Below are 49,622 nucleotides of genomic sequence, written 5' to 3' on the forward strand. Positions count from 1 at the left end.
ATCCCTATATACACTTAAACTACATTTGAGTTATTTGTTCAAATCTTCATTATATTTAAGGTTATTTTGCCATAATTTAAGCTTTTTTTTGTTATTATTTTAATAGAGGAAAAGAAAAAACAACTCACCAAAAAAGAAGTATTCACAAAAGACATTTTTACATTATATGCTTAACTACCGTTAAAAACAAGAAGAATTTGCAACAGACAAAAGAGGATATGTTATGTCTTTACGTTACAACGAAAATCACGCCCCTTTGCTTAAAGTAGTTTACTCCCAAGTCAAAGTTAATGGCAAAACTGAATTAGTACCACTAGAACTATATGCGGATGGTTCACTCAAACGTAGTAATGTTTGATTCAAACTTAAACATGAAAATTCAAGTTTTGATTGTATGTTTTTGTGTAAGTATTCAGCTATAGAAATCGTTGGCGTTGCTGCCCTCAACTTGAATTTTCATCAACTTCTGCACACTCACCAAAGCTCGATTTAACTCATAATTCCGTATTTGTGAATTATGTAAATAAGCCTGTTGTTCTTCTTCTATCATTTTCACATCTTGCACTACCAAACCATCAAGTAATTTCCGTGCTGCACCAAATAAACTATCTTTGATAAAACGGCGAAACCATACAGGTAATTTGTGTAATCGCCAAAAGGCATTAAGTGAGGTAAAATGAATTAGATAGGCTTTTGTTTCTGTTTCATTCACTGGACACAATAAACAATAAATTTTGAAATCTTTACCCAAAGTAGATACCCAATGAGGATACACATAACTGACATCTAAAGGTTCGGGATGCAAGCGACGCAAAGCTGGAAAAAATAATTGGGAGATTGACCAAATTTTATCTATTTTATAATAACTTTGGGCTGTATAATGGGCATGAACACTATTTTCATCTTCGTCAATATTTTGTAGTGAGGCTTCAGCCCAAGCTTGCAAATCTTGATGTAAATGTCCATGATACATATCCATCAAGTTTTCAATTAAATAGGAATAATGGGCTTGAGTATGAATCACGGAAACTGTGGCAATATAATTTAAATGTTCCCATTCTGGTACACCCAATGGTTCTACAGATGGTTCTTTATCTCCAGGGAATAACCAAATAAAACCATCTTGTTCTTTAACGGGATAATGGCGAATTTTACAAGTTGGTAATTTTTGATTTGCTGCTAAATAGGGAACTTCTGCACATTTACCTTCACTATCAAACCGCCAACCATGATAAGCACATTCTAATTCATTGTTTATGACTTGCCCGTGACTAAGTTTAACTTGACGGTGGGGACAGCGATCTTCCAAGGCGTGAACTTTTCCGGTATGATCTCGATAAAGTGCGATCGCTTGTTGCCAAATTGTTACAGCTAAAGGCTTATTTTTAACTTCTTCACTCCGTGCAACTACATACCAGTGATTTGGGTTAATTCCCAATTTTCTGACACTCGTTTGTAAAACTGGAGAATTAGAAGAAAGAGATTCAGGTATTATTTGCTGCATAATATGTTAATATTTAGGTATATTCAAAGATATAATATAGAAATGATATGTGATTTTGGCGATCGCTAAATAAACGTTTATTTCTTGTTTCCTGTTCCCTGTTCGCTGAACTTCTGACTCAAGCCAATTTTGCCTACAAACGATAAAGTAGTTATAGATTAAAGTAGTAAATCTATCAAGGAATAAGTCTGTATGACAAGCTACCCAGAAACCCTAACTCCTAATGAATTAGTTGATGAAATTATTGCCGAAACAACAGGTTTAAACCATATAGAAGTAATTGAGAACGTTATCGGTACGTTAGAACAGAATAACAGCGCGATGGTTAGGCATACACCAGGGGGTGCTTATCTGTGGAAGTTTCAATATGGCAGTGTAGAAGTATTTGTACAACTCACTGGTTCTACTGATGAAGATACTATCACAGTTTGGTCGGCTGTGCTAAATTTACCCGCCAAAGATGAACCCAGATTAATGCGCTATCTGTTAGAGTTGAACTGCACAAGTACCTTTGAAGCCCGTTTTGGCATTATTGAAAATCAGGTTGTTGTCATTTCTTCACGCACTTTAGCCGAATTGTCACCAGGGGAAGTTTCCCGTATAATTACCATTGTTGCCACCATCGCTGATGATAATGATGAAGCTTTAGTAGAGGAATTTGGTGCAGCATAGGCAATTTTAGATTTTGGATTTTGGATTTTAGCTGGAAGTCTGCTGCATGGGATGTACCACAGGTATCTGCGAAAAATAATGTAGAGACGTTCCATGGAACGTCTCTACAAGGTTATGGAAAAGGCACATTTAAATTCGGTCGATGTATAATGAGAAGGTTTGGCGACTAATTCCTTGTTTAGCAGCTGCTGGTAATGTCCAAATGGCAGTTGATAGATGGTTGCTGGAACAGCACGAGTCAGGAAAGCATCCTCCCACTTTGCGGTTTTATACTTGGTCGCCACCCGCCATTTCTCTGGGTTATCATCAAAAACAATACCCCGAATATTGGGCAAATTTAACTTGGCATGGTGATAAACTTGATTTGGTACGTCGTCCTAGTGGTGGAAGGGCGGTTTTACATCAAGGAGATTTAACTTATGCTGTAATTACTTCTGGAATTGTGGGAAGTCGTATTCAGGTATATGCAAAGATTTGTGAGTTTTTGATTCAAGGCTGGCGATCGCTCGGTGTAGAGTTAAATTATGGTCAAGCTGGCCGGGGTTATATCCACAACCCTAACTGTTTTGGAACTGCCACAGGTGCAGATTTAATTTTACCAGATGGTAGTAAATTAATTGGTAGCGCCCAACTGCGACGGGGAAAGGCAATTTTACAACATGGTTCTATAATTTTACAACCAGATGCAGATTTATTTCGGGAAGTCTTTGGGAAAGATGCTTTTACCCCAGTTCAACTTCCGCAAAATATCCATCGAGAAACAGTAATAGAGGCTTTAATTATTGCGGCTTGTGATAGTTTTAATATGCAGGTAGAAATACAACCACTTTCTGAAACTGAGTGGAAAGAAATCTTAGCAAAAGCACAATATTAAAAGAATGAAGAATTTAGAATTTAGAATTTAGAATTACGTTTTGCAACGGGCATTTTACCCCGACGCAAAACCCGCTGCTTGTGGAAGCAGGGGACTTTCACCCCTAAAGGTAAGTTAATAAATATGGGTTTTTATATTTCATCTCGTGCAAAAAGCGTTCGGGAGTGTTACCGTGTTTCCACCCCAAACGCTTTTTGAACTTTGCTCCTCACACACAAATAGACTATATCACTGGTTCAATTAAATAGCAAGTCTTTTACTGTAAATTTGATATTAGTAAATTTAATATATCATTGAAAGCCAAAATAAAAAGCGCCTGGGAGTGTTACCGTGTTTCCACCCCAAACGCTTCTTATATTCAACATTGCTCCTCACACAAAACAACCATATCACTCAAGTTAGAAAATGGCAAGTAATTAACGTAACAATTCTAGAATTGAGTTATTTTAGATCCCCGACTTCTCTAAGAAGTCGGGGATCTGGTTTAATGGTTTAATGTAAGAAGTGCCGCACACCAGTTACAACCATCAATAAACCCAGTTCATCAGCAGCTTTGATAGAGTCTTTATCTCGCAGACTTCCCCCTGGTTGGACAATAGCAGTAATTCCCGCTGCGGCTGCGGTTCTGACGGTATCATCAAAGGGGAAGAACCCGTCACTAGCGAGAAATGCACCTTGAGTTTTTTCTCCGGCTTGTTCCAGGGCAATTTTAGCCGAACCTACCCGGTTCATTTGTCCAGCACCGACACCTAAAGTCGTCCTATCTTTGCTGATGACAATAGCATTAGATTTAACGTGTTTACAAACTTTCCAAGCAAACAACAACTCAGCTAATTCGGCTGGTGTGGGTTGACGTTCGGTGACAACTTGCCATTTATTTACATCTGCAACCATATCATCAGCAGTTTGCACTAAGAAACCACCAGCAATCGCTCTGACAGTTTCTTTAGGTCCAGTCAACAAATCTGGTAAAATCAGAACTCTGACATTACCTTTCTTGGTTAAAATTGCTTGGGCTTCCTCATCACAACCCGGTGCAACCACGCATTCTAAAAATGTCTTCGTTAATTCCGTGGCTGTGGCTGCATCAATAGCCTGGTTTAAAGCCACAATACCACCGAAAGCCGAAGTAGAATCAGCATTGAAAGCTTTTTGATAAGCATCGAAAATGGTTTCCGCTTCCGCAGTTCCACAGGGGTTAGTATGTTTAATAATTGTCGCTGCCGGACTTTCCGTAAATTCAGCAATGATGCGGCGTGCAGCTTCCAAATCTACCAAATTATTATAGCTGAGTTCCTTACCTTGCAGTTTAGTTGCTGCTGCCCAACCTGTAGGTTTAGTTCCCGTTTGATACCAAGCTGCGGGTTGATGGGGGTTTTCTCCATAACGCAAAGATTGAATTTGTGTACCGGAAACCGTGTAAGTTTCTGGTAAACCTTCAGTTTCTACACCAGCTAAATAAGCTGCAATGGCGTTATCATAACTTGCGGTGTGCAGAAATCCTTTTAAAGCGCATTTTTGGCGAAACTCCAAAGAAGCTGACCCATTTTGACGTAATTCTTGCAAATACTCATCATATTGATCAGGATTGCATAATACAGTCAGATGGGCAAAGTTTTTTGATGAAGCCCGTAACATCGCAGGTCCACCAATATCAATTTGTTCTACTGCGTCTGCTAAGGTGACACCGGGTTTAGCAATGGTTTCCTCAAAAGGATAAAGGTTAACGACGACGAGATCAATAGGACGAATTTGGTTATTTTCCAAATCTGCGATATCTTGCTCAAAGTCGCGCCGTGCTAAGATACCGCCATGAATGCGAGGATGGAGAGTTTTTACCCGTCCGCCTAATATTTCTGGTGAACCTGTATAATCAGAAACCTTTGTTACAGGAATTCCCGCATCTTTCAGGGTTTTGGCTGTTCCCCCACTGCTGATGATATCAAAGCCAAATTCTTCAACCAAGCTGCGGGCTAGGTCAATTATACCAGTTTTGTTAGATACACTCAGCAATGCCAGACGCGCCATAGTTCCCCTGTTTATTTTGGATTACAGTTTTGCAAATAGATGATTATTGTACCTAATGGGGTGCTGTTGGGAAATGTAGAATTAGATATCTTTTGAGAATTACAGATAATTCAAGAACGGAAAAACGAACCGCAGAGGACGCAGAGGACGCAGAGGAAGAAGAGTTTGAGAGAAAATTTGCGTAAGTCCTACATATTCCTAATGACAGCAAATATTCTGATTCCTGACTCCTGTACGGGCGAAGCATTCGGGCGATAAATTATCAATTTTTGTCCAAGTCTATTTTCCGAATGCTTCGCCCCTACGACTATTATTGTTGACTTAGTTCAATAATATTGCCATCTGGGTCTTTTGTGAAGATAGCAGGACGACCGGAAGCACTTTCTTGAAATGGGTAATTTTGATTTTGTAATTCTGCTTTTGCTGCTTCTAAGTCCACAACAGAAAATGCAATGTGGGGGTTACGTCCCCATTTTTCGTTTTGGTTTTCGTTGGGGACGGATGAGGATACTATTAAGTGTATTTGATAATTACCGAGTTGATACCATGCACCGGGATATTTGAGGGTGCGGTCAATTTTTGATAGTCCTAATATTGTGCCATAAAAGTGTTCTGAGCGTTCTAAGTCGGTGACGAGGATGGCAGTGTGGAGACTTTGGGTAATTTGCATTTTTGGGTGAGATGGTAGTGGGTATATTTATCGCTGGATAGTGATTAGCAAATAAGTGTTATTATGATTTTGGTTTTGTTATCAACAACTATTAATAGATCAATTGTAGATGAAGTTATGACGGAAATTAAATTTGCGATTGAAGGTGAAGATGCCATCCAAGCTACAGAGGAGCTTTTGGCAATAGAAGGTATAACTGGTAACTATACCGTAGATTCGGAAGACGTGAAAAAAGAGCCAGTAATTACCACAGTTGCTACTATAGTTGGTCTTGTTGGTGGGACAATCGCTATTGCAGAACAAATTCGCAAATGGTATCAAGAGTATAAACAAAAACAATCTGGTAAAAAAATTGCCAAAGTCCTGATTGTCGGCCGCAACGGTAGACGGCTGCTGTTAGAAAATGCCACAATTGAGCAAATTCGTCAAATTTTAGAATCTTAAACAGAAATATCTCTCAAAACCTCATTTCTCTGTGTTCTCTGCGCCTCTGCGGTTCGTTTATCTTTAAATTCTGAGAATTATAACATCGTGCAGACTCTCCACCTTGACCTGAAAGCTATTGCAGGTAATTACGTAGAGTTACGCTACTTTACTGATAATTACAACAAATACGAAAAACGTACACTCTCCCTGAGCGAAATCACTGATTTAATCGAGTTAGCAGAAACGGATTATTACTTTTCCTCAGTTGCTAAAAATTATGCAGAAACAGGGTTACGGCTATATAACTGGTTAGATGGCAGTGACAGATGGTTACAAAAACTCATCAATCAATATCAGCGTCAAGGAATCATTTTAGCCATTGCAACGGCTGAAAAACTCGCCCATTTACCTTGGGAAGTTCTGCACGATGATAAAACCTTTCTGGTGCAACAGTCAATTATTCCTGTACGGTGGGTATCATCGGACTCTGTGAAAACATTGTCTGTAGAGAAAAACCCAGAAAACCGCGCTTTGCAAGTTTTATTTATGGCTACTTCCCCCCAAGGAGTAGAACCTGTATTAGATTTTGAAGCAGAAGAAGCGCGAATTTTAGAAGCTACGGGAAGACAACCTTTAGCTTTGACAGTAGAAGAAAGCGGTTGTTTATCAGAATTGAGTTATTTAGTCGCAGATTACGGAAAAGATTATTTTGATATTTTCCATATTACCGGTCATGCCACAATTACTAACGGACAACCCCAATTTATTACCGAAACCGAAACCGGTACAGCTTATTATGCCAGTGCAGAAGATTTCAAACAAGCACTACAATTCCGATTACCTAAATTGATTTTCCTTTCTGGTTGTCGCACTGGACAAGCTGGTAGTAATGGCGCTAATTATGGTTCTGTCCCTTCAATGGCGGAAGAATTGCTAAATGCTGGTGCGAAAGCCGTTTTAGGATGGGGACAAAAAGTTTTAGAAACTGATGCGACAGAAGCAGCAGCGACATTATATAAAGAATTAGCAGCAGGAAAGGAAATCACCGAAGCAGTTGCCAGTACCTATCAAACTTTAATCAAAAACAAGGCGCAAGATTGGCATTTATTGCGATTATATGCAGCGGAGAGTTTACCAGGGGAATTGGTAACACCATTGCGGACTCCGGGAAGGAAACCAGCGCCACCGCTGTCTGTGAGTACGGAATTTTTAGATCCTGCGGATAAGGTGAAAGTCCCTACCCGTGAGAGTTTTGTCGGTCGTCGTCGTCAGTTGCAAAGTTGTTTAAGGACGCTGACACAATCAACTGAAGAAATAGGGGTATTAATTTATGGCATGGGTGGTTTAGGTAAAAGTAGTTTAGCAGCTAGACTTTGCGATCGACTGCCGATTTTTCAGCGTGTTGTCTTGGTAGGGAGAATTGATGAACCGAGTTTAGTTAGTGAGTTAGTGAAAAAGTTGGATGATAACGAACAACGGAAACGGCTACAAAATCCTGATGAGGAGTTGAGATTTAGGTTAAAGCGGGTATTTCAGCAGTTGTGGGACGCTGGGGAAAAGCCGTTTTTGTTGGTGTTGGATGATTTTGAGGTGAATTTAGAATTGACCTCTCCCCCAGCCCCTCTCCTGCGAGGAGAGGGGAGTCTAGTTCCCCCATTCCCTCGCAGGGAAGGGGGGTTAGGGGGGTTAGGTCGTTTGCAACCAATAGCCGCAGAGGTTTTAACAGCTTTGGTTTGGGCAATTCGGGAAACCTACACCAACCATCGGTTAATTCTCACCTGTCGTTATGAATTTGAATTTAGCCAATTGCGGTATTTCTATAAACAGCCATTGGAGGGAATGAGGGGGGCAGATTTAAGAAAAAAGTGTAGTCGTCTTGTGGCTTTTGGGGCAAAATCTCAGGTAGATGAGGCGTTGAAATCTCAGGCGCAGAGGTTAGCTGATGGTAATCCCCGGTTGTTGGAATGGTTGAATAAGATTTTGCAAGAACCCCACCCCCTAGCCCCCTCCCCGCAAGCGAGGAGGGGGGACAAGATGGGGGATCAGAGTGTTGATGTGGTGGCAATTCTCAATCGTTTAGAAGTTGATGCGGTGGAGTTGCGAGAACAGGTTTTAGCGGGCGCTTTGCTGCAACAAATGGATGAAACGATGGGGGAAATGTTGTCACAGGGTTTGGTATTTGAGTTACCAGTCCCCAGGGAAGCATTAACCGCAGTTTGTGAAAATATCCCCAATTTGGCAGATTATATCAATCGGGCGGTGGCGTTGGGATTGTTGGAAGTTAGTCCTGATGAGTCGTTGCGAGTACCGCGAATTTTGCCGTTAACGTTATCCACTCATATAGAAACCCTGCATCAACAAGCGGCTGAGGTGTTGTATCGTCTGTGGTGGGAACAAGGGGAAACCAGAACAGAAGAAGAAGTATTAGAAATTCATCGGTTAGCGTTGTTGGGGAAAAAAGGGGAAATTGCCTCAAAAGTTGGAGCGATTTTGGCAAGTAATTTGAAGGCAAAAAGCCGATTTCGTGAAGCTTTACATCTTTGCAAAGAGACTTTAAATATTGTTGAAGACTATCATATTTTGCATCAACTAGCACGGTCTGAAGAACAACTGGGAGAAATTGAACAAGCAAAGCAACATTATCAAAAAGCACTAGAAATCTGTCCAGCAGCAAACGAAAAAGCAAAAGCTGCTATTATTCACAACCTAGCTGGTATTTGTGCCAATACGGGAGAAATAGAGGATGCCATTACCCTCTACCACCAGTCTTTGCAACTCCAAAAAAGCATTGGCAATCTCCAAGCTACAGGCGCAACATTCTGCGAATTAGGACGTATCTACACCGAAATAGGAAAAATTGATGATGCAATTGCCCTTTATCAGCAGTCTTTAAAAATATTTGAAAGCATTGGGGATGTCCAAGGTATAGCCGCAACATTGTACCATTTAGCGAGTATCTACGTAAACAAGGGAAAAATTGATGATGCAATTGCCCTTTATCAGCAGTCTTTAAAAATATTTGAAAGCATTGGGGATGTCCAAGGTATAGCCGCGACTTTGCACGATTTAGCTTTTATCTACGATGACAAGGGAAAAATAGAGAAAGCGATCGCCCTCTACCAGCAGTCTTTAGAAATCACTGAAAGCATTGGCACTGTCCGAGGTAAAGCTGCGACTTTGCACGGTTTAGCTGGTATCTACGCCAAAACGGGAAAAATAGAGGAAGCGATCGCCCTCTACCAGCAGTCTTTACAAATCAAAGAAAGCATTGGCAATGTCCAAGGTCAAGCCGCGACTTTGCACCAATTAGCTGATATCTACGCCAAAACGGGAAAAATAGAGGAGGCGATCGCCCTCTACCAACAGTCTTTACAAATCAATGAAAGCATTGGCAATGTCCAAGGTAAAGCGATGACATTATGGTGGTTAGGGCATATTGCAAAACAACAAGGAGATTTTGTCACTGCATTGAACTATTTACATCAGTCGTTGGAGATATTGCAGCGTATTCAATCTCCCGATGCTGAGACAGTGAGGGGAATTATCAAACGAGTGCAACAAATGGCAAATGGTTAAGGTTCTTTCTATCTATAAAATAAAAATAGTGGTATAATTTATAAACAATATATTTAAACAACTACAAGAATATGCAACAATTAATCATTCAAGTGGCGGATAAAGAAAAAGCCGAAATGCTATTAAAAATTATTTCGGCTTTAGATTTTGTCAATTCTGTAGAAGTCGTAGAAGATAACACAAATATAGCTGATAATCAACAAGATTTTTTTGCCTTAGCTGGAATCTGGGAAACTAGAAATATTACCACTGAATCCATTCGTCAACAAGCATGGAGAACAGAAAATAAATGATTTTATGTGATACAAATATTCTCATAGAATTTTATAAAAACAATTCTCAAGTCATCTCTGAACTAAGTTTTCTGGGTATCAATCAATTAGCCATTAGTTCTATTACTCAAGCTGAATTATATTATGGTGCTATCAATAATGTGGAGTTGAAAAAAATTAAAAACCATTTAAAATTACTCCATATTCTCCCCCTTGATGTCATGATATCTACTCAGTTTATTACATTAATGGAAAATTATTCACTTAGTCATAAATTAAGTATTCCTGATGCTTTAATTGCTGCAACCGCATTAGTACATCAGATTGATTTATATACTTTGAATGTGAAAGATTTTCGCTTTATTAAAAGTTTAAATTTACATCAACCTTCTATTAATTAGTTATTGAATAGTCGTATTTTACAACAAGATGATGAAGAACAAGATTAAGAGAGACGTTGACTAAAACGCCTCTTTTATTTTTTGATATTTTTAATCAACTTTAAACCTAGCCAACAATTCCTCACGAGATAAATTTAACAACATCGGAGTAAATTCTTCCCTAGAAATAGCAATTACTTGATCAATAATCCTAGCTAAATCTGAATCAATCTCTCCAAAACGTACCTGTAGGATACTTTCAACCATCGCACGACGTTCAGTTTGGATACCTCTATCAATTCCTCGCAACTCTACTTGTTGTTTAATTTCTTCTAATTGTTTTTGATACATTTCTGATAATTTCATAATTAACTCCTGATCATCTTGATCAATATCCTTTTCTTTTTCTTGACGTGCAGATAACAAAGCAATTAGGTCATGTACTAATTTTATAACATCCTCCAAAAATGGATGATTATTAGCTAGTGCTTCTAATTCTTCCACAGCTTGTCTTTGTACTTTTCCCCTACCCAATACTCTCAAAAACAGTGTTTCAGGTGTAATGGGTAGTTGATGAATGACAATAATAGCTGTTTTTAATCCTGTTCTGAGAGAATAAATCCCTTGACCCCAATTTTGATCATTGAGAGTGCCACTAAAACTTTCTAGGATGTCTTCTGATGCTGTTGGAGTCAATATCCATAAATAGGGTAATTCCTCTTCATTGATTCGCGTATTATTGCGTTTTCCTTGCCTTTCTAAGTCTGCATGGATATCAAATAATTTACCCATACAACTGCGAATTTCACTTTTACTAACAGGATTGCGGAATGGTTCAAATATAGCATACTTTGCATAAATAGCCATTCTTCCTAACAGTCCTAGAGATTCTATTCTATCTGAAGATGGTGATGTGGCAGTAAATAGTAGATCAACTTGTCTCACCTCTGAAGTAATATCTTTACTGGTGTCTACTTGACCATAGGGTGTTAATAGTTCTGTAAGATATTGTTTGGCAAATTGATCATGAATAAAACGAGTCATAAATTTTCATGAATTTAATGATTGTCCATTATTTCTAATCAATTTATCATTTTGTTGATGTTTAAATATAGATGAGGATAAAAAATTAATCTTATTTAAAGAGACGTTGATGAAAACGCCTCTTTCTTCCAGAACATCTAATCAACTTTAAACCTAGCTAATAATTCCTCACGGGAAAGATTAGATAAATTAAGTAACAACTGCGTTCTTTCCGTCAAAGAAAGTTCCATAATTGGAGTCACAATAGCAGATAACTCCTCATCTAAATTACCAAAACGCACTGCTAACAAACTCTCTACCATCAAACGCTGTCCGTCTTGTTGTCCTTCTTGTCGTCCTTCTTGTCTTCCTTGTTGTCTTCCTTCTTCTATTCCCTCTTGTTTCCATTCTTCACATTGTTGAAGATACGCTGGTGATAAACTCATAATTAACTCCCTTACTTCTTCATCGTTGACATTACTATTTAATTCTAAATTTTTCCGCCAAGATGCGAAAATTGCCAGTAGTCCTTCCCATTTATCATTCTCTTTTGACCGTTCTACTACTTCGCTGATAGCTGCTGTTTGAGTTCTGCCTTTTCCTAATACCCTTAACCATAGTGTATCCTCTGTCATGGGTAACTGGTTAATAGCAACAATAGCCGCTTTCTGGTATTTTGGGAGAAAATACACTCCTTTTTCCCATCCCTCCTTTGCTGTCGCTCCAAACCCTTCAAGGATTTTTTCAGAACAAGTTGGTGTTAAAATCCAGAGGAAGGGTAATTCTTCTTCAGAAATAGAACGTTTTTCTCTTTTTGCTTGTCGTAATAATTCTCCCTGAACACTATACAATTTTAACAAACAACTTCTAATTTCTACCTCATTAGGTGCATTGCGGTAAGGTTCAAAAAGACAGCTTGTAACCGCCATTTTTCCTAATAATCCTAATTCAGAATTTACAGATGTTGTTGTCGGAACAAACCAAACATCAATTTCCTGAACTTCGCTTTTTACATCTTTACTCGTTTTGACCTCTCCTAGAGGTGCTAATAATTCCTCTAGATATTCTTTAGCTAGTTGGTCATGGGGTTGTCGTGTCATACAATTTTCAAGAAATATTTGTTAATTTAATAATTAATTTTATTGCTGTTTTAATTGTATAAAAAATTGGGTTGTTCTGGATAAATTCACAAGTTATATTAACAGATAAACACAACAGCTTACCAATTACCAATTCCCACAAAATTGTAGAGAAGTTGTATTTAACATCTCTACAGAATTTTCAAGAAATTTAATTTCTTATTTGTGGTTTATCTTCTTTTTCTTAATGTTCAGCCCCAGTATGTACAGTTTTTACCCACTTCAGCCTTTTGGGACGAACCGACATCCTAGTAATAGTGCTACTCATCACTACCAACCAATGCAACATATAAATACTGCCGCGAATGGTTTGCAGAAGTAACACAAAATAGTTAGATGTTTTTTGATCTTGGCGTGTGCGCTGTAACCCAGCAAACATCCCTACAAAAGACATCGTTACCGATAACCCAGTTATGGGGGCTAATATGGGTGGACGATGGCGAATTATTGACATTAATAAATCGGGTACTGCTGCTGTCGGTAAAATATACATAATCAGCAGAAAAATCAGTAAATCCACGGTTTTACGCGTCCCCATGCGGTTTTTGAGGATCAGATCCCAGTAATCTAAATAACGCTGATAACCACCTTCAGCCCAACGGTTGCGTTGATGCCAAAGAGCGATCGCATTTGTTACTCCTTCTTCCTGCACTGGGGGATAGAACATACATTCAATATCCCATTTATCCAGATTTAAGCGAATTGTCAAATCTAAATCATCGGTGATAGTTTCCTCATTCCAACCACCGCAGCTATCCAAAGCTTGACGACGGACAAATTGACCATTTCCCCGCAATTCACCCAGTCCACCAATAGCAGTCCGTTGTTGTTGAAACCAAGTATCAACAGCCATTTCCGCCATTTGTCCCTTAGTCCAAAAATTCTCCTTAGCGTTGGCGATCGCTTTTCGCACCTGTATCGCCCCTACCTGTTCTTTTTGGAACACAGGCACTACCTGTAATAGTAAATCTGGGTCAACTTGGGCATCCGCATCAAATACAGCAATGATGTCACCCTTAGTCATCGGTAACACCTGATTCAAAGCCCCTGACTTACCACCAGTAGCATCAGCAGCACGGTGGAAAACCTTGAGTTGCTTGTATTGCTGTTGGAGTTGTGCTAATAACTCCGGTGTTTTGTCCGTACTATGATCATCAATAATCCAGACCTCATATTCACCATTAGCATATTCCAGACTACAAAGATTCTTAACTAATCTGCCAATTACAGCTTCCTCATTTTTTGCAGCCACTAACACAGATACACAAGGCAAATCTCCCTGTATTTCTTTATGGTGATGGCGGGGTCTAGCAAAAATAATCCTGAAAGCATGAATACCCAAGATAGTCGTCAGTCCGAGAATGAAAATAGAACCCCAGGACACTAAATGTAAAGCGATCGTCCCACTCCAGACTATAGTCAGGACTAGGGCGGCTTTGGGTCTACGCCGTTGAAATCGAGATGAAGGTAAAGACACAGCATTTACCTCTTCCACTAACTCCTCTGCTGCCGATAGGTCAGACAGCAAGGAATTCAGCGGGTCAGAGGTTCCGTTGTAAGAGTCGTTTTCCGGCCAGGAATTCGCTGGCATAGTTAATTTGATTGAAAAATCAGTATTTGTTTATTTGTTTAAAGTTTACAGTTTTTGCAGCAGAAAGCCCACAATTAGAGGTTTAGCAATGGGCTTTATCCCCACTGATTCAAGAAGACTGCTGAATTTTTACATGATCTAGATACAGGAAAATTAAAACTACCAATATTTTTCTCAGTATGTGTGAAGACACCTAGTTATGGGAATAATATTGATGTCAACTCAAGATCCTCTAAATTTAGCTAAGTTAAGGAATTTTTAAAGATGTCTATCGACCAACTTCAGCCGGTGAGTCAGCAACACGCTATTGTCTATCTACCTTATATCCAACAAAGCAAACGGAATTTTTTGCCCTATGCCATTAGTCTTTATCAAAAAGGTTTTGTGGAGGGGCATCGCAAAATAGAAGGCAGTGATAATATTCCTTTTACAGCTACCTGGAATGTTGCTACCCTACCCTCAGACCTCACCCGCTGTCGCATCCAGTTTGATGGCAATGCTGAATTAAGCTATGAAGTAATGATGGCCAGTTTTGATTTTATTAATTTCTTAATTGAACTCATGGAAAACCACAAGCGCCAAAAAATTACTGATTTTTCTACAGGTTTTTACCGCAAACTACTGCGTATAGAAGATTGAATCAGGAGGCAGGTGGGGAGATGGGGAGATGGGGAGAAAATTCTTTACCTGTTACCAGTCCCCAGTTCCCAATCCCTACTCCCCAGTCCCCAAATAAGCGATTTCTGCTGCTTCAGCTAAAATTAGAAAACACCTAGCTGGGTTCAACAGACTTTTGAAATTAGGAGTGCATGGCGTGCCAACATCTGTTAAATATTTGCTGATTGGATCAGTAGAAACTTACAGTGGTAAATCCGCAACTGTTCTAGGTTTGTCTCATCAGCTAAAGCAAAAAGGACTGGATATAGCCTACGGCAAACCACTAGGTACTTGTTTACATACCGCCGATGGAACCGTAGTTGAAGAAGATGTCCATTTCATTACTAATAGCCTGAAACTGCCAGAAAACCGTGTTGCACCGACTTTATTAGCTTTAGATGAGGTTAGTGTCCAAAAACGGTTACTTGGTGAAGACAAAACTAATTATCAGCAGTTACTAAGACAGCATTATTTACAAATACCACGAGGTGATTTGATGCTGTTAGAGAGTCCTGGTGATTTACGAGAAGGTAATTTGTTTGGCTTGTCTTTGCTGCAAGTTGCTGAAGTATTAGATGGAGATGTGCTATTAGTACATCGTTATAAATCGCTCCTTTCTGTGGATGCGCTGTTGTTTGCCAAGCAACAGATAGGCGAGCGATTAGTTGGTGTTGTGATCAATGAAGTTCCCGCCGAACAATTAGAAACTGCTAACAATCTCTTACGTCCATTTTTGGAACAGCAGGGGATTCCTGTACTGGCAATGTTGCCTAAAAGCGACTTGCTCCGTAGCGTCAGCGTGGGAGAACTGGTAAAACAGTTAAAGGCTGAAGTTCTCTGTCGCAGCGATCGCCTAGATTTATTGGTAGAAAGTCTGGCAATTGGGGCGATGAATGTCAATGCGGCTGTTAAATATTTCCGCAAACGCCGAAATAAAGCAGTAGTCACAGGAGGCGATCGCGTGGAAATTCAGCAAGCAGCTTTAGAAACTTCTACTCAATGCCTAATCCTCACCGGACAATTACCACCTCCCGCCTTTATCCTTAATCGTGCGGAAGAATTAGAAATCCCGATTTTGTCTGTTGACCTAGATACCTTAACCACAGTAGAAATTGTTGACCGTACTTTTGGTCAAGTTCGTGTCCACGAACCTCTAAAAGTAGAGTGTATTAGCCAATTAATGTCCGAACATTTTGACATTAACCGTTTGTTGTCTCAACTAGGATTAAACCCAGCTGCGGCTTTATCTTAGTCTGACTATTTACAGTTTTCTACCCAAATTACTAGTTAATCACTAGCGTAAATCCTACCTTTGAGTTATTGATGAGCAACTAAATCACTGTCATTTTTTTGGTAAATACTGATCATTTACCTAATTATTGACCGCTCAAATCTTTGTTACTTAACAAAACAATAAAGAAAACATAGAAATCTGTAACTCTAGTTGGCTTCTTAGCTACACGCTGTTTGATAGAATATCTGGGTTGTTTAATCTGATCACCTCCATCTTTGAGCCAGTCAACAGACCTTATTAACCTTGATACATTAGCGCAAGAACTGGCGACAATCCAGCAAACAGGTTCTAAACGAATTGCCTTGTTGGGTTCTCGTCATGTGCCAATTACTCATCAAAATTTGATTGAAATGATGACTTATGCCCTAGTTTTATCGGGCAATCGTGTCATCACTTCTGGTGCTACAGGTACTAATTCAGCTGCCATCCGGGGAGCAACACGGGCTGACCCGAATTTATTGACGGTAATCCTACCGCAAAGCTTGGAACGTCAGCCATCTGAATCACGCCAGCAACTAGAGCAGGTCATGCATCTAGTCGAAAATCCTAGTCATGATAATCTGTCTTTAGCCGAGGCTAGTTATTTGTGCAACAAGGAGATTGTCTCCCGTTGTCAACAACTGATCTGCTTTGCTTTTCATGACAGTCGCACCTTGCTACAAACTTGTGGAGACGCAGAAGAACAAAGAAAAGTGGTGACACTGTTCTACTTTGACTAAAGTGAAACTTAGTCTTCACAAAGCTAATGATAGAGATGGGTAATTACCAATGGGTACTGGGTAATGATTTGTCTAAATTACTCAGTATTCCTTCACAATCATGCACAAAAAAACTAATACCAATACTTATTAGCTTAATGTCCCTATTGCAACTGCCCATCCCAGCTATTTTTTTGTACTCTATCGCTGCTGCCGCAGTTCTAATTTATGTACCGTATTTATTAGTAGCTTACGGCCGTGTGTTGGTGGGGTATGATTTATCCGCGCCTCGTGCCATGTTCGATAAATTGCCACCTTATGCCCAAAGAGCTACCTGGGCGCATCAAAACTCTTTTGAAACGTTCATGACTTTTGCCCCCGCAGCACTAATGGCTTACATAACAGGTGTAAATTCTCCGACGGCAGCAGTGGCAGCGATCGCCTTTATCCTTGCTCGCTTGCTATACTCTATTTTTTATATTGCGAATATACCCATTTTGCGATCGCTCATGTTTGGCATTGGGTCTTTTAGTTCTGCCACTCTCTTCTACCTGAGTATCATCCAGGTTAGAGGATAGGTGACTGGTGACTGGTGACTGGTGACTGGTGAGAATCAAGTCAAAAGTCAAAAACTCTGTTCCCTGTTCCCTTTTTACCAATTACCGATTACCGATTACCGATTACCAAATTAAACATATCACATCTAAAATTTTCTATGGCTTCTACTTTTTCTTTTGATATTGTCAGCGACTTTGACCGCCAAGAATTGGTCAATGCTATTGATCAAGTGGTGCGAGACGTTAAAAGCCGTTACGATCTCAAAGATACCCAAACTACTGTCGAGTTAGGCGAAAACAGCATTACTGTTAACACGGACAGCGATATGACTTTAGAGGCTGTACACGGCATACTGCGCGAAAAAGCCGCTAAACGGAACCTCTCCCAAAAAATCTTTGAGTTTGGCAAAGTTGAATCTGCCAGTGGGAACCGAGTGCGTCAAGAAATTACCCTCAAAAAAGGCATCAGTCAAGAAATTGCCAAGCAAATCTCTAAATTAATTCGCGACGAATTCAAAAAAGTGCAAGCCTCAATTCAAGGTGATGCTGTGCGGGTGACAGCTAAAGCTAAAGATGACTTACAAACTGTGATCCTGCGACTCAAGCAAGAAGACTATCCTGTGGCTTTGCAATTTACAAATTATCGTTAGGGACTGGGGACTGGGGACTGGGCAGACTCAAGTCAAAAGTCAAAAGTCAAAAGTCAAAAGTCAAAATTAAATAACTCTTTTCTCCTCCTGCCTCCTGCCTCCCCTGCCTCCTGCTCCCTGCTCCCTTCCTCTAACTGCGTCCTGCACCGATACTGTTTTTAAACGCTGGACGTTGAGAAATTTGCTGAATATAGTTCGATACGGCTGGGTAGGCGCTTAAATCCAGCTTCAGCATGATGGGAATATAAGCGAGTATAGATCCCACCGCAACATCAGCCACGGTAAATTCATTACCCAGTAAGAAGGGTTGCTGCTCAAAAATTTCATTGAGTGGAGTCAATAAGTGCGGCATTTCCTTTTCCCGATTGGCTTCCACAAAAATTCCTGTAGCCAAGGTGGAATTAGCAAATAATACCCACTGGGAAAATATGGCGCGTTCCTTTAGAGAAAGTGGAGTTTTAGCATATTTTTCGGCAAGATAGAGCAGTATTGCCCCAGATTCCCACAGTTGAAAGTCACCATCAACAATTGCGGGAACTTTTCCCGTTGGGTTAATTGCTAGGTACTCAGGCTGTTTGTGTTCACCTGCTTTCATATCCAAGAGGATGAATTCGTAAGGAATTTGCAGTTCCTCTAAATACCACTTGATAATTGATGCACGGCTAAAAGCGCCACCGTAAAGTTTCAACATAATTACCTATTAAAGAACTTTGTGTGTATGAGAATGTTGTTTAACATTGTCTTCTTTGCTGACAACTCTGGCAGCATTTAAGACCCGCTTGCGTTCTGTAGAATAATTAAAATCTGTTTTGGTTGCACCTGCGGGGATTAGGGATTGGGCTGATTGACGACGTTTGTAGGTGCGTGCAGCTGAAAATGCCCTCAACTCAAATTCATCTCCAAACTGTGCTGACTCTGGAAATCCTGGAGGTAACAACAGGTTATCACCTGCCAATAAAGATCCCAGAGTTGTTGCATAGGCGAGCTTATATGACGTAGGAATGCCTTTTAATATCGCTTCTAATGCTGCTGAAGGAATAGGCTCAATAACTTCGATTTGATGAACTTCTCCATCTTCTTTGTAGAAGCAGGTTGCCAAGCCAATCACAATGTAATCATCGGCTGTAAGGTCTAAAGCATCTGGATAAGAAATTGCTGTTGTCATCGGAAATTTACTCAAAGTTTGAATTTAGGGATTGGGGATTGGAGATTGGGGATTGGGGCAGGGGATTGGGAAACATTAATCCACTTTTGCTTCTTAGCTTATTCCGTTATTAACCCTGTTACCTAGCTTGTTGGCATTCTACCAACTTGTCACTGTGACTAATTGACTATTTTTAGAGATTAATGGAAATTCTGTCTGGAATTGCCATTGGTAGTGATGTATATATTTGTAGGTTTACGGCTTAATTATTTAAGTAGTTTAAATTTATTCACTTAAGCCTCGATTCCTGAAATAGTGAAACAGTAAACAAAGACCCACTAGTACCGCAGGGCGGAAGTCAAAAGTCAAAAGTCAAAAGTCAAAAGTAATATAGAATCAGCTTTTGAACGATTGAGAATAGTCCATTAACTTACGCCGCAGTGTACTAGGCAATAAACGATCATTTGATTTTAAAGAGCAAATAGCTCAGGTGGCAATATATGGATCATTACTCCTTTTTTAGTTCTGGTAGCCAGCAAAATCAACTATATAAAGACGATAACAAAATTACCACGTATACAAGAATTGAGATTCAGGGTAGTAACCAATCTTCTTTAGAGGACAAGTACCTACGATCCTATGCTCTTAAGTTAGCACATCAAGGAGATTACACTGAGGCGATCGCTTTATTAAACCAACTTATTGATAATAATCCGCAAAATGCAGCCGATTATAACAACCGGGGGCTAATTTATTTTCAAAGTGGTGAATACCAAAAAGCTCTTGGTGATTACAATACAGCGATGCAGCTAAATCCTAAGTTAGCTAGTGTTTATAATAACCGAGCTAATTACTATGCTGCTTGTGGAGAATTGTCGGCCGCCCTAATGGATTATGATCAGGCATTGGATTTAAATCCGCGTTATGTTCGTGCTTGGATTAACCGAGGTATTACGTTACGCGATTTGGGACAATATCAGGAAGCTATTGATAATTTTGAAACTGCAATGCTGTTTGGTCAGTTACAAGCTAACATCTGGGCTGAACGTGGTAGAACTTATCATCTTTGGGGTGACTGGAATTGTGCGATCGCAGATTATTATCGCGCTCTTGCATATATAAACTCTCTGGATAAAAGTGAGAATATTTGTAATTATCGACTACGACTGCAATTAGAAAATTGGTTAGATGAGTTACTGTTTCCCCAAAAAACAGATTGGTAGATTTTTAACAATAAATTCAAAATCTCAAAGTTCAAAAAACTTGATTTTTCAAATTTGATTTTTTTGGTAGTGTCCCTGTATCGTTGATTTGCTAATAGATGATAACTATAAAGACTCTTCAATAGTTAGGTATTAACTATTAGCCATTAATATCAGCAGAAATTGATATCCAGTTTATATATAGCTAGAATCACAAATCATTTTAATTAGTCTCAGGGTGTGGAGTCTGATTGTTCCGCATTTTTAGAATCTGGATTAGTTAACACTACCTGCCGCTGATTGGGAGCAAAACGGTAAGATTGTTCTTGCCTAATACTATTCGATTGACTGGGATCAAAGTTACGGCTAAATTCCACTTTCAAAGTATTAACACGTCCTTCCATCAATTTGACTTCTGTGCGAATTTCTCGCAACTTATCTTGCTGTAGCCAGTGATAAGGTAAAAGCTGAGTTAGGGCTGATATTGCTGCTGTCATAATAACCAAGTTAGCGGTTATTTTAGCAGAAGTTTCCAGTGCCATGATTTGGTAAGAACGTTGGCGTAGATGTTTTTTAGGTCGAGGTACGGATCGACGTTGTTTTACTGGTTGTAGCGGTGGAGTAGATGGTTGAAAGGCGTTCATAATTATAAAATTAGCCTCGCTGATTGAAGGGAAGCACCGTTAAAAGCAAACTGGCGCTAATTGCGATTTGATTTAGCTGCCATATTACTTCATTTTTTGTAAATTTCTACAAGTATTACATCATTAAAAAAAATACCTGGCATACGCAGGTGAATTTTCTCAAGATACTTTTGGCTTAAAGTCCATAATATTCTAGAGATTTTACCTTGTATGACCAGGTTGAGTTAGTCTTCTGGAAGTTTCACATCCAGGACTTACTTGTAAAGTTCAGTAGCTAAACGCCAAGCGAGAATACCTGGAATTAGAGCCACAGCTAGAGCAATGTACACTTGAGTATCTGATATAGACATGGTGGAAACCCTCTTAACTTCAAACTAGATGATTAACACTTCGTTTACTACTTTTCCCTGTTTTGCCAAGATTGGGGAATATCTTGTTACAAGACGCAACAAAAACATAAGTTGGGGATTGGGGATTAGGAAAGAATTTTCTCCTCTGCTCCCCTATTCCCTATTCCCTATTCCCTATTCCCTATTCCCTATTCCCTATTATGACTTTATACCTGGGTATTGATTTTGGTACATCTGGCGCACGGGCGGTAGTGATTGATGATGAAGCGAGGATTGCCTTCCAAATGCGTCATCCTTGGGCAAATGTTGCTGATTGGGTAATTTGCTGGAAGAAGGCTTTATGGAGTCTTCTAGAAGGAATTCCAGGGGAATTGCGGCGAGAAATTGGGGCGATCGCTATCAATGGTACTTCCTCGACAATCTTGCTTACCGATGCTGCTGGCCAGCCTGTAGATGCACCCCTATTGTACAACGATTCACGGGGATCAATGATGCTCAAGGATTTGAGCAGTATTGCACCACCAAACCACACCGTGTTGAGTGCTACGTCTAGTCTAGCGAAATTGCTATGGATGCAGCAATTACCTACATTTAGTCAAGCCAGATATTTGCTACATCAAGCTGATTGGTTAGCGTTTCTTTTGCATGGGAAATTAGGCATTAGTGACTACCACAATGCTTTGAAATTAGGTTATGACGTGGAAAAATTGCAATATCCAGAATGGCTAGAAAAACTACAAATTCCCATACATCTACCCCAAGTTTTAGCACCAGGTACATCAATTAGCGAATTAACTCCAGAAATTGCAGTTAAAATTGGTTTTAGACCTGATTGCTTGGTGTGTGCAGGAACAACAGACAGTATTGCGGCTTTTTTGGCTAGTGGCGTAAAATTACCAGGGGAAGCTGTAACTTCTTTAGGTTCAACCTTGGTACTTAAACTTTTGAGTCGTACCCGTATAGAAGATGCCCAATATGGAATTTATAGCCATCGCTTAGGTGATTTGTGGTTAACTGGAGGAGCTTCTAATACAGGAGGTGCAGTATTAAAAAAATTTTTTACTGATGAGGAATTAGTTAGTTTGAGTCAGGAAATTGATATATCAAAGATGAGTAAATTAGATTATTATCCATTATTAAAAGCAGGTGATCGCTTTCCTATTAATGATCCCCACCTACTCCCCAGACTAGAACCCCGGCCAGATAACCCCAAAGACTTTTTACATGGCTTATTAGAAAGCATGGCGTGGATAGAGGCAAGAGGGTATGAATTATTACAACAACTTGGTGCAGATCAATTAACCCACGTCCATACTGCTGGTGGTGGTGCGTCCAATTCCACTTGGATGGCTATTAGAGGCAGATATTTAAAAGTACCTGTATTTTCCTCTATCAACACCGAAGCTGCTTATGGAACAGCACTTTTAGCCATGGGTGTATTGGGGAGATGAAGTACAACTTACGACTTATTTTTATACGTCTGGGATTAATAGCAATTTTGGTATTTCTTTACTATGAAACTGCACAATTTTCTCGTCTTCTAGCTTCTACTCCACAAAATGTTACACCAGTTTGGCCACCTGATGGTTTTGCCACTGCTGCTATTTTAATTTTTGGCTCTTGGATTTGGCCAGGGGTGTTAATTGGTTCTTTTTTAGCAAATATTTGGGCGTTTATTGATACAAATAACACGATTACTCTAATCCTCTCAATTTTACAGGTTTTAGCTATTGCTGGCGGCACAACTTTAGGTACTCTTTTAGGGAGTTTTTTACTTCGCAAATCAATCAGCAATATTTATCCGTTTAAACGACTTGGTGATGTAGTTAAATTTTTAGCTTTCACTGGTATGATCGGACCAGTTGTAAATGCCACAGTGGGAGTAACAGCTTTAACATTAGGTGGAAAAATATCCAGCAGTATATACATACAAACTTGGTTAACTTGGTGGATATCTAATGTAGCTGGAATTTTTATTTTTACGCCAGCATTGTTAACGTGGGGAGAATTTATTAAAGATAATTTACTAAGGCGTAAAAATCGGCTAAAATTTCGCTATCAAACCATAAATATTTGGCAATTAGCTGAATCTTTATTATTAATAGGAATAGTAATTTGGATAAGTGAAAATGCTTTTTGGGGTCAATATTCCCTAGAGTATATGCTAATGCCTTGTTTAGTTTGGGTAGCTTTCCGGTTTGGAAAAATAGGTGCTACTAACTTAATTGTTGTTGTGGCTTTGATTGCAGTTTTAGGTACAGTTAGACAATTAGGAACATTTGCTAGTGATAACTTAAATGAGTCTTTAATATTATTACAATGTTTTATCGGAGTAATTGTATTAACTACACTTGTCTTAATTGCTGTTTTAGCAGAAAAAAAACAAGCAATATTAATTTTACAAAAATCACAACAAGAATTAATAAATAAATCTTCAGAACTGCAACAAACAGCAGCAATTTTAGAGCAACAATTTGAGCGAGCTTTACTTCTGAAAAAAATTACTGAAAAAATTCGTCAAAACTTAGATACACAGGAAATATTTTCTATAACAGTTAACGAAGTTGGACAAGCATTAAAAGTTAATAAATGCTTAATTTATACCTATAGTTCTACACCAAATCCTGTACTTGTTCCGAGAGCAGAGTATTTACAAAATAATTATAAATCAATTGCTAAATTAAATATCAACCTTAATCATAATCCTTATGTAAAAAAAATATTTACTAATGATCAAGCCGTTGCTTATGTGATGAATGATAATGATACTATTCCCATCACATTTACTCAAGATCAAGGCATTCCCTTAAAATCAATGCTCAGTGTACGTACATCTTATAATAGTGAAGTCAATGGACTGATTAGCATACATCAATATGATGGTTTTCGTGAATGGAATCATCATGAGATTGAGTTTTTAGAAGCCGTTGCAAATCAAGTAGGTATTGCCTTAGCTCATGCTCATTTATTGGAACAAGAAAAACAGCAAAGGGAACAGCTAACTCGGCAAAATTTAGAATTATTAGAAGCCAAACAAGCTGCTATAAATGCTAATCTTGCTAAAAGTGAATTTTTCACAAATATGAGTCATGAACTGCGGACACCACTCAATGGTATTTTAGGTATTGCTCAAGTTTTTCAGCATTTACCAAAATTGACAAATCAGGAAAAAGAGGATATCGCAATTATTGAAAAATCTGGTTTACACCTACTGACTTTAATCAATGATATTCTGGACATTTCTAAAATTGAATCTGGGAAAATGGAACTAGAACTCAAACATTTTAATTTTCCAGATTTTCTGAAAAAAGTAGTAGAGATTTGTGAAAATTATTCAGCGGAGAAAAATATTGCTTTTAATTATCAATTTAGTTCTGATATCCCGGCAATTGTCAAAGCTGATGAAAAAAGATTACGGCAAATTTTGCTAAATTTATTAGGTAATGCCTTTAAATTTACAATTATAGGAGAGGTAAGATTTTCCGTCAATGTTATTACCCAAAAAATACAAGGTAATTCATTATTTTTGAATACAATTAAATTTAAAGTCACAGATACAGGTGTGGGTATTCCGGTTGATAAATTGGCAAGTATATTTTTAGCTTTTGAACAAATAGGAGAAACCAGATTAAAATCGCAAGGAACAGGATTAGGTTTAGCAATTAGTCAAAAAATAACCCAGATGATGGGTAGTAATATTGAAGTAGTCAGTGAATTAGGTAAAGGTAGTGTTTTCAGTTTTGAGCTAGATTTAGATACAGTTTTAAACTATACAGAAAATAAGACAATTGAATTAGATAGTAATCTATCTGAAACAATACCTTTAAGTATTCTTGTAGCTGAAGATAATATAATTAATCAAAAAATTGCTAATAAATTATTTCAAAAGATGGGATATAAAATAGATATTGCCATTAATGGTTGTGAAGTATTGACTTGTTTACAACAGAAATTTTATGATGTTATTTTTATGGATATACAAATGCCAGAATTAGATGGCATAGAAGCAACTAAAGAAATTTATCAACTATGGGGTGAAAGTCGTCCTTATATTATAGCCATGACTGCTAATGCCATGACAGGAGATAGAGAAAATTGTTTAGCTGCGGGTATGGATGATTATATTTCTAAACCTGTAAAAGTAGAAGCTATTTTTCAAGCAATTCAACTTATGCAGGAAAGACGATATTTATAATCATCCTACCCAAGATCCCGTTATTAGCAACTACAGTTATTTGGTGTTATGCAAAAAAAAGTGAAGGTTAAACCAAATTCTAAACAACAGAAAATTATAGAAGAAGCAGATGGTAGTTTAACAGTACACTTAAAATCACCACCAGTTGATGGTAAAGCTAATGAAGAGTTAATTAAAATATTGGCAAAAAAGTTTAATGTCAGCAAGTCTGATATCAGAATTAAATCCGGTTTATCATCTCGACAAAAACTGATGGAAATTGATGATGTTTAGTAATTTCTAATGGATAATCTAGTCATCTAAAAATTAAGTGACTTTTAGCTTATGTTTACCACTAACTTCTAAAGGTAAAAAAATCGTTAATACTTCGCCATATTGCTGACTCTGACGCACAATCAACTTACCACCAATTGCTTGAAACAGATGCTTAGTTGCAGCAATATTTAAACTAATAGTTCCTGTTTCCGGTTGAAACATTAATAATTGACCGAGAGATTTACGAATTGGTAGTGTTACTGTTCTGGTTGTATCATGGCAATCTAATTGAGGCGATAATTGTAACTTGAGTTGATCACCAGCGGGAATAACCTGAACTTGAATAGAACTACCAGGAGGTAAACTGCGGGTAAAATTCTCCATTAAACCTGTGAGTACCCGATCTAGCATAGCGGGATTACTAACCACCGTTGGTAGTTGCTGAGGTAAAGCCACATCTAAAGTTAAATTTCGGCGATTTGCTGCTTGTTGCCAACGGGGGATACTTTGCTGCAAAACTTGATCCAAAGACATGGGAGTTAGATGAGTATTAGCAGATTTTGCTGCTGTACAAGTTTCTAATTCTGCGGCTTTAAATAGCAACTCCATCCGATCAATTTGTTCAGTACATTCATGATCAATAACTTCCAAGCGGTTAATAACAATAGTAGGTAAATCCCGTCGCTTGAGTAGCAGACGAGTTAGAGTACGAATAGTAGCTAGTGGGGTACGAACTTCGTGAGCAAAAGCTTGTAGTAATTCCACATCAGAACGGGAAGATGGTTTTGCTGATGAGGAAACATGAAGATGGAGAGGTGGAGAAAGAGGAATAGTATGTGTTAATTTATCCGTTTCTGTCTCTGGTAATTCCTGAAGTAAAAACTGGCTAAATTGAATTATAGTTTGATAGTTTGGTGCGGCTGGAGGATATTTTTGGACTAATGTATCTAAGTTAGCGAATAATTCTGGATTAGTTAAGATTACTCTAGCTCCTAATGCTTGCCAAGCTTGTTGCACTACCTCTGGTTCAAAGGAAAATAAAAATTCTTTTTTACCACTATGGTGTTCTGACAAAACCAGAACTAATCTAAATTTTTCTGTGAACACTAAGCAAAACTGCTCTGCACCCAGAGGATCTGCGGGTAATAGAGGTAAAATAGATTCTTCGGGATTGATTTGATGGTTTGTGTAGGCGTAGTTATTTATTAGGGTAGTGTCGTCCAAAGCAGATATTGCTCCTTTGCTCGCACTTTGCCTCATCGCTGGTGAGACATGAAACGGCATTAAAGCCAAAGGATTAAAAGGTTTGGCGGTAAAAGTAACTGTTTGTAGACTTTGAGTAAGTTTTGGCTGACTAAATAAGGGTGCAGGTGCAGTCAAAACTAAACCTTGGGTAATATTAAATGTTGTTGTTCCTAAATTGTTGAGTAGCAGATGTTCTGTAGCTGCTAGACTGATACGCCATTGCTGCTCTGCTTTGGCAGACGAACACTCAGCCATATTTGATTGGCTTGCAGATAAAATTTCCCTCAAACTTGGCAAGATCCATTCGTACACAGGTTTTCACCCCTTGATTGACGAGCGTCTAACAGCAGCTAAAGTAGACATTGCACTATATATTTATGAGGTTATGGCTTTTTGTGTATTAGTGACAGTGGTAGAACCGAACAATTGAGGCGCAATTTCCCCTGTAATTATAATTTTAAAGGAATTAAGATATTTCAGTTACTAGTACAGCAAGGCGTAAATAAACCAACCATTCTCAACCGCCAAAAAGCTTATGACCTATTACTTTTGACTTTTGACTTTTGACTTCCGCGAAGCGGTACTAGCCACTCTGTCCTCTATACCTTGTTTTCAGTTTCTACTCGTTGGGGATATGCGAAAATAGCAACATATTGTTACAATACTTAACAGCGTTCATCTCACTGGTGGCTTTTTTGATGATGGTTAAAAGTCTTCCCTCTAATTCTCAATCTACTGCGGAGGATAGTCGCGGAAGCGAATTGTCCTTAATTGAAGTATTACCAGAAAGTGGTAGCCCTGTCTTAGTTATCAATGCACCAAGACAATCAGCAAAGCATCAACCAAAGGTATTAGCTGAAGCCGAACCTTTGACACTGGGTTACGATCCTGAAGAAATCAAGACATATTACCAAAGTAGACCATTACAAGTTTTGCGGCGGATTTTGACAGTTTTAAAACCAACCTTGTTATATATTTTTGGGATATGGTGGGATAAGAAGCGGGGAGTAGTTGTCAAAAATGATAGTCGTCGAGCCGTTCAACTAAGAGAATTACTGACGCAATTAGGTCCTGCTTATATCAAAATTGGACAGGCTTTATCTACTAGACCAGATTTAGTTCCGCCAGTATATCTCGAAGAATTAACTAAACTGCAAGATCAATTACCACCATTTCCTAATGAACTAGCTTACCAGTTTATCGAAGAAGAACTAGGAAGCCGTCCAGATGAAATTTACGCAGAAATTTCGACTAATCCGATTGCTGCGGCTTCTTTGGGACAGGTATATAAGGGTAAACTCAAAACTGGGGAAGAGGTTGCGATTAAAGTCCAGCGTCCAGATTTGCGAGAACGAATCACAATTGATTTGTATATTTTGCGATACTTAGCTGGGTTGGTACAAAGAAAGGTAAAACGGGTAAGAAGCGATTTAGTCGGGATTTTAGATGAATTGGGCGATCGCATTTTTGAAGAAATGGATTATATCCATGAAGGTGAAAATGCTGAACGCTTTTTTGAATTATATGGGCATATGGAAGATATATATGTACCAAAAATTTATTGGGAATACACCAACCGTCGTGTGTTAACGATGGAGTGGATTAACGGTATTAAGTTAACTCAAACTCAAGAAATTAAGGAACTAGGAATAGATGCACGTTATTTAATTGAAGTAGGGGTTCAGTGTTCCCTGCGTCAATTATTAGAACATGGATTTTTCCATGCTGATCCCCACCCTGGTAATTTGTTAGCTACATTTGATGGTAAATTAGCTTATCTTGATTTTGGGATGATGAGCGAAATTAAGCCACCGCAACGTTACGGTTTAATTGAAGCGATCGTTCATGTTGTTAATCGTGACTTTGACTTATTAACACAAGATTACGTCAAGTTAGAATTTCTTGCCCCAGAAACAGATTTAACACCTATTGTCCCCGCTTTTGCCAAGGTTTTTGCTAATGCTCAAGGTGCAAGTGTTGCAGAATTAAACATTAAAAGCATCACCGATGATTTATCGGCATTAATGTATGAGTATCCCTTCCGTGTACCTCCTTACTATGCTTTAATCATTCGTTCTTTAGTAACTTTAGAAGGGATTGCTATCTACATAGATCCTAACTTTAAAGTTCTTAGTGAAGCTTATCCTTATGTTTCTAAACGGCTGTTAACTGACCCAGCAGATGAATTAAGAAACTCACTACAAGATTTATTGTTTAAAGATGGTAAATTCCGGTGGAATCGTTTGGAAAACTTGTTAAAAAATGCTCGGAGTAATCAAGAGTATGACTTTAACTTAGTCATGAATCAGAGCGTAGATTTTTTGTCTTCTGCACGGGGTGAATTCATTCGTGATAGGTTAGTAGATGAGTTTATCAATGGCATGGATGCTGTTGGTAAAAATGTATTACATAATTTTACTTATTTACTGCGAGAAAGAGTTGGTTTAACAGCAGTAAATGAAATACCTGGTGCAACCCTTGAACAACAACAAACCTTAGAGCATATTAAAGGAATTTTGGGTATTCTCCGAGAAACTAAAGGTTTTGATCCTGCTAAACTCGTTCCCCAATTAACGCAGATACTAGTTAATCCAAGAGTGCATTATTTAGGTCAACAAGTTGCTAATCGCTTTACACAAAAAGCTGTAGCTAGGTTAGTTCGGCAATTATTAGCAGCAGAATAAGTCTTGGTAATTGGTAATTGGTAATTGGTAATTGGTAAGAAGAAATAAATTCAAAACTTAAAATTAACAACTCTTCCCTATTCCCTATTCCCCATTCCCCATTCCCTTCTTTACGAATTATCTTGTTTTTGACTATTTTGGTCACGCTTGAGACTTTCTTCTAAGGCTTGGATTTGTTCACGACGTGCTTCTAATTCCAAAGTACGACGTGCTAAATCTTGGTTTTGCAAGGTTAAAGATTGTAGCCAATCTTCCATTTTTTCTGTTTCCTGTAGGAGAAAATCTGGCGTAATACCAGTTTTGAGATAAGTTTGAATTAGATAAAGTACCCAACTTGTAGAATCTTCGATCTTTTCTATTTCACCTGTAGCAGAAAGTTCCGCTAATACCAGCACTTTTTCTCCCCAAGTGTTTTCTTTTCCCAGGAGAATAAAAGCTTCTTCTGAAATGATAGACCATGAATATTCAGATTCCTGACGTGCTAACAAGCGTAATTGATATTGGTCTAAAAAATTGTTTTTATGTACTTGGGCGAGATACAGCATAGTAAAGTAATTGGTAATTGGTAATTGGTAATTGATAATTGATAATTGATAATTGGATATCGAGAAATATTCTCAGGACTTACGCAACTGGCACATTGGTAGGGTGCGTCAGATATCAACAATTTATTTATTTGCAGGATTTATGCAGTCTGACGCACCCTACAACAGATTTTTGGTGTGACACTTGTGTAAGTCCTAATTCTTTAATCTGTCACCTATTACCTCTTACCTATTACCATTGATTTTTTATAGAGAAAGCAAGCGTTCACGCAAAATTTCGGCTTGTTTTTCTGCTTCTGCTAAAGCTTCTCTTGTAGTTTTTACCACATCAGCGGGTGCTTTATCTACAAAACTAGCATTACTCAATCTTCCACCTAAAGATTTAACTTCTGCTTCAACTTTATTCAAGCTTTTCTCTAATTTTGCTCGCAGAACCTCAATATCAACTACCCCAGTCAAGGGGATAACAACCTGAATTGTACCAACAACACCGGAAATAGAATTTTCTTTTTCTGGTTTTGGAGTGGGTTCTGGTTTGAGTTCGCTTGGTGCGTCACTGGGTGGGAAGTATTTCGCAAATAATTCTTGTCTTGCTTTCCCATTGAATAAATAGCGAACAATAAACCAACCTGCATAACCCAAACCCACAGTTTCAAAGAAAGTGCCAAAAAATGGCAAACCTAAAGATGTATTACCGACAAAGATAGCGACTCTGAGGAATACTAAGACAATAGTAATTAAACCAATGGTTTTGAAAGTACGCCAATACTTGCTATTAAAAATTGGCTTGCTTTTTGGTTCAGCAATAGTAACACCAGCATCAGAAATAGTTAAGGTTTCTACCTTAGCTAAGTCTTTGATGTAAGACTCTCCAGTTGTGATAATTGATCTTTCTTTTTCGCTTTCACTTTGCAAATTAGCGGTAATTTTTACCCCTGGTTTAACATCAGCTTCGGCGCGTAAATTGCGAATGGTGCGGATAGTGTCAATTAACAAATTAAATTGTTCTTCTAAACCAGAATCAATTAAATTTGTATCTGCTTCAGGATAGCTTTGTAAAGCTAAAATTTGAGGATTTTCGGCTGGTTGTTGGGTGAGAGTTTGCCAAATTTCTTCAGTAATATGGGGCATAAAAGGATGAAGTAACTTTAATACTCCTTCCAATATTTCTGCAAGAATTTGTTGGGCAACTTTACGAGATGTGGGATCTGCGTCTGGCTGTAATCTGGATTTGACTAATTCAATATACCAGTCGCAGAAATCACCCCAAATAAACTCATAAAGTCCTTTAGCTGCTTCTCCCAAACCGTAATTATCAATGTAGTTATTTGTCTGTTTAACTACTTGATGATAACGGCAAAGAATCCATTTATCACTAAGTTCTATGGGTTCAGGTTTACCTAGTTGGGCTGGAGTTTGTCCATCCAAATTCATCATCACAAATCTGGAGGCATTCCATATTTTATTGGCAAAATTACGAGATGCTTCTACAGATATGGATTCATCTTTTTTGCGGTCATATTCTAAGCGAATATCTTGACCAGCACCCGCTACTTCTTTCACTAAAGTATAACGCAGGGCATCAGTTCCATATTTATCAATCAACAATAATGGGTCAATGCCATTATTTGCTGATTTGGACATTTTCTTATTATTTTCATCCCTCACTAAACCGTGAATATAAACAGTTTTGAAAGGCATTTTTCCGGTAAAATGTCCCGCCATCATCGTCATTCTCGCTACCCAGAAAAAGATGATGTCAAAGCCTGTAACTAAGGTGGTGTTGGGGTAATAAGTCTCAAAATCTGGGGTTTTTTCTGGCCAGCCTAAAGTAGAGAAAGGCCATAAACCAGAAGAAAACCAAGTATCTAAAACATCGGGGTCTTGTTCTAACTTGACTTCTTCGCCAAATTGTGCTTTAGCTTTTTCCCAAGCTTCGGCTTCATTGCGGGCGACAAAATGGGGTGTGGAGTCGGTAATTTCTCCCCCGGTTTCACTGACAGCATACCAAGCGGGGATTTGATGACCCCACCATAACTGACGAGAAATACACCAGTCACGCAGATTTACTAACCAGTCACGATAAACCTTCGTCCAGCGTTGGGGAACGAACTCAGGGGAATTTTGGTTGTCTAGGAAATCTAGGGTTTTGTCAGCCAGGGGGCGAATTTTCACGAACCACTGGGTTGAAAGCAGAGGTTCAACAGGGACTTTTCCGCGATCGCTATAAGGTACTGTATGTTTATATTCCTCTATTTTTACCAGTACGCCATCAGCTTCTAAACGGGCAATGACATTTTTTCTAGCAACAAAGCGGTCTTGTCCTTGAAATTCACCGGCATTTTCATTAAGCGTGCCGTTTTTGTTCATTATAGTTATAAACGGCAAATTGTGACGCTTACCCATTTCAAAGTCATTAGGGTCATGGGCAGGAGTCACTTTCACGCAACCTGTACCGAAAGCAGGGTCTACTAATTCATCACCAATAATGGGAATTTCTCGGTTCATAATTGGTAAAGTCAATGTTTTACCAATCAAATCTTTATACCGTTCATCATCAGGGTTAACCGCAACGGCTGTATCACCTAACATTGTTTCTGGTCGAGTTGTCGCCACTTCCACAAAACCAGAACCATCACTGAGGGGATAACGGAAGTGCCAAAGATTACCATTTACTTCTTTGGGTTCAACTTCCAAGTCAGACACCGCCGACTGGGAAGCGGGACACCAGTTAACCAGATAATTACTACGGTAAATTAAGCCTTCTTCATATAGCTGAATAAATGCTTCTAAAACTGCTTTTGATAAACCTTCATCTAAGGTGAAGCGTTCCCGCGACCAGTCCACGGATACACCCAAACGGCGTAATTGATTAACAATTGTACCGCCAGATTCATTTTTCCATTGCCAAGCGCGTTCTAGAAATTTTTCTCGACCGACATCATCGCGGTTTGTTCCTTCAGCCTTGAGTTGCTTTTCGAGAATGGTTTGTACTGCTATGCTGGCGTGGTCTGTTCCTGGAACCCATAGGGTATTACGTCCTTTCATCCGATGGTAACGGACGAGGGTATCAATCAACGCGCTTTCAAAGGCATGACCTATATGTAAACTGCCGGTGACGTTTGGGGGAGGGATGACGATGCAGTAGGGTTCACCTTTGTGGTTGGGGTCTGCTTTGTAGACTTGGTTTTCTTCCCAGAATTTTTGCCATTTGGCTTCTGTGGAGAAGGCTTCGTAGAGACTGGGGAGATTGGGAATAGTTGCGGTCATGCTGGGAATAATCAGTTTTTAGGACTCTGATCAATTTTGCCACAAGGTTGGAGGGGGTTTGTGAATATGTTTCTAGATTTTCAACTCAACCGATAATAATTCTATACAGTGATTTTCAGGTAGCGTAAAACCAATTGACACAATCAGCAGTAATTCAAAAATTAGATTATGATTGTAAAATAGAAAGATTAGAGACAAGTAAACTATGAATACTATAGAAGAGATAATCATTAAAGTTCCATCCAATATTGCCGAAGCTTATCGCCGCAGCACAAAAGAAGAACAGGAACAAATTCAGTTAAAGTTAGCATTAATTATGGAGTCAAATTTATTCAATAATAGAAAATCTGTAGATTTGGCATCTCGCGGAATGAATGAAGAACAAGCCGCCAATTTAAGAGGTAGATTACAATGTTTTGCGGAAGATTGGGATCAACCGGAAATGGACGTTTACGATGCTCTATAGTCGTAGACAAGTGGTGCTGGTTTTGTTTCCAGACTCAAACTTAAAAACCGCTAAACGTCGTCCTGCTTTAGTAGTTCAATCTAACAATAAAGGAATATCAGAGTCAAAACTACCTTATTCTATTTTAGCTGAAAGCGATCGCACTCCCAAAATCACACTATAAGCGATACCTTCGGTCAGCTTTGCGATCACACAAGAACTGATTTGTCAGTTTGTGCATTTTCTCAAAGCTGGGTTAAGAAACAAACCCTGCCTATAAAAACGACAATTAATGTTTAAAAGATTGTGTTTTCTTATTTAAACTAAAATGCCCAAAAGATAAATATTATTCGCTTTCCTTATTTTCACCTTCCTCAATTTCAACTTCTTCTAAAGACTGTCCATGACTACTTAGCAAATCCCAAATATCACGATAAAAGAAATTATCAATAGTTTGAATATGCTGAGAGAGTAATCCATCTGTAATCATATTCGGGCGAATATCACAGTAATATACACCGTCAAGTGGATTTAGTTTAATGGTGTAAGCTTTAAAGTGTCCTGGCAAAAATGTTGCATTAATACCATAGCGATTTTGGTGCTTGGTCTTCTTTCTTTGTACATCATTTAAAAAAATTGCAATGTGAGGTAAAGCCGTGCTAGTTAGCTTATTATATAAAAACTTATCTACAAAAATTTTATCAATACGGTCTTTACTCGAAGTTTTAACCGAACCAATAATCTTGAGTTCATTGTCTTCACTAATCAACAAGTCATGCTGATAGGTCGTATTAAACAAAATTACTCCGTTATCATCTTTAATTGGAACTTGCACTGTTCCAGAAACACAATCTACATTTAAAGATGCAATTAAAAGACGAATGAGACGTTCAAAAAGATCCCCATTTACTTTACGGGCTTGGTTAGACTTTCCTGAAGGTAATGCGTCGAGGGTAGCACCAATAGCTTGCTGAAGTGTATAGATTGTACAGATCAAAACCTGCCTTGATGATTCCTCTGGTAACTGTCTATCTCTTAACTGATCAAGAGTTTGTAGAAACTGACTATAAGAAATCTCAAATATTTCAGCATCATACATTAAGTTAGTATTGATTGGGCGAGTTATATTGTAATGACCATCATTTGTATATTGATAAAATTGGTAATAATTTTCATTTTGTGAAACTATTCTAGCTTGTAAGCCATTCGCTATAAATTCTAGATAGTTTCTGCAAAAGGAAATGTAGTTTTGGATAGTCTGAAAATTTTCTTTGTCCACTGCATGATTTACTAAATCTTCTAACCTCATCGAATAGACTCCCTGCGTTCTGAATTTTTGCGATCAAAGGCGATCCATTCTTCCTTTGTCATGCGGCGGACATTTTTTAATCGATTAATTGCCCAAGAATTATAATCAATATTTAGATCACATCCCATCCAACGACGGTTAAGTTGTTCTGCAACTACAAGAGTTGTCCCTGATCCTGAAAATGGATCAATAATCAAATCTCCTTCCTGAGATGATGCAAGAACAAATTTTCTTAATAATTCTTCTGGCTTTTGAGTTGGATGAGGTGTTGTCTCACCCATTCCGTTACAAGTAGTAGGAATTTCTATTACATCTTTAGGCTTTGCACCTTTTGGGTTAGGTGTCCAGTTATTATTTTTTTTAGTTTTACCTTTTCCATAAGCACTTGTTTCTGCTTGCGGATGGGAAGGATACTTTAATGTATGTGCGCCATAAGGAATTCGCACATCGTCAATATTAATTTTCGCTTGATCTGATTTACGAAAATGAATAATACTTTCATGGGAACGTCCCCAATCACTACCTAAGTTAGCCTTGTTCTTATAGTGCCAAATTAACCAACGACAATTTTTGAAATATTTTGATGATGGATATTTCAAATCAGCTAATATTTCTGAAAAACCACAAACGTAAAGAGATCCAGTTGACTTAAGAATACGCGAAGCTTGACGAATCCATTGAATTGACCACTCGATATATTTTTCTTGGTTTTCAAAATTATCCCATTCAGCTTTTTTAATATTATAAGGTGGATCTGCAAAAACTAGATCCACGCTTTCTGATTCAATTGATGCCAGCCAATCTAGTGAATTACCTTGATAAATTTTCCCATTATGATGTGTATATTGTAATTGAAAACCTTGTTTTAAAGGTTGTACATCTTTTTCAATGTTCTGTGATTCTAAGACTCCAAAATCTAGAGAGTGTTGTATTACTTTTAATGTACTATTATGACTACCCACTCCTATCTATCCTCACTACTTTTAACTTTAACAAACGACTATAAAACTCAGTCTATAAGCATCAAACAAAAATCAGCAGTTTGGGAAATCTCCTCAAACTGCCAAAAAGTATTCTACCCTAAACTTCCTCATTCCCCAATCTTTGCAACAACTCCTCACGCGATAAATTACCCAAAGAAAGAAGTAACTGAGTGCGTTCAGAAATAGGAATATTAGCAATCTTTTCCACCAAACCAGATAACTCAGCATCTAAACTACCAAAACGTCCTTCCAGAAGAGAAGTTATCAAATAAAGTTGTCCTTCTTGCTTCCAATCTTCTATTTGTTGCAAATAAGCCGGTGATAAGTTCATAATTACTTCCTCTTCTTCCCTACTTAAATTATCTCTCAATTCTAAATTCTTGCGCCAGTCCGCTAAAATTTCTAACAAATTCTCTCGAAAAGGGTTATTTTAAGGTAACTCAGTTAACTCCTCTACCGCTCTTTTTTGTGTTCCTCCTTTCCCCAAAACTCTCAACCATAACGTATCCTCATTTTCTGGTAATTGATGAATCACAACTATTGCTGTCTTCAGGATATTCGGCAGAAAATAAACACCTTGAACCCAATCTTCTGTAATTTCAACTGCACCTAATCCTGCAATCATCCGATCTGAGAAAGTTGGTGTTAAAATCCATAAAATCGGTAAATCTGATTCAGCAATATTTCTGTTTTCGCGTTTTGCTTTCCTAACTACATCACCATAAACGGCATATAATTTGAGTAAACAACTGCGAATTTCTATTTCTGATGGTGGGTTGCGAAAAGGCTCAAATAAACATTGAGTTTTCGCCATCTTCCCTAATAAACCCAAAGGTAGATTTTCCTGAGTTTGAGAAGGAAATGGTTCAAACCAAACATCAATTTCTTGAACTTCGCTTTTAACTTTTTCGCTTTTTTTAATTGTTCCTAGAGGTGTTAATAATTCCTCTAAATATTCTTTAGCAAATTGGTCATGAGATTGGCGAGTCATTATATGTTAGTCAAATTTTTTATTGAATTGTTGTTTAACCTGTTCATAAATTTCCAGAGTTATTAAAGATATACTATTCTCTTGAGCATAGGTTTCAATCTTTTTGCGAGCAAAAGGACGGACAAAGAAAGGAATGTCTTTGAGTTTAGCTTCAGCTTCAGCAGTCCATTGAATTTGTTCACTCATAGATTTTTAGAGGTTTAATTTCAATATAAAGATTTGGATTGATGTACTAGGTTTTAGATCCCCGACTTCTCGAAGAAGTCGGGGATCTGGTTGCCGAATATTTAAGCTTGCGCTACAGGTTCCTTAGCCAAAAACTTCTCCAACTCAGTCAAAGCATCAGCATCAACCTTAGTCTGCATTGGACAGAATTTAGGTCCACACATTGAACAGAACTCAGCAGTTTTATAAATATCCGCTGGTAAAGTTTCATCGTGATATTCCTTAGCCCTATCTGGATCTAAAGATAACTCAAATTGACGATTCCAGTCGAAATTATACCGAGCTTTCGAGAGTTCATCATCTCTATCCCTAGCACCAGGCCGATGTCTAGCAATATCCGCAGCATGAGCAGCTATTTTATAAGCAATTAAGCCATTACGCACGTCTTCAGCGTTAGGTAAACCTAAATGTTCTTTAGGTGTCACATAACATAACATTGCTGTTCCATACCAACCCGCCATAGCTGCGCCAATAGCTGAAGTAATATGGTCATAACCAGGAGCAATATCAGTCACCAAAGGACCGAGAACATAGAAAGGTGCTTCTGAACACTCCTCCATTTGTTTGCGGACATTAAACTCAATTTGATCCATTGGAACGTGGCCAGGACCTTCCACCATTACCTGTACATCATGTTCCCAAGCTCTGCGGGTGAGTTGTCCGAGGGTTTTCAATTCCGCTAACTGCGCTGCATCTGTCGCATCATGGGTACATCCAGGGCGCAGGGAGTCGCCTAAACTGAAGGAAACATCATATTTCTTGAAAATCTCAATGATGTCATTGAAATGGGTGTATAGGGGGTTTTGTTTGCGGTGTAATAACATCCACTTAGCCAAAATACCGCCACCACGGGAAACAATACCTGTGAGACGGGTTTTAACTAAAGGTAAATGTTCTATCAACAAACCCGCGTGGATGGTTTGATAGTCTACCCCTTGTTGAGCGTGTTTTTCGATGATGTGGAGAAAGTCGTCAGCAGTGAAGTTTTCCATTCTGCCGTGAACGCTTTCTAAAGCTTGGTAAACTGGAACAGTACCGATAGGAACAGGTGAAGCCTTGATGATAGCGGTACGAATTTCGTCTAAATTACCGCCACCTGTGGACAAGTCCATGACGGTATCAGCACCATATTTAATGGATAATCTTAATTTTTCCAATTCTTCTTGAACATCGGAAGAATTAGGAGATGCACCAAGATTAGCGTTGACTTTACATTTAGAGGCGATACCAATAGCCATCGGCTCTAAATTAGTGTGATTAATATTAGCAGGGATAATCATCCTTCCCCGTGCTACTTCTTCCCGGATGAGTTCAGCAGGTAGGTTTTCCACCTTCGCAACGTGGTGCATTTCTTCCGTAATTACACCCTGACGAGCGTAGTGCATTTGGGTGACATTACCCTGTCCACTGCGCTTGGCTATCCATTCAGTTCGCATATTACAATCCTCAATATACAGCTTCCCTACGCTGGTATTATCCAGTCTCAGGTGTTAAGGGTTTGATCTCAGCTTGGCTTTCACAAGCACCCCTAGCATCTTTCAGATTTTAGCATTTTGTTTAGAAGCGGGGGGGGATATTGTAAAAATGGGATTTATTTTATGTTTTGAGTGCATGGGGGTGATGTTAAAGTTTTGGGTTTTACTAAAAACGAACCGCAGAGGCGCAGAGGACGCAGAGAGAAGAGGTTGTATTGAGGTTGTATTTGGTTTAATTTGGTAGTTATTTGTTTTTTTCAGGATTTTTTTATGAATACGAACCGCAGAGGCGCAGAGGACGCAGAGGGATGAGGTTGTATTGAGGTTGTATTGAGGTTGTATTTGGTTTAATTTGGTAGTTATTTGTTTTTTTCAGGATTTTTTTTATGAATACGAACCGCAGAGACGCAGAGGACGCAGAGAGAAGAGAGTTAGGGGAGGAGATGAGTCAGCTGACAGGGGAGGTTATTGCGGCTGCTATTGAGGTACACCGGGTTTTGGGTCCTGGGTTTGTGGAGGAGGTGTATAAGGAGGCACTGGTTGTTGAGTTTATGGCACGTGGTATACATCATCAGGTTGAGAAGTCAGTAAGTGTCACATACAAGGGTCATGAAGTAGGCAGAGGTAGATTAGATTTTTTGGTAGAAAATTGTTTAATTGTTGAATTGAAAGCTGTACAAAATCTCCTTCCTATTCACGAAGCCCAACTTCTCTCCTACCTGAAAATGACCAAGTGTAATTTAGGACTGATCATCAACTTTAACGTCCCTCTGCTCAAAGAAGGCATCAAACGCATTATCCTCTCCTCCTAACTCCTCCCTCTGCGTCCTCTGCGCCTCTGCGGTTCGTTCCTCTTCTCCCAAAACACCGCATCAAACCGATCAAACTCTTCCCTCTGCATTCTCTGCGCCTCTGCGGTTCGTTCCTCTTCTCCCAAGACACCGCATAAAACCGATCAAACTCTTCCCTCTGCGTCCTCTGCGCCTCTGCGGTTCGTTCCTCTTCATCAAACCTCATCCGGGTTAACCCCCAACTCCCGCAACCTTTCCGCTAAACGTGCGGCTTTTTGCTGTTCCTGTTCTAACTGAGATGTTAATTCCTGCGCTTCAGTAGATAACTGTAGGCATTTCTCACCACTATGTAACAATAAATTCCCCTGTAAATCCCACCAACGTAACCAGGGAGCTTGCATATTATTATACTGTCCTTCCCAAATACCCAACTCTACACCTAAAGGTAAAATAGGATAATGACCTCTTTCATTAGCTGTAACTAACTGATAATATCCATCAACCAGGTGATAAACTTCTATACTGGCTTTTTGTACCTCATAAATGCCATAAAACGGTACTCTAATTGCTTGTTCATATACCCAAAACTTACCGTTAAACGGTGTTTTATCTCGCTCTTCTGTACCATCCCCAGACACAAATTCTAAAACTATCAAAGGTGCTATATATTCCTGCCATAATACGTAGGAACGGCGGAATTTACCATTTAACATCGGTGGTACATTGGCTACATAAAACCAATCTGGTGCTTCCGCACCTTTTTCCAGGGGTTCGGTTAAACGCCAATAAATACCGCAGTCTTGACCGATAGCATATTGTCCATCAGGATGGATTTTTTGCAAGGTGCTATTGATGGAGTCTGTTAGTAAGATGCTTTGGGGATGTTCTTGAAAATTTTGACCTACGGTACGCTTCGCTAACACAAATGTTCAATCCGACTCTGGTAACTCGGTGTGGTCGGGAAGATAGGTAATATCTATGTCAGCAGGTTTAGCAAGAGTCATAGAACTGGGTTTTGGGTTAAAGACTCGGTTGCATCTATTGTAGTTGAATATTAGACATCTCCAGAAATTAAATATGCGTAGCCTGAAACCCTCGTAGGGACAATTCATGAATTGTCCCTACATTCTTTTTTGGAGATGTCTATTATGGTACTACAGAGCGATCGCTCTTTTTATCTTTCTTAAATTACGTAATTAGATAATAATTCATTAACTTTTTTTGGTAGTTTGCATATATCGGTAAATTGCAGCAATATTCCGAGCATCATCAATACCTCTATGATGTGTACCTTTTAATTCTATGCCTAAATGCTCCAAGGCTTGCGCCATGCCAAATTTATGAGATACACCCAAATATTCAGAAAATTCTGTTTTAATATTTCTGTGTTCTGCACCAAAAGGGTAAGGAATATGATGAAATTTACAATCTTGTAAAAATTGCGTTTTATCGTAATTACCCCAAGAACAAAATATATAATTAGGAAATGAATCCAGCCAAGCTGTTAATTTTGACATGGCTTCTGGAAAATTAGGGGCTGTGTCAACCTGTTGTTGAGTAATACTTGTTAATTTTGTACAAAATTCTGTGAGTTGGGGATTGATCACAGGTTTAATAAACTGTTGAAATTCAGCATCAATTTCCCAGGTTTGGCGATTTAGCATCACTGCACCAATTTCAATAATTTCCATTTGATGACGGGGAATACTACGTTGATTGCAACAAGTAGCTTCAAGATCAATGATGAGAAAGTAGTGATTCATAAATAATTCAAAAATAATTCAAAATTCAGATGAAAAAGGTTTGAGCCATTTTAAAAAAATAGCAGTATCGAGAACAATAGCTGCTAAAGCAAACCAGAAAATACTTTCTCCTGCTAAAATTAAAGAAGGCAAAAGTGTATTATTGACATTCCAGCCAAATTCTATTTGAGTTAAGCCCCGCACCAAACCAAAAGCCCAGATACTACCAGTTTTGAGGTGCGGATTTGTATCTACACGGATGATATAGCGGTAGGTGACACCAAAGAGAAAACCAGAAAAACCTGCTATTCCACCACTTAATAATACCTGTAAATTTACTAGTTCAGTAGTATCATAAGTCAGGATGGGAAAATACTTGGCCAGCCAGAAAACATTGATTAAGCTGGTGACAAGGAAAGCTAAACCCAAAGATATACTGCCAATAACTCCCGCTTTTAGGGATTCTAACCGTTCTGTCATTAATTCCATAATCTTGCCAAACCTGCCTGAATTCAGTTAATGAATCAACCGCCTTTTCCCAGTATGATAAATGTTAGAGACCTTTTGTAATTATTTGAAAAGTAGAACTATGATTTTGACACTGGGTTGGGTATCACTGTTAGTTGTGTTCACTTGGTCGATTTCTATGGTAGTTTGGGGACGCAACGGACTATAGAGGAATCGTGGAAAGTCCATTTTTGGGTATTTTGGCTCTCATAGCCGCAGTGCTGCTGGTAGGAGTGACCGGTGGTGTCGTTTATTTAACCTTGGCAGATTGGCGCGATCGCCGTCGTCGAGAAGACGAAACCCGCGAACTTAAACGCAGCACAGCCAAACGACGCTGATGCTATTGCAGCATCAATCAGTTTTCTGACGTAAACAACCTTGTTGTGGGGATACGACTCAGATCGTTTCCCCACATATTTATATTATACAATCCCCCTACAGAAACCAATGTTTAATATTTATTGTTACCCTAGATCATAAATATATTGAGAATCCTGTGGGAAATGATACAATTGAATTCCCAAAATGAATACCAAGCGGGTATGATATTTACCCTGGAACAGAGTGAGAAACAAAAAACTTTATCTAGAGTAATTTCCCACCTTCGTGAATCTCTGGATATAGAAACCATCTTCAAAATTACAGTCACAGAAGTACGTCAATTACTCAACACGGATAGAGTTAGCGTATTTCGGTTTTATCCTGAATTAGAATGGGAAGGGGAATTTATCTATGAAGATGTCAGCACAGAATGGATATCAATATTAAACAATAAACTACACGAAAACTGCTGTACAGAAGAATTTGCTCAACTCTATCAGGCAGGGGGAATTAAGGCAATATCAGATATTTATGACGATGTTGTCACTGATTGTCACATCAAGATGTGGGAAAAATTCCAAGTACGTGCCAACATTGCTGTTCCCTTGATGAAATGCAAAGATTTATGGGGATTATTGTGTATTCATCAGTGTAGTGGAGTTAGACAATGGGAAGCATCAGAAATTGAATTTGTGCAATTAATAGCTGAACATTTAGGAGTTGCTTTACAGCAAGCAGATTATATAGAACAGATGAAACTGCAATCTGCTCAACTTGCACAAGCTCAAGCTAGGGAAAAAGCCTTAGAATGGCAAAAAACTATCGCCAGAACAATTGAAAAAATCCGTCAATCGCTGGATTTAGAAAGCATTTTCCGTACCACTACTGAAGAACTGAGAAAATTACTCAATAGCGATCGCGTCTCTATTTATCGCTTCAATCCCGACTGGAGTGGTGAATTTGTATTTGAATCTGTAACTCCAGGTTGGGTTACACTCATGCAAGAGCAGTTACAGCGTCCAGAATTAGGAGACAACATTAGCGACTGTAATTTAAAAGAATTAGTTGAACCAACCACAGATACCTACCTACAAGATACAGGCGGTGGTCGGTTTAGCAAAGGTGAAGTATACAGGATTTGTAATGATATTTATAATGCTGGTTTTAACGATTGTTATATCAAAGTTTTAGAAAGCTATGAAGCTAAAGCTTATGTAATAGTGGCGATTCTTTATAACCACAAAATTTGGGGTTTGTTAGCAGTTTATCAAAACACAGGAACTCGTGATTGGCAAGAAGATGAAATTTACTTACTCACCCAAGTTAGTTCTCAATTAGGTGTAGCCTTAAAACAAGCAGAATATTTACAACAAATGCAGAAACAAGCCGCAGAAATTAGCAAAGCTGCGGAACTACAAAAAGCATTAGTCAACACTGTAGATAAAATTCGTCAATCTCTGGATATTGACACCATTTTTAAAACCACGACGCAAGAAGTCCGCCGACTATTAGAAGTGGAAAGAGTGGCAATTTATCGCTTTTATCCTGATTGGAGTGGCGAATTTGTCGCTGATTCTATTTTGGATGGTTGGACTCCAGTTGTTAAACCTCAACCTGTGACAGAACCCCTACTTTTGCAAGGAACAAAAGCCGGAAAATATGCCCGTAATGAAGTCTTTGTTCCCATTTCTCAAGGTGATAAACTGTGGGGATTGTTAGTAGCTTATCAAAACTCCCAACCTCGTTATTGGCAAGATGAAGAAATCAACTTATTAGCACAGATTGGTTCGCAATTAGGGGTAGGACTTCAACAAGCAGAATTGTTAGAACGTACCCAACTTCAAAAAGAAGAAATTACCCAAACTCTCAAGGAATTACAAGCAACTCAAAGCCAATTAATTCAAAGTGAAAAAATGGCTAGTTTAGGACAGTTAGTAGCTGGGGTAGCTCATGAAATTAATAATCCCATTAGTTTTATTTACGGTAATATCCCTTACGTTACTAACCATACTGAAGATTTATTAAATTTAGTGCGCCTTTATCAGCAAAATTATCCTCAAATAACAGCAGAAATTCAACAGCAAGAAGCATCTCTGGATTTAGATTTTATTGCTGATGATTTGCCAAAAATTCTCGATTCTATGAAGACTGGGGCTAACCGGATTCGGGAATTAGTGCTGTCATTACGCACGTTTGCTCGCCTTGATGAAGCTGATAAAAAGCCGGTTGATTTACATGAAGGCATTGATAGCACACTTTTAATTCTCCAAAATCGACTGCAACCACAGCATAATTTTCCAGCGATTGAGGTTGTTAAGGAATATGCTGATTTACCCCCAGTATTTTGTTATGCTGCCCAGATGAATCAGGTATTTATGAACATTATCAATAATGCTATTTGGGCGCTGGAGAAATCATTATTAAAGGGAAAATTAATTGATATTCCTAAAATTTGGATTTGTTCAGAAGCGACAAACAGGAATTCTATTTTGATTCGTATTGCTGATAATGGTTGCGGTATTCCTCATGGTATGGAATCGCGTATTTTTGAACCTTTTTTTACTACTAAAGAACCAGGAGAAGGTACTGGATTAGGATTATCTGTTTGCTATCAAATTATTGTCGAAAAACATGGCGGTAAAATTAATTGTGTTTCTGCACCTGGTAAGGGTTGTGAATTTTTGATTGAAATTCCCATTTAAATATTAAAAGGTAAAAGGCAAAAGGCAAAAGGCAAAAGTTAATATTCTCCCCCTGCACCCTTGCTTTCTTCATCTGTCACCTGTCACCTGCTTTAACTGCTTTAACTGCTAATATCCTCTTCTCCTGGTAAGTCCAAAGCGATGGACAAAGCTTGTGCTAGATGTGCCATCACTACCTGAGAAAGTACGCCTCTTAATCGCAAAAAGCGAGTTTTGGACAACACCCGCACCTGATCTGCCATTGCGATCGAGTCTTTTCTGAGTCCGCCATCTGGTGATAAAATTAAAACTTGAGTGGGGTAAACCCGTTTCCCCGTTTGATAAGTCGTACAGGGTACGGCCAAAACCACTGGGCTGGATAGATTAATCACGTCACGACTGACAATAATTACGGGGCGAGTTCCTCCTTGTTCTGAACCTTCAGTCATTTCTAGACGCGCATCATACACTTCACCCCTTCTCATCTTGGAGATTCCCCTAGCTGCAACGCCTCCCATTGAGCCGTAGCAAATTCTGTCTCTATTTTTAACACTTCTGCCTGATAATCAGGATCTCTTGCCATTTCTGCTAAAGCAGCATCAATTTCCGCTCGTCTTTGTACTGCTAATTCCCGCTTTAAGGCCTGCACCATAAAATCATTCCGGCTTTTGGCTTTTCCATCTAGCACCGCCTTATCAGTCGCTTCTAACAATTCTTTCGGGATCGTTAATGTCGTGCGAATAGTTTCTACTTTCATGGCGCGTCCAGTCTATGATGTCTGAAGTGATGCCTTATATGATATCGTTTTAGGCATCACTTGGTAACTGTAAGTTTGTCATTAGTTATTAGTTATTAGTTATTAGACATCTCCGCAAAAGAATGTAGAGTAGAGACGTTCCATGTAACGTCTCTACAAGGGTTATGGGATACACAAATTTAATTTCTGGAGATGTCTAGTTGATTCAAAGAACATGATATGAATCCTGACTGCAAAAATTGCAGATATCTAATCTAATTCTCGACGACCTTCTAAAGCCCTAGCCAGTGTCACCTCATCAGCATACTCTAAATCACCACCCACAGGTAAACCAAAAGCAATCCGCGTTACCTTGGTAAAAGGTTTAAGTAGCTGACCTATATACAAAGTGGTGGTTTCCCCCTCCACACTAGGACTAATAGCCATAATCACTTCTTGGGGTTTTTGCTGACTGACTCTGCGTACTAAAGCTTGAACTGTCAACTGTTCTGGTCCGATACCATCCATAGGAGAAATTACCCCACCTAAAACATGATACTTCCCTTTATACTCGCGGGTTTTTTCTAATGCAATCACATCACGAGAATCAGCAACTACACAAATAGTTGTATTATCTCGGTTATGGTTGCGGCAGATATCACAGACAGGTTCAGATGAGAGGTGATAGCAGACTTGACACAAGCCTACCTGTTTTTTAGCATCAATTAGAGCTTGTGCTAGGGCTTCTACTTCTGCTTCTGGACGCTTTAAAATGTGCAACGCTAGACGCTGGGCAGATTTGGGACCCACACCGGGAAGGCGTTGCAGTTGCTCAATTAACCGGGCTAAAGGGCGTGCGTAAACCGTGGTCTTGTCTCCTGTGTGTTTTTACCTTTACTATGATGACATTTTTGGGGAGTTTTGGTCTTTGAAAATCCAAAATCCAAAATTATGATGCTGATGGCTTTTGGGCGTTTGTAACTTGTTGGACAAATTCAAACTCCTGGGAATTGTGAGAATCATTAAAGACTTATTGAGACTTTGATATTGATACCTCTAAGGGAATTCCAAATAAAAAATATCCCATCACTTTGCAAAACCTAAATCCCCGACTGCTGACATCAATTTATAATTTATTAACAAGTTCGGGGATCTGATTATTTACAAATCATTTAGTGCGATCGCTACCTAAATCGTCACCACTTCCGGCTGTTTTTGAGACAAATTACCAAAAAAATCATAGTGATCTAACGCTTCCAAAATACCCCAAGCATAATGACCTTGAGCAAAGTAAATCTGTGGATAACCACGCAGTTTTTCAATTTCTGGACTGTAATTCCCCACCACAACGCCTAAAGTATTACCACCAAGCATGGTTTCATCATTACCCGATGCCCCTGCTACTAAAAAGCGTTGTACAGGTAAACCCCATTTCAAAGCCACATAGCGAATAGCATCTCCCTTAGAAGCCCGGATAGGTACTAAATCAAGATACATATTGTGGCTATAAATCCCCTTAACTGGAAGTTGTTGACGACGCAGATGGCGGATAATTTCTCGGAAGTTAGGTGCTTTGGCTTCATCAACAAAATAGCTGATCTTAAACTTGCGTTGAGATTCTGGTGGTTGCAATTCTACACCAGGGATGTTTTTCATCGCTTGCCGAATGGCTTGGGCTTGCCATTGATAACCAATGTGTTTTTGCCAACTTGTATCTGTGACAATCTGCGGACCATAGTAGATTTCACTACCTGCTGATGTAATTAATAAGTCTGGCATGGGGAAGCGCCATTCTTCCAACATACTCAAGGTACTTTCTAGACTGCGACCTGTAGCAATACCAACCCCGGTTGTATGTCCTTCGCTACGAATGCGATGAATCAATTTTTCTAAAGCTTCTTTATCACCCAACAGCGTATTATCAATTTCACAAACTAGGAAACGGTCAGCTGTGGGTAGGCGGTTGGTATCTGGTACATTCCACTCTGGATGATCAGCAGCAGGAGATGCGGGTAGCGGACTGAGTAAAGATTGAATTCGTCGTTGAGGAAATAGATGGATTTTCTCTAGATATTTCTCAACGTGACTATTCCAGGAGAAATATTTGCGGACATTAACCAAGCCATTTTTAGCCCAGCGTTGCCATTTCTCAGTATCCGTTAGGGTTGTATGCAGGGCATCTTGTATTTCTTTAATATTGAGAGGATCAATCAGTAAGCCATTTTCACAAGCTCCCAAGATATCCCTTGGACCGCCGTCAGCAGTAGCAACAATAGGTACACCAGAAGCACTGGCTTCTATCAGGGTAAGTCCAAATGGCTCTGTTAGTGCTGGGTTAATAAACACTCCTTTGGTTTTAGCCGTCAGTCGATATAAATCTGGAACATCATCAGCATTATGGTGTTTAGGATAAGCAATATATCCATAAAGGTCATAACGATCTATTAATTGCAATATTTCCATAAACACCTGACGCGGACCAGATTCCATCGTCATGATGTTATCTCTTTTTCCGAGTACAAGTACCAGGTTAGCCAGGTGACGCAACTCAGGATCTTCACCATAAGCTGTAATCAGACTTCTGACATTTTTCCGAATTTCTGGGCGAGAAATCGCCATGATCATCGGCTTTTGCGGATATTTGAGAAAACGCTCTAATTCTTTTTGAATGGGTGGGTTGTACCAATTATCTGCTGCTGAGTAGAATCGATCCAAGTCCACACCAGGAGGAATTACCACCATTCTTTCTGGTTGATAGCGATCGTATACACTGTACTGTTGTTCAACTTCTTGATTTGTACTGGCTATAACTAAAGCTGCACCACCCAGGGTAATTTCTTCAGCTTCAATTCTGGTAGTAATATGAAAATTCTCTTCAATCGCGTCCTGTTTAGTTCCCTGTTCTAATAATCGTTGCTGTTTGACTCGTCCCAAGGAATGACCAGTATGCACAAGAGGCGTTCCTAACCAACCAGCAACCCGACTACCAACATATCCTGCATCGGCGTAATGTGTATGAATGACATTTGGTATTCTTCCGACTTTGCGGATGTGTCGGAGTAATTCATCGGCAAAGGTATCTAAATGTGGCCAGAGAACTTCTTTGCGGAGGTAGCGACGTGGACCACAAGCAAGGCGAATAATTTGGGCTTTATCTGCAAGTATTTCTATTGGTTGTGCATAGTCAGCACTAACTTTGGGATCGTTTACCAGTCTTGTGACTAAATCAACTCTTTCTACTTGGGGACTTTTGGCTAATGTGTTAGCAAGTTCGACTACATATTTTGTTTGTCCACCAGTATCGGCATCTCTTCCTAGTTCTAGATTATGACCTCTAATTAAACCATGAACACTGACGAGTATAATGTACAGTCCTGGGCTGTTGGACATTTGTCTTCCTCCATAATTGACTGTATAGTTGGTGATGTCTAGTTTTTTTATACTAAATTATTTTTTTAGTTATTAAGTGAAACATCTATCATACAGGGAAGTGGTACAATTCGCCAAATTTAACAAATATTGCTATTTTTCGCTACATTAGCTTAGTAATAAAAATCCTGTATATCCTTAAATCCCGTAAATCCTGATTCTAACAAACAAAAATACCCCCCATTTCTGGAGGGTATCTTTTAATTATCTGAAAATTTCAGATTAGCCGTTGATTGCAGGAGCAGTCAAAGCAACAGGAGCAACTTCACCAGCAGCTAAGTCTAAGGGGAAGTTGTGAGCGTTACGCTCGTGCATTACTTCCATACCTAAGTTAGCGCGGTTGATTACATCAGCCCAAGTACCGATGACGCGACCTTGAGAGTCAATGATGGATTGGTTGAAGTTGAAACCGTTCAAGTTGAAAGCCATTGTGCTGACACCC

At 38.9% G+C, this 49,622-nt stretch carries 46 protein-coding genes, 3 pseudogenes and 1 riboswitch; of the genes and pseudogenes, 23 read left to right on the top strand and 26 right to left on the bottom strand.

The window, feature by feature from the left end; all coding sequences use genetic code 11:
* Positions 1–223 precede the first annotated feature (223 nt).
* Positions 224–358, top strand: coding sequence for a hypothetical protein (locus VB694_RS07730; protein ID WP_323359727.1), 135 nt, complete (start codon positions 224–226; stop codon positions 356–358).
* Between the two features lie 54 nt (positions 359–412).
* On the opposite strand, the gene VB694_RS07735 is transcribed toward VB694_RS07730, so the two are convergent.
* Positions 413–1,504, bottom strand: a complete 1,092-nt coding sequence (locus VB694_RS07735; RefSeq protein WP_323359728.1) for an aromatic ring-hydroxylating dioxygenase subunit alpha — start codon at positions 1,502–1,504, stop codon at positions 413–415.
* 192 nt (positions 1,505–1,696) lie between these two features.
* Between VB694_RS07735 and VB694_RS07740 the strand changes: the two genes are divergently transcribed.
* Positions 1,697–2,176: a YbjN domain-containing protein gene (locus VB694_RS07740; RefSeq protein WP_323359729.1), complete on the top strand. Its 480-nt coding sequence runs from the start codon at positions 1,697–1,699 to the stop codon at positions 2,174–2,176.
* A 142-nt stretch (positions 2,177–2,318) separates the two neighbouring features.
* Entirely contained in the window at positions 2,319–3,050 is a 732-nt protein-coding gene (locus VB694_RS07745) for a biotin/lipoate A/B protein ligase family protein (protein WP_323359730.1), read from the top strand.
* A gap of 492 nt (positions 3,051–3,542) precedes the next feature.
* Here VB694_RS07745 and purH read toward each other — a convergent pair whose 3' ends face one another.
* Together purH and VB694_RS07755 are read right to left on the bottom strand one after the other, a co-directional pair.
* Positions 3,543–5,078: a bifunctional phosphoribosylaminoimidazolecarboxamide formyltransferase/IMP cyclohydrolase gene (gene purH / locus VB694_RS07750; protein ID WP_323359731.1), complete on the bottom strand. Its 1,536-nt coding sequence runs from the start codon at positions 5,076–5,078 to the stop codon at positions 3,543–3,545.
* A 310-nt stretch (positions 5,079–5,388) separates the two neighbouring features.
* Positions 5,389–5,748 carry a VOC family protein gene (locus tag VB694_RS07755; RefSeq protein ID WP_323359732.1) on the bottom strand — a complete coding sequence of 120 codons (360 nt, stop codon included), beginning with the start codon at positions 5,746–5,748 and terminating at the stop codon, positions 5,389–5,391.
* A gap of 117 nt (positions 5,749–5,865) precedes the next feature.
* Here VB694_RS07755 and VB694_RS07760 point away from each other — a divergent pair, with 117 nt between their 5' ends.
* From VB694_RS07760 to VB694_RS07775, 4 genes are all read left to right on the top strand, one after another.
* On the top strand, positions 5,866–6,192 hold the full coding sequence (locus VB694_RS07760) for a hypothetical protein (RefSeq protein ID WP_323359772.1): 327 nt from the start codon (positions 5,866–5,868) through the stop codon (positions 6,190–6,192).
* Positions 6,193–6,279: 87 nt separating this feature from the next.
* Positions 6,280–9,750 carry a tetratricopeptide repeat protein gene (locus tag VB694_RS07765; RefSeq protein ID WP_323359733.1) on the top strand — a complete coding sequence of 1,157 codons (3,471 nt, stop codon included), beginning with the start codon at positions 6,280–6,282 and terminating at the stop codon, positions 9,748–9,750.
* 71 nt (positions 9,751–9,821) lie between these two features.
* Positions 9,822–10,043, top strand: a complete 222-nt coding sequence (locus tag VB694_RS07770) for a hypothetical protein (protein WP_323359734.1) — start codon at positions 9,822–9,824, stop codon at positions 10,041–10,043.
* Positions 10,040–10,423, top strand: coding sequence for a type II toxin-antitoxin system VapC family toxin (locus tag VB694_RS07775; protein ID WP_323359735.1), 384 nt, complete (start codon positions 10,040–10,042; stop codon positions 10,421–10,423). Before VB694_RS07770 ends, VB694_RS07775 begins: the two co-directional genes overlap by 4 nt.
* A 90-nt stretch (positions 10,424–10,513) precedes the next feature.
* On the opposite strand, the gene VB694_RS07780 is transcribed toward VB694_RS07775, so the two are convergent.
* The 3 genes from VB694_RS07780 to VB694_RS07790 form a co-directional block, all read right to left on the bottom strand.
* On the bottom strand, positions 10,514–11,446 hold the full coding sequence (locus VB694_RS07780; RefSeq protein ID WP_323359736.1) for a hypothetical protein: 933 nt from the start codon (positions 11,444–11,446) through the stop codon (positions 10,514–10,516).
* Positions 11,447–11,583: 137 nt separating this feature from the next.
* Positions 11,584–12,525, bottom strand: a complete 942-nt coding sequence (locus VB694_RS07785; RefSeq protein ID WP_323359737.1) for a Yae1 family protein — start codon at positions 12,523–12,525, stop codon at positions 11,584–11,586.
* A gap of 223 nt (positions 12,526–12,748) precedes the next feature.
* Entirely contained in the window at positions 12,749–14,155 is a 1,407-nt protein-coding gene (locus VB694_RS07790) for a glycosyltransferase family 2 protein (protein WP_323359738.1), read from the bottom strand.
* Between the two features lie 264 nt (positions 14,156–14,419).
* On the opposite strand from VB694_RS07790, the gene ebsA reads away from it, so the two are divergent.
* The 5 genes from ebsA (at position 14,420) to VB694_RS07815 (ending at position 18,011) form a co-directional block, all read left to right on the top strand.
* Positions 14,420–14,794, top strand: a complete 375-nt coding sequence (gene ebsA / locus VB694_RS07795; RefSeq protein WP_323359739.1) for a type IV pilus biogenesis protein EbsA — start codon at positions 14,420–14,422, stop codon at positions 14,792–14,794.
* A gap of 175 nt (positions 14,795–14,969) precedes the next feature.
* Positions 14,970–16,064, top strand: a complete 1,095-nt coding sequence (locus VB694_RS07800; protein ID WP_323359740.1) for a phosphotransacetylase family protein — start codon at positions 14,970–14,972, stop codon at positions 16,062–16,064.
* Between the two features lie 257 nt (positions 16,065–16,321).
* The gene (locus VB694_RS07805; protein ID WP_323359741.1) at positions 16,322–16,825 is read left to right on the top strand and encodes a DNA recombination-mediator protein A; all 504 of its coding nucleotides are present in this window, start codon (positions 16,322–16,324) and stop codon (positions 16,823–16,825) included.
* Positions 16,826–16,962: 137 nt separating this feature from the next.
* On the top strand, positions 16,963–17,382 hold the full coding sequence (locus VB694_RS07810) for an MAPEG family protein (protein WP_323359773.1): 420 nt from the start codon (positions 16,963–16,965) through the stop codon (positions 17,380–17,382).
* Between the two features lie 137 nt (positions 17,383–17,519).
* Positions 17,520–18,011, top strand: a complete 492-nt coding sequence (locus tag VB694_RS07815; protein WP_323359742.1) for a YajQ family cyclic di-GMP-binding protein — start codon at positions 17,520–17,522, stop codon at positions 18,009–18,011.
* 130 nt (positions 18,012–18,141) lie between these two features.
* Here VB694_RS07815 and VB694_RS07820 read toward each other — a convergent pair whose 3' ends face one another.
* Positions 18,142–18,702 (bottom strand): glutathione S-transferase family protein, encoded by a 561-nt coding sequence (locus tag VB694_RS07820; protein ID WP_323359743.1) that lies wholly within the window; start codon positions 18,700–18,702, stop codon positions 18,142–18,144.
* Between the two features lie 9 nt (positions 18,703–18,711).
* On the bottom strand, positions 18,712–19,176 hold the full coding sequence (locus VB694_RS07825; RefSeq protein WP_323359744.1) for a hypothetical protein: 465 nt from the start codon (positions 19,174–19,176) through the stop codon (positions 18,712–18,714).
* 479 nt (positions 19,177–19,655) lie between these two features.
* Between VB694_RS07825 and VB694_RS07830 the strand changes: the two genes are divergently transcribed.
* Positions 19,656–20,378: a tetratricopeptide repeat protein gene (locus VB694_RS07830; protein WP_323359745.1), complete on the top strand. Its 723-nt coding sequence runs from the start codon at positions 19,656–19,658 to the stop codon at positions 20,376–20,378.
* 212 nt (positions 20,379–20,590) lie between these two features.
* On the opposite strand, the gene VB694_RS07835 is transcribed toward VB694_RS07830, so the two are convergent.
* Both VB694_RS07835 and psaM read right to left on the bottom strand, forming a co-directional pair.
* The gene (locus VB694_RS07835; protein ID WP_323359746.1) at positions 20,591–21,001 is read right to left on the bottom strand and encodes a hypothetical protein; all 411 of its coding nucleotides are present in this window, start codon (positions 20,999–21,001) and stop codon (positions 20,591–20,593) included.
* A 254-nt stretch (positions 21,002–21,255) separates the two neighbouring features.
* Positions 21,256–21,351 carry a photosystem I reaction center subunit XII gene (gene psaM / locus VB694_RS07840; protein ID WP_015141228.1) on the bottom strand — a complete coding sequence of 32 codons (96 nt, stop codon included), beginning with the start codon at positions 21,349–21,351 and terminating at the stop codon, positions 21,256–21,258.
* A gap of 200 nt (positions 21,352–21,551) precedes the next feature.
* Between psaM and VB694_RS07845 the strand changes: the two genes are divergently transcribed.
* Genes VB694_RS07845 through VB694_RS07855 form a run of 3 tightly spaced genes read left to right on the top strand, consistent with a single transcriptional unit; the run spans position 21,552 to position 25,819 of the window.
* Positions 21,552–22,802 carry an FGGY-family carbohydrate kinase gene (locus VB694_RS07845; RefSeq protein WP_323359747.1) on the top strand — a complete coding sequence of 417 codons (1,251 nt, stop codon included), beginning with the start codon at positions 21,552–21,554 and terminating at the stop codon, positions 22,800–22,802.
* Positions 22,799–25,546, top strand: a complete 2,748-nt coding sequence (locus tag VB694_RS07850) for an MASE1 domain-containing protein (protein ID WP_323359748.1) — start codon at positions 22,799–22,801, stop codon at positions 25,544–25,546. The genes VB694_RS07845 and VB694_RS07850 overlap by 4 nt, the downstream gene beginning before the upstream one ends.
* Positions 25,547–25,594: 48 nt before the next feature.
* Positions 25,595–25,819: a DUF167 domain-containing protein gene (locus VB694_RS07855; RefSeq protein WP_323359749.1), complete on the top strand. Its 225-nt coding sequence runs from the start codon at positions 25,595–25,597 to the stop codon at positions 25,817–25,819.
* 33 nt (positions 25,820–25,852) lie between these two features.
* Here the strand turns inward: VB694_RS07855 and VB694_RS07860 are convergent, their stop codons facing one another.
* Positions 25,853–27,358 (bottom strand): HAMP domain-containing sensor histidine kinase, encoded by a 1,506-nt coding sequence (locus VB694_RS07860; protein ID WP_323359750.1) that lies wholly within the window; start codon positions 27,356–27,358, stop codon positions 25,853–25,855.
* Between the two features lie 386 nt (positions 27,359–27,744).
* Between VB694_RS07860 and VB694_RS07865 the strand changes: the two genes are divergently transcribed.
* Positions 27,745–29,730 (top strand): AarF/ABC1/UbiB kinase family protein, encoded by a 1,986-nt coding sequence (locus VB694_RS07865; RefSeq protein WP_323359751.1) that lies wholly within the window; start codon positions 27,745–27,747, stop codon positions 29,728–29,730.
* Between the two features lie 110 nt (positions 29,731–29,840).
* On the opposite strand, the gene VB694_RS07870 is transcribed toward VB694_RS07865, so the two are convergent.
* Both VB694_RS07870 and VB694_RS07875 read right to left on the bottom strand, forming a co-directional pair.
* On the bottom strand, positions 29,841–30,275 hold the full coding sequence (locus tag VB694_RS07870) for a hypothetical protein (RefSeq protein ID WP_323359752.1): 435 nt from the start codon (positions 30,273–30,275) through the stop codon (positions 29,841–29,843).
* A 246-nt stretch (positions 30,276–30,521) separates the two neighbouring features.
* Positions 30,522–33,545: a valine--tRNA ligase gene (locus VB694_RS07875; RefSeq protein WP_323359753.1), complete on the bottom strand. Its 3,024-nt coding sequence runs from the start codon at positions 33,543–33,545 to the stop codon at positions 30,522–30,524.
* A gap of 205 nt (positions 33,546–33,750) precedes the next feature.
* Between VB694_RS07875 and VB694_RS07880 the strand changes: the two genes are divergently transcribed.
* Entirely contained in the window at positions 33,751–34,011 is a 261-nt protein-coding gene (locus tag VB694_RS07880) for a hypothetical protein (RefSeq protein WP_323359754.1), read from the top strand.
* Positions 34,001–34,174 carry a hypothetical protein gene (locus VB694_RS07885; protein ID WP_323359755.1) on the top strand — a complete coding sequence of 58 codons (174 nt, stop codon included), beginning with the start codon at positions 34,001–34,003 and terminating at the stop codon, positions 34,172–34,174. Before VB694_RS07880 ends, VB694_RS07885 begins: the two co-directional genes overlap by 11 nt.
* A 162-nt stretch (positions 34,175–34,336) precedes the next feature.
* Here the strand turns inward: VB694_RS07885 and VB694_RS07890 are convergent, their stop codons facing one another.
* The 5 genes and pseudogenes from VB694_RS07890 to thiC all read right to left on the bottom strand — a co-directional run bounded on the left by VB694_RS07890 (position 34,337) and on the right by thiC (position 38,934).
* Positions 34,337–35,299: a hypothetical protein gene (locus VB694_RS07890; RefSeq protein ID WP_323359756.1), complete on the bottom strand. Its 963-nt coding sequence runs from the start codon at positions 35,297–35,299 to the stop codon at positions 34,337–34,339.
* Complete coding sequence (locus VB694_RS07895; protein ID WP_323359757.1) at positions 35,296–36,261, bottom strand: site-specific DNA-methyltransferase; 966 nt, start codon at positions 36,259–36,261, stop codon at positions 35,296–35,298. The genes VB694_RS07890 and VB694_RS07895 overlap by 4 nt, the downstream gene beginning before the upstream one ends.
* A 118-nt stretch (positions 36,262–36,379) precedes the next feature.
* Positions 36,380–37,273: pseudogene (locus VB694_RS07900) on the bottom strand (hypothetical protein).
* 6 nt (positions 37,274–37,279) lie between these two features.
* Positions 37,280–37,459: a PCP reductase family protein gene (locus VB694_RS07905; RefSeq protein WP_323359758.1), complete on the bottom strand. Its 180-nt coding sequence runs from the start codon at positions 37,457–37,459 to the stop codon at positions 37,280–37,282.
* Positions 37,460–37,560: 101 nt separating this feature from the next.
* Positions 37,561–38,934 (bottom strand): phosphomethylpyrimidine synthase, encoded by a 1,374-nt coding sequence (gene thiC / locus VB694_RS07910; RefSeq protein ID WP_323359759.1) that lies wholly within the window; start codon positions 38,932–38,934, stop codon positions 37,561–37,563.
* Between the two features lie 6 nt (positions 38,935–38,940).
* A riboswitch (TPP riboswitch) is annotated at positions 38,941–39,038 on the bottom strand.
* A gap of 321 nt (positions 39,039–39,359) precedes the next feature.
* On the opposite strand from thiC, the gene VB694_RS07915 reads away from it, so the two are divergent.
* Positions 39,360–39,785 (top strand): GxxExxY protein, encoded by a 426-nt coding sequence (locus tag VB694_RS07915; protein ID WP_323359760.1) that lies wholly within the window; start codon positions 39,360–39,362, stop codon positions 39,783–39,785.
* 194 nt (positions 39,786–39,979) lie between these two features.
* Here VB694_RS07915 and VB694_RS07920 read toward each other — a convergent pair.
* The 3 genes and pseudogenes from VB694_RS07920 to VB694_RS07930 all read right to left on the bottom strand — a co-directional run bounded on the left by VB694_RS07920 (position 39,980) and on the right by VB694_RS07930 (position 41,995).
* Positions 39,980–40,768, bottom strand: a pseudogene (locus VB694_RS07920) (Uma2 family endonuclease).
* Positions 40,769–40,975: 207 nt separating this feature from the next.
* Complete coding sequence (locus VB694_RS07925; RefSeq protein ID WP_323359761.1) at positions 40,976–41,527, bottom strand: 3'-5' exonuclease; 552 nt, start codon at positions 41,525–41,527, stop codon at positions 40,976–40,978.
* 18 nt (positions 41,528–41,545) lie between these two features.
* On the bottom strand, positions 41,546–41,995 hold the full coding sequence (locus VB694_RS07930; RefSeq protein ID WP_323359762.1) for a hypothetical protein: 450 nt from the start codon (positions 41,993–41,995) through the stop codon (positions 41,546–41,548).
* A 100-nt stretch (positions 41,996–42,095) separates the two neighbouring features.
* Here VB694_RS07930 and petN point away from each other — a divergent pair, with 100 nt between their 5' ends.
* The 3 genes from petN to VB694_RS07945 all read left to right on the top strand — a co-directional run bounded on the left by petN (position 42,096) and on the right by VB694_RS07945 (position 45,036).
* Positions 42,096–42,182, top strand: a complete 87-nt coding sequence (petN, locus tag VB694_RS07935; RefSeq protein WP_013189847.1) for a cytochrome b6-f complex subunit PetN — start codon at positions 42,096–42,098, stop codon at positions 42,180–42,182.
* Positions 42,183–42,189: 7 nt separating this feature from the next.
* A complete protein-coding gene (locus tag VB694_RS07940; protein ID WP_323359763.1) occupies positions 42,190–42,351 on the top strand; it encodes a hypothetical protein in 162 nt (53 codons plus the stop codon).
* Between the two features lie 165 nt (positions 42,352–42,516).
* Positions 42,517–45,036, top strand: a complete 2,520-nt coding sequence (locus VB694_RS07945) for a GAF domain-containing protein (protein WP_416233470.1) — start codon at positions 42,517–42,519, stop codon at positions 45,034–45,036.
* 101 nt (positions 45,037–45,137) lie between these two features.
* On the opposite strand, the gene VB694_RS07950 is transcribed toward VB694_RS07945, so the two are convergent.
* The 5 genes and pseudogenes from VB694_RS07950 to VB694_RS07970 form a co-directional block, all read right to left on the bottom strand.
* Positions 45,138–45,500 carry a type II toxin-antitoxin system PemK/MazF family toxin gene (locus VB694_RS07950; protein WP_323359764.1) on the bottom strand — a complete coding sequence of 121 codons (363 nt, stop codon included), beginning with the start codon at positions 45,498–45,500 and terminating at the stop codon, positions 45,138–45,140.
* Positions 45,497–45,772 (bottom strand): YlcI/YnfO family protein, encoded by a 276-nt coding sequence (locus tag VB694_RS07955; RefSeq protein ID WP_323359765.1) that lies wholly within the window; start codon positions 45,770–45,772, stop codon positions 45,497–45,499. The genes VB694_RS07950 and VB694_RS07955 overlap by 4 nt, the downstream gene beginning before the upstream one ends.
* A 249-nt stretch (positions 45,773–46,021) precedes the next feature.
* Positions 46,022–46,579: a recombination mediator RecR gene (gene recR / locus VB694_RS07960; RefSeq protein ID WP_323359775.1), complete on the bottom strand. Its 558-nt coding sequence runs from the start codon at positions 46,577–46,579 to the stop codon at positions 46,022–46,024.
* A 360-nt stretch (positions 46,580–46,939) separates the two neighbouring features.
* Positions 46,940–49,141 (bottom strand): HAD-IIB family hydrolase, encoded by a 2,202-nt coding sequence (locus tag VB694_RS07965; RefSeq protein ID WP_323359766.1) that lies wholly within the window; start codon positions 49,139–49,141, stop codon positions 46,940–46,942.
* A gap of 261 nt (positions 49,142–49,402) precedes the next feature.
* Positions 49,403–49,622: pseudogene (locus tag VB694_RS07970) on the bottom strand (photosystem II q(b) protein); the annotation flags it as partial.

Source organism: Anabaena sp. UHCC 0451, from assembly GCF_034931405.1.
Classification (GTDB): domain Bacteria; phylum Cyanobacteriota; class Cyanobacteriia; order Cyanobacteriales; family Nostocaceae; genus RDYJ01.

Coding starts and splice junctions, on each gene's coding strand:
- VB694_RS07855 (WP_323359749.1), top strand. CDS start 25,595: ATGCAAAAAAAAGTGAAGGTTAAACCAAATTCTAAACAACAGAAAATT.
- VB694_RS07820 (WP_323359743.1), bottom strand. CDS start 18,702: ATGTTGAAACTTTACGGTGGCGCTTTTAGCCGTGCATCAATTATCAAG.
- VB694_RS07905 (WP_323359758.1), bottom strand. CDS start 37,459: ATGAGTGAACAAATTCAATGGACTGCTGAAGCTGAAGCTAAACTCAAA.
- purH (WP_323359731.1), bottom strand. CDS start 5,078: ATGGCGCGTCTGGCATTGCTGAGTGTATCTAACAAAACTGGTATAATT.
- VB694_RS07790 (WP_323359738.1), bottom strand. CDS start 14,155: ATGCCAGCGAATTCCTGGCCGGAAAACGACTCTTACAACGGAACCTCT.
- petN (WP_013189847.1), top strand. CDS start 42,096: ATGATTTTGACACTGGGTTGGGTATCACTGTTAGTTGTGTTCACTTGG.
- VB694_RS07775 (WP_323359735.1), top strand. CDS start 10,040: ATGATTTTATGTGATACAAATATTCTCATAGAATTTTATAAAAACAAT.
- VB694_RS07965 (WP_323359766.1), bottom strand. CDS start 49,141: ATGTCCAACAGCCCAGGACTGTACATTATACTCGTCAGTGTTCATGGT.
- VB694_RS07730 (WP_323359727.1), top strand. CDS start 224: ATGTCTTTACGTTACAACGAAAATCACGCCCCTTTGCTTAAAGTAGTT.
- VB694_RS07835 (WP_323359746.1), bottom strand. CDS start 21,001: ATGAACGCCTTTCAACCATCTACTCCACCGCTACAACCAGTAAAACAA.
- VB694_RS07770 (WP_323359734.1), top strand. CDS start 9,822: ATGCAACAATTAATCATTCAAGTGGCGGATAAAGAAAAAGCCGAAATG.
- VB694_RS07830 (WP_323359745.1), top strand. CDS start 19,656: ATGGATCATTACTCCTTTTTTAGTTCTGGTAGCCAGCAAAATCAACTA.
- VB694_RS07810 (WP_323359773.1), top strand. CDS start 16,963: ATGTCCCTATTGCAACTGCCCATCCCAGCTATTTTTTTGTACTCTATC.
- VB694_RS07945 (WP_416233470.1), top strand. CDS start 42,517: ATGATACAATTGAATTCCCAAAATGAATACCAAGCGGGTATGATATTT.
- VB694_RS07870 (WP_323359752.1), bottom strand. CDS start 30,275: ATGCTGTATCTCGCCCAAGTACATAAAAACAATTTTTTAGACCAATAT.
- VB694_RS07950 (WP_323359764.1), bottom strand. CDS start 45,500: ATGAGAAGGGGTGAAGTGTATGATGCGCGTCTAGAAATGACTGAAGGT.
- VB694_RS07780 (WP_323359736.1), bottom strand. CDS start 11,446: ATGACTCGTTTTATTCATGATCAATTTGCCAAACAATATCTTACAGAA.
- VB694_RS07925 (WP_323359761.1), bottom strand. CDS start 41,527: ATGAATCACTACTTTCTCATCATTGATCTTGAAGCTACTTGTTGCAAT.
- psaM (WP_015141228.1), bottom strand. CDS start 21,351: ATGTCTATATCAGATACTCAAGTGTACATTGCTCTAGCTGTGGCTCTA.
- VB694_RS07825 (WP_323359744.1), bottom strand. CDS start 19,176: ATGACAACAGCAATTTCTTATCCAGATGCTTTAGACCTTACAGCCGAT.
- VB694_RS07745 (WP_323359730.1), top strand. CDS start 2,319: ATGTATAATGAGAAGGTTTGGCGACTAATTCCTTGTTTAGCAGCTGCT.
- thiC (WP_323359759.1), bottom strand. CDS start 38,934: ATGCGAACTGAATGGATAGCCAAGCGCAGTGGACAGGGTAATGTCACC.
- VB694_RS07755 (WP_323359732.1), bottom strand. CDS start 5,748: ATGCAAATTACCCAAAGTCTCCACACTGCCATCCTCGTCACCGACTTA.
- VB694_RS07845 (WP_323359747.1), top strand. CDS start 21,552: ATGACTTTATACCTGGGTATTGATTTTGGTACATCTGGCGCACGGGCG.
- VB694_RS07875 (WP_323359753.1), bottom strand. CDS start 33,545: ATGACCGCAACTATTCCCAATCTCCCCAGTCTCTACGAAGCCTTCTCC.
- VB694_RS07785 (WP_323359737.1), bottom strand. CDS start 12,525: ATGACACGACAACCCCATGACCAACTAGCTAAAGAATATCTAGAGGAA.
- ebsA (WP_323359739.1), top strand. CDS start 14,420: ATGTCTATCGACCAACTTCAGCCGGTGAGTCAGCAACACGCTATTGTC.
- VB694_RS07735 (WP_323359728.1), bottom strand. CDS start 1,504: ATGCAGCAAATAATACCTGAATCTCTTTCTTCTAATTCTCCAGTTTTA.
- VB694_RS07915 (WP_323359760.1), top strand. CDS start 39,360: ATGAATACGAACCGCAGAGACGCAGAGGACGCAGAGAGAAGAGAGTTA.
- VB694_RS07760 (WP_323359772.1), top strand. CDS start 5,866: ATGACGGAAATTAAATTTGCGATTGAAGGTGAAGATGCCATCCAAGCT.
- VB694_RS07740 (WP_323359729.1), top strand. CDS start 1,697: ATGACAAGCTACCCAGAAACCCTAACTCCTAATGAATTAGTTGATGAA.
- VB694_RS07865 (WP_323359751.1), top strand. CDS start 27,745: ATGATGGTTAAAAGTCTTCCCTCTAATTCTCAATCTACTGCGGAGGAT.
- VB694_RS07890 (WP_323359756.1), bottom strand. CDS start 35,299: ATGAGGTTAGAAGATTTAGTAAATCATGCAGTGGACAAAGAAAATTTT.
- VB694_RS07880 (WP_323359754.1), top strand. CDS start 33,751: ATGAATACTATAGAAGAGATAATCATTAAAGTTCCATCCAATATTGCC.
- VB694_RS07815 (WP_323359742.1), top strand. CDS start 17,520: ATGGCTTCTACTTTTTCTTTTGATATTGTCAGCGACTTTGACCGCCAA.
- VB694_RS07850 (WP_323359748.1), top strand. CDS start 22,799: ATGAAGTACAACTTACGACTTATTTTTATACGTCTGGGATTAATAGCA.
- VB694_RS07885 (WP_323359755.1), top strand. CDS start 34,001: ATGCTCTATAGTCGTAGACAAGTGGTGCTGGTTTTGTTTCCAGACTCA.
- VB694_RS07930 (WP_323359762.1), bottom strand. CDS start 41,995: ATGGAATTAATGACAGAACGGTTAGAATCCCTAAAAGCGGGAGTTATT.
- VB694_RS07955 (WP_323359765.1), bottom strand. CDS start 45,772: ATGAAAGTAGAAACTATTCGCACGACATTAACGATCCCGAAAGAATTG.